Genomic DNA, 57671 nt, shown 5'->3' with positions numbered 1-57671 from the left:
GGCAGCGTCTAAAATTCGATGTGGCTGGCACTGCTGGTGCATGCGCAAAACTGTCGAGATGGGGGCTCGATGCTTGAGCAGAAAGCAGCCACATGCGGCCGCAGCTCGTAGGGGTATCCGCCCTGAGAGACGACGTCGCGAGCCTCCCGCCATCACCCATTCTGAGGATATCCAATTTGAAACACCGTGTAAGGGGACACCGCTTATCCTTAGCGGCCATCATAAGTACCGCTCTCATATGTGGGCTTGTACAGGGCGAAGCTTGGGCGGACCCGGCGCAATCCGACGCCGCGACCACCGCATCCGACCCGTCCCACATCGCGCCCGCCGACCGAGAAACGGTCCTGGGGAAGGGCTGGAAGGCCTCGAGCGACCGAGCCTGGACCACCACCGGCGATGCCGACGGTTTCCACGTTCTGGTCGCCGACGAGAAGGCCGGATACGCCTGGCGTACGGCCGCGACGCTCGCCGAGCCCGGATTCGACACCGACATGTGGATCGGGAACGCGTGCGTCACTGGCTCCGGTAAGCGGGCAGTGGTCGCCTACGCACCGCGCACCTTCACCAACAAGGCCGAACTCATGGCTCGGGGCGCGTTCACCGCTGTGGTGGACTTGGACTCCGGCGCTGTCACGAAACTCGATCGTCAGGCCTCTCTGGCCTACTTCAGCCCGGGCTGCGGAACCGGCGAGACCGCGGTTCTGACCCAGGCTGGCGGCGACACCAAGAACCAGACCCGTCTGCTGAGCGTCGATGCCGCCGCGGCGAAGGTGAGCCGGACCACCGAGCTGGCCGGCCAGGTCACCTCCGCGATTCCGGTCGGCAAAGACATCGTGGCCGCGGACTCCGCCCGCCTCACCCGAATCGATGCTCAGGGCCGCCGCACCCCCCTCGCCCACACCGGCCAGGTGCCCTTCGCTCTCAAGGCCGACGCTGAAGGCGGCCTCGTCTACATGGACCGTCCCGCCGGCTCCAAGGACGACGGTGAGGTCAAGCGCATCACCGCGGCGGACATCACCCGCGGCAATGCCGACAAGACGAAACAGGCCGTCCTGGCGCGCGGCGCCCTGTCGAAGATGGATGTGACCAGCAGCGCTGGCGGAAACGTCTTCATCATCGGCGACACCAAGGCTGCGGACCCGCTGCCCAAGGCCGTCCAGCGCCGCCCGGACGTCCCCAAGGAGTCCCAGGCCACCACGGGCGCAAAGTCGCTGGTCACCAAGGTGGCCGAGGCTGGCGAGGGTGACCCGCGCAAGCAGCGGGGCCTCTCGACCAAGGCCGCGCAGATCAGCCTCAAGGTCGTGGCCACGGGCAAGGACACCTCCTTCACCGTCACCCCGAAGGCGCCCGCCGCAACCGCCATCGCGGGAACGGCCCCTTCTCCGGTCCTGGGTGCGGCACAGCAAAGCTCCGCGCGCGCAGGCGCCGTGCCAATGGCCGCAGGCTTGATTGCCGAGGACGAGCGCTACTGCTCGGTGGCGCGCAACGACCCGGCCAAGCAGGCAATGCAGCCCAAGCCCCGCCAGGTGGAGTGGGCGGTCGACCAGGTCATCAACGGCACCCTGGACCAGAACGTCTCCCGGCCCGCGAACTGGAAGAACCTTGGAATGCCGGCGTACCAGCCGCAATCCCTCTTCCCCCGGCTCGCCCTCAACAGCGGCGGCCGGATCCCCGCGCAGATCCTGCTTGGCATCACTGCCCAGGAATCCAACATGTGGCAAGCCTCCCGCGTAGTAGTGCCCGGAGTCACCGGCAACCCGTTGATCGGTAACTACTACGGCATCAAGTACGCATCCAACGGTCAGCAGTCCGACCCCTGGGGCATCAACTGGGACAAGGCCGACTGCGGGTACGGCATCACCCAGATCACCGACGGCATGCGCATGCACGGCAAGGAAAAGGACGGCGAGGTCGCCACGCTGAGCACCCTGCAGCAGGAGGCCGCGGCACTCGATTACACCGCGAACGTCGCAGCCGGCCAACGTGTCCTGGCCGACAAGTGGAACATCACCAACCAGGACGGGCTGACCGTCAACAATGGTGACCCCAAGTTCATCGAGAACTGGTTCTTCGCCCTCTGGGCCTACAACTCCGGCTACTACCCCAAGGCAGCAGCCGGGAACAACGGCGGCCTGTGGGGCGTGGGCTTCACCAACAACCCGGCCAACCCCCTCTGGAAGGCCAACCGCACGCCCTTCCTGGAAGGACCAGCCGGCACCAACGACTACACCCACGCCAAGCACCCCCAGGACTGGCCGTACCCGGAGAAGGTCATCGGCTGGGCCGCTCGCCCGCTGGAAGGCATGGAATCACCTGGCACCATGGTGTCCGGCTTCCGCCCCGCCTGGTGGACCAACGCCGCACTTCGCACCACGGCAAAGCCAGCTGAAAGCCTGTTCTGCACCGCAGCCAACAACTGCGACCCCAGCAAAATCGGCCCCGACGACAAGAACGAGCCCGGCCTCGGCGCCTGCAACCGCGCAGACCTCAAGTGCTGGTGGAACCAGCCCGTCAAGTGGAAAGACTGTGCCCTCGCACAGTGCGGCAACGAAATCCTGCGATTCAACGACACCTATAAAGAAGAAGCAGACGGCACCGCATACCCGCCCAACTGCACTACGTCGGGCTTACCCGCAAACGCACTGATCGTTGACGACGTGCCCGACGGCACGCCGATCCACCGTCCCGGCTGCTCCCAGCCGAAAACCAACAGTGGCACCTTCAACCTCGACTTCGCCACTCCCAGCGCGAAAATCGACTTCCAACAGCTCGGTGCCGGCTACGGCGGCCACTTCTGGTTCGCCCACACCCGTCAGAGCGGCGCCGAAGGCGACCGTATGAAGGTCACTGGCACCTGGAAGCTGAACCAGGCCATCGACAAGGACGCAAAAGTCTGGGTACACCTACCCGACCACGGCGCCATCACCAAGACCGCTAACTACGAAATCAAAACAAAGAACGGCTGGCGACAGAAGATCGTCTCGCAGCCGGGCACCGGAAACCGGTGGGTGAGCCTCGGCGCGTTCCGCTTCAAGGGAGCCATCCCCGAGGTACGACTCACCACCATCACCACGGACGGCACCGGCGACCACGACATCGCCTACGACGCCGTCGCGTTCGAACCCGGCACCTGGAGCAGGATCCCGGATATTCTGATTCCGGATGCCGATCCAAACGCCCCCGAAGTTAACTTCGTGGACAACGATAAGCAGAAGCAGCCTAATCCCGCAGGGCTGCTCCAGTCGCCGCTCAAAGCACCCCAGGTGTCCCCGCCGCCGTTTCTGACGGCTCCTGAGGACTGCCGCCAAACCAGTCAAAAGGGCGTTCGGCAATGCACCACCCGCGACTACAACATCGGTAAATATAGGCAGCCTTCAACTCAAGCCCCTTCGGCCAGGGCGTTCGCAGCAGACGATCCCATCGTTCCCTGGTGCAACGACCCGAGTGTGACTGGATACACGCTTACTCGGCGTGAAGGCTGCCACAAGTTGGCCGTCCTCACCCGTTGGGAGAAGGATGGGAAAACTGTTGGCACAGCTGTTTTCCTAGTACGCGAGGAAACGTTCCTCAGTAATTCGGTGAGTTTCGATCAGCGAATTTTTATCAGCCCCATGTCCATCAGCCCAGAACTCGGCGCTGTCACACTGGACTACTGGGACGCGCTCTGCACCACGAACTGCAGTAGCTCTCTCAGTGGCACATGGAGCGGTCTCCCGACCTGGGCCCCAGCCGGGGACAGTCACACAGCCACCGCGACACGCACATATACGTGGACCAAGCCGACTTCCGGTACGTCCGAGAACCTGGACCGCGGAACAGTACTGAAGTTCAGCGCAACCTCTCCGGTTGTGGCAGGGGCGGTGGAGACGAAGGCTCCCAGCTGGTCATTCTTCAACGAAATCCAGTGCGACAACAACCTCGCAGTGGCCAACTCGACCGGATGCGTATTCAACAGGCACATCCCTACATGGTCAGCGACCACTTCCAGATTCCCTTCCGCGGCAGCCTATTACTGGATAATGCGAGAGGGAATCCCCTCGCACCCCGGAAGTAAGAAGTACGGAACTCCGATGCATCGCCTGAAGGACACTGCAGCGCAGAGAAAGAACCGGGATACGATCTGCAACAAAACGGGAACGAACCCTTGGACCGCGCATGGGTCAGCGACGCCTGACGCCAAGGGGCGAGTACAGTGTGACGAATTTCCATTCGCCGCAACCCAAGAAAGCGGTGGGCAGTCCCTGACCGATGGTGGCGGCTGTGTCCAGCTCTACGCCCAGCAGGAGGCCGATGGATCATGGCGCCTTCACGAGGACGAAAGGGCGGACGCCCCGTCATGGACGGAGGTCTGCGGCAGGGCCAGCATGCCCGGTCAAGACAATATGGACGCTGGCCGTGGTCCGGGGCTCTCCGGCTTCTACACGACAGCACGAGTTTTGAACGGCGGCGCTTTCTACATGGAACTGCCAGGGTACGAAGGCTGTAACTTCAGCGAAGTCTGCATACCTCGCCCTTAATAAATTCTCGTAACAAGACTGGGGTCCGGCCGGAGCCGGACCCCAGTCTCATGCCGGACGCTACTGCCAGTCAACGTAAGGCACCCCGGCCGGTGATTCGATCACACGAGCGTGGATGCTTCCTCCCGCCCCATCACTGACCGGGGTTCCGTCGGAAAGCGCCCGATAGGTAGTGTCGAACATCTCGGCCAGGCTACCCCATCGCTTCACTCCCCAGATTTCGGCGTCCGCATCGATTTCAAGGATAGACCCGAAACCTGGACCTTCCCGGTGGTCGACAACCAACTGGGATCCGACATGGGTTTCGGCGATCGGGATCCACATCACGTGGGCAACGTTTCCCACCACGAAGTCAACCAGGTTATCTTCCAAGCTCCAAGCGACTGCCCTTTCCATATCACGCTGGCCCAGCCTCATACTTTTCGCATCCAGAAGAAAATAGCCTCCTGGCATGAAACCACCTGGACCAGTTAGTCCCCGGTCAGCACGAACGCCATCGTGAAGGGCTAGCAAATCCAGCAGTTCACGATGTAGAGCGAATCGATTTTCCGAAATCGACACAATCTCTTTCGGCGTGGCAGCCGGATTGAAACGCTCCAAATCTCCCGGAGCATTCACTTCAAGCCATCCTTTAAGACGACTCACGAATGTTGCCATATCCATCAGAAACCCACCCTCCCTACAGAGTCCTACCGCATGGAATCCTATCGGTACGATGCTCGCATCGGGTGGTCACATGGAAGCGGCGTACTGCGTTGAATCCAGTACGACTGGCGGTTTTCGGACTACCGGGCATGCTCCTTTGGTCCCGCCCGCAGCTTCCTCCTACGAAGGACCTCGTTCCCCCACCTGCGTCTCTGCCGCCGCCAACCGCAGCAAGTCTGACAAGGGCCGGCCGAGTAGCTGCCCTCGGACCGCTCCTACCCACTGCACATACGCAGCCACCTGGGTGGCCACCAAGCTCCGCTGGGACCTGGCGGTCGACGAGAACGAGCGCCAGGCCCTTCTCGGACTCGCCGAAGACTGCCCCACCACCACCGTCGTCTACGAGAGCGCCCCGTAGCCGTACGGACCGCCGCGGCCGCTTGGGGTCACTGGTAGAGGTCCCAGCGGCCGAAGCGGGCCAGCAGACGGCGCGTTGCCGCCTCGTCCAGCCCGAGGGCCGCGGCCGCCTGCTCGGGTGTCAGGTCGGTGCGGGTGCCGTTGGCAGCCCAGTACCCGGCCCGTGCGGCGGTGACCTCGAGGCGGCGCGCGGCCCGTACGGCGGCGGCCGGGGAGGTCTTGGTCAGCTTGTCGATCTCCTGCTCCAGCCGCTCGAGCAGCGTCGTGACCGTCTCCGGCAGGGGGATCGCTGTCGCCTCGACCTGGACGGTGTGGCCGTCCCAGTCCTGCAGGCAGGCGTCCGCCGTATCGGCACCGGCCTCCGCCAGGACCTTGCCGCGGATACTCTCCCAGTCCAGGCGGTGCTCCGGGCCCGTCCACCCGCAGGAGCACACCGCGCGCAGCGCGGCCGCGCGCGGTACCCGTGGGGAGCGGCCGTCGTAGACGTACCACTGGGACACCGAAGGGCCGCCCGAGCTGGATGCCCTCACCGGGCACGTCCGCGCGTTCGGCAAGATGCTCACGCAGCTCCAGGGTGACCAGCTCCCGCAGTGGATCAAGGCGGTCCGCGCCGACGACCTGCCCAGCCCCCACGCCTTCGTCAACGGTCTCGAACGGGATCTCGCCGCCGTCACCGCTGGCTTAACGCTGCCATGGAGTTCCGGCGTCGTCGAGGGCCACGTCAACCGGATCAAAATGATCAAGCGCCAGATGTACGGCCGGGCCGGCTTCGGCCTATTGCGGAAGCGAGTCCTGCTGGCTTCCTGAGCAGCCCGTCACGAGCTCTGCCGGAGGCGCTCCGCAGCCTAAGCAGGGGTGTCGTAGTAGCCAGATTGCGCCAGCAGGACCGAGCTGAAGAAGTAGCCCTGCTCTCCACCTGGCTCATCGTCGGCTGCAAACGGACGCCAGAAGCTCAGCAGCAGGTCCGGGGCAATGAATGAAGCTTCGTCGTCAGGATGTTCCTCGATCGAGGTGAACTCACCGACGCGCCGGACAACCTCGCGGGCCGGAAGCGCGAACACGTCCACACCCTGGAACAACACTTCGTCCGTCTGGGACGACGGCCTTCCCAGCTCGATGGCTTCAAGCATGTCGCGCAGGCAGTGGATGCTGATCATCGGTCCACTGGGACGGAAGACGTGCCGCCCCGGCCGGTCAGACTCTGAGATCGCAGAGAGATCGCGGAGCGAGTCCAGCGCCGTGTTGGCCGCGTGGCGAGTCATACCGATCCGCAAGGGGCCAACGCCGGCCGGTGGAGTGAGGTCGAAGTCCATGCGGGCATGGTCGCAAACAGATCTGTCAACGAGTCACGAAGGGGCATCAGCCCCCTACCGGTTACAGAGCGTGAGACGCCCACAGAAGTTGGACCAGAGCCTGAGATCAGAGAGCGCATGTAGTTCAGAACGCAGAGCGGTCCGGCCTCGGTGCGCTCCCGAATATCGGTGAGCTTGAAGTGAACGAAGCCAACCGGAACGAGCGTCGGCATGCGGCGTGTGGCGCCGACCGCTCACCCGGCGGCTGCGGTCGGCCCCGCCCCGAACCGCGGCACGTCCCCCACTGTCACGTCCAGGCGTAGCCGTTGGAAGCGGAGCGGGTGGCGGAAGACGCCGCCGCGGTCCACAGCCCGGTCGGCGCTGATCTCCGCCACCAGTTCCGGGTGGACGAGGATCGCGTCCAGGACGTCGCGGGATCCGCACGCGGCGGCGAACCGCACTCCCGTCCAGGGGTGGTCGGGGCCGACGGCCGTCAGGTGCTCGGCGACCTGGCGGGACTGCGCCGGGCGCAGCGGTACGGTCCGGCCGACAGAGCGCAGCCGGCCCTCATCGTCGTAGCGGCCCAACACGAGGAGCTGCGGGCGCGCGAGGGTGCCCGTGATGGCCCCGATGACCGCTTCCGTGGTGTCCCTCCTTCTGACCTTGTCCATCCGCGGTAGCCGGGAAGGTACTTCTGGGACATGCCCTTGCAGACCAGACCCTCGACGCCGGAGATGTCGGTCCAGCACTCCAGCCACTCTCGCGCCGTCTTGGGGTCCGTCGTCATCGGTCAGAGTGTCCACGGTGCCGTCAGGGCGTGGTCGGTGAACAGCTCCTCCAGAAGAGCGCGCCGTTCGGCGTAGGTACGGTTCACCTGCTCCGCCCCATCCAGTTGGAGGATGCCGAAGACGGACGCGCGCAGGTTCCAAGAATCCTGAACGTGGAGAAGCCTGCACCCGCGTGCCCGTTAATGGCCGAGGCGATCCCGCGGGCAGGTTCGGGTGAAGCCAGCGGGATTTGCTTTCCGGGCGTTCGCCGCGCCCACCCTCGGCCAGAACTGGTACGACAACCCCCAGGTCCACCTCGTCCAGGGCCGCGCCCCGGCCAAGGCCGACGAGCTGGTGATCGACCAGGCCAGCGCCGAGCACAGAGGCGTCCACCTCGGCGACGCGCTACGCGTACTCACCCCGAGCGGCTCCACCGCGGCGCGTGTGGTCGGGATCGTCACCTTCAGCACCGGCAACCCAGGCGTGACGATGGTCTACGTCGACACCGCGACCGCGCAGCAGGCTCTGCTCGGCAAGCCCGGCGCCTTCACCACCGTCACCGCGGACACCGCACCGGGCACCTCCCACACCGCCGCCCAGCAGCGGATCCAGGCCGCTCTGGGCGACGCCTACTCGATCGCCACCAAGGAGGAGCAGGCCCAGTCCGCCGCCCAGCAGATCAGCTCCTTCCTCGGCGTCGTCACCTACGCCCTGCTCGGCTTCGCCGGCCTCGCCGTGCTGGTCGGGATCTTCCTGATCCTCAACACCTTCTCCATGCTGGTCGCCCAGCGCACCCGCGAACTCGGCCTGCTCCGCGCCCTGGGGGCGGGCCGCGGCCAGATCACCTTCTCGGTCCTGACCGAGGCCCTGCTGCTCGGGCTCCTGGGCTCCACCCTCGGCCTCGCCGCGGGAATCGGCCTCGCCGCACTGCTGAAGAACCTGATCGGCGGCTTCGGCGTCGACCTGTCCGGCACCCCACTGGTCATCAACCCGCTGACCCCGGTGGCCGCCTACGCGATCGGCGTCCTCGTCACGCTGATCGCCGCCTACCTGCCCGCCCGCCGCGCCGCCCGCGTCTCCCCCATGGCGGCGCTGCGCGAGGCGCCCGTACCCCCGGTCGCACCGCTCGGCCGGCGCACCGTTCTCGGCTCGGTCCTCCTGCTCGCCGGCCTGGGCTCCCTCGCGGGAGCGGCCACCCACCACGACACCCTGATCACCGCCGCCGGTCTGCTGGGAGGCGGCATCGTCGCCTCGCTGATCGCGCTCGTCGTCCTCGGCCCCGCCCTCTCACGCCTCGTCGTGCACGGCCTCGGCGCCCCATTCCCGAAACTGTTCGGCGCCGTCGGGCACATCAGCCGCCTCAACGCCGTACGTAATCCGCGCCGCACCGGCGCCACCGCGGGCGCCCTGATGATCAGCCTGTCCCTGGTCGGCGCGATCGCCGTCCTAGCCGCCTCCCTCACCACCTCCATCGACCGCGACGTCGACCGCACCTTCGGTGCCGACTACGTCCTCACGGGCAACGGCCAGCAGCCCATCGGCCACGAGGTCACCGACAAGGTCCGCGCCCTGCCCGGAATCCACACCCTCACCCGCCAGCGCTACGCCCTCGCCCACGTCGGCGGCTTCCAAGTCCCTGATCGCGGTCCTCGGCGTCATCAACACCCTCGCCCTGTCGGTGATCGAGCGCACCCGGGAGATCGGGTTGCTGCGCGCCGTCGGCACCTCGCGCCGCCAGATCTCCCGCATGGTCCAGCTGGAATCCGTACTCATCGCCGTCCACGGCGCCCTGCTCGGCCTGGGCCTCGGCATCGCCTGGGGCATCGCCGGACAGCGGGTCCTCACCCTGTACGGAATCACCTCGCTCAGCATCCCCTGGACCACCGTCCTCGCCGTCCTGGCAGGATCCGCCCTGGCCGGCCTGGCCGCGGCGATCCTGCCCGCGATGAAGGCGGCCCGCACCAAGATCCTCACCGCCATCGCCACCGCTTAGCCGTCAGAGGGGAGGCCCCGGGTCCAGGCGGTAGCCGTGGCCGCGGAGTGTCGTGATCTGCGGGAGGTGGAGCGTACGCGGCGCCGCTGCTTCGGCCGTGTGGAGGCGGCGGCGGAGGGAGGCCATGGTGACGTCGAGGGTCTTGGTCGGGCCGAACCAGTTCTCGTCCCACACCCGCGCCATCAGGGTCTCCCGGGAGACCGCACCCCCCTGGTGGCGGGCGAGCTCGGCGAGGAGCTCGAACTCCTTGGTGCGCAGAGGGACTTCCTCGTCTGCGACGAGCACCCGCCGGGCCACCGTGTCGACGGTGAGGTCGCCCAGCCGGATGGGCTCGGCGTCCTGCTGTACGTCGGACGGGGGCCTGCGGCGCAGGTGGGCGCGGAGGCGGGCGAGGAGCACGGTCATGCTGAAGGGCTTGACGAGGTAGTCGTCGGCGCCCGCGTCCAGCCCGGCGATCACATCGATCTCGTCGGTGCGGGCGGTGAGGATGACGATCAGGAGGTCCGGGAGGTCCTGGCGCAGGCGGCGGGCGAGATCGATCCCGTCGAGGTCGGGGAGACCCAGGTCGAGGAGGACGAAGTCGGGCGGGTGGGCCTGCGCGGCCGTCAGACCGGCGGAGCCGGTGCGGCACCAGGTGGTGGTGTATCCGTTGCCGCGCAGTCCGCTTTCCAGGTGACGGCCGATGGTGTCGTCGTCCTCGATGACCAGGGCGGTGGGCGGCCGCCCCGCGGTACCGGTGCTCATGGGTCGAGGGTATGGGCTGGTCAGGGCTCGCGGAGGTCTTCGACGGCGGGGCGGCCCGAACCACGGCCACCGTACAGGGCGGCTGCGGTGAGGGCCGCGAGCGTGGCGAGGAGGGTCAGGCCCAGGTACGGCCAGGGCACGGAGAGAGCGGACGGCGGCGGGTCGAAGACGCCGGTGAGGACCTTGACCAGCATCTGAGCCTGCACCCAGCCGATGAGGGCGCCGCCGGCCAGGCCGCCGAGCGCGACCGTGGCCGCCTCCGCGAGGACCATGCCCCGCAGCTGTTCCCGCGTGGCGCCGAGGACGGTGGCCACGGCGAAAGTACGGCGGCGTTCGGTCAGGCCCAGGGCGAGTACCGCTCCTCCGGCGCCCGCCGCCAGCGCCACGGCGAAGCCGAGTTCGATCCGGGTCAGTCCGGCGAGGTCCACCGAGGTGAGGCTGGAGCCGACGCCGGCGCGGGATTGGGTGAGGTCGGTGACCGTCGCCGTGGCCCCCAGCCGCTCGCGCAGCCGGGCGGCGACGGCCTGCTGGTGTGCGCCGCCGGTGTCGACGAGGAAGGCGCCGACGGCGTCGCTGCCGCTCTGGGCGGCGACGTACCCGGCGTTGGCGACGAAGAAGCTGTCCTTGGGCGCGGTCGGAAACTCCTTGACGACGCCCGCGTAGTGGAACTCCACGGCGCGCAGCTGCTTCGTCCGTTGGTCCTGGAGGCGCAGGTTGAGGCGGTCGCCCGGGACGAGCTGGAAGTCCTTCACCGTCTCCTCGCTGACGAGCACGGAGTCGGGGCGAGCCGCGAGCTTGGCGAGCAGGCCGCGGGCGCTGCCGCCTGCGAAGTAGGTGTCCTGAAGAGCGGTGGCGGACGTGATGGTGGCGGGGTTGACGCCGTACAGGTCCTGGAGGTCGGACCCGACGTAGGCGAAGCGGTGCTGGAGCGGTTCGATGTGACGCACTCCGGGTACGGACGCCAGGGCACGCCCGGCGTCGGGGCCGGTCAGGGCGCCGGGCGGCTGGGTGACGGTGACGTCGGCGCCGTTGGTGAGCTGGGCGTCCACCTCTGCCTGGTGCCGGTAGGTGTCATTGAAGGTCGCGGTGGAGAGCGCGAACGACACGGCGAGGGCGAGCAGGACCACGGAACGGGCCAGGACACGGCGCTGCCGGGTCATGCCGGAGGCGGTCGCGGCGGCGAGGGAGCCGGTCAGGGGCCGGGCCAGCAGGGTGAGAGGGCGGCGGCCCTGGGCGAGCGCGTAGGTCGTCAGCCGCCACAGGAGCAGCGCGGATCCGAGCCAGAGCAGGGCGGGGCCGAAGAAGGCCCAGTAGGACACCGAGATGCTCGCCACGCCTTCGGGGGCGAGCACCAGGGCGTACTGGTTGCCCGCGGCGGCTCGGAAGACGAGGAACGAGACCGTGAGCAGGATGACGTCGAGTCCGGTGCGCTGCCACAGCGGGGAACCGGTCGACGGGACGCCGCGGCGCGCGGCGGTGACGGTGGTGGTGCGCTGGTCCCGTACGGCGGGCAGCAGGACGGTCACGGCTGCGACGGCCGCGCCGAGGGCCAGCGCTATGAGGGACCAGCGCAGCGGGACGAGGCCCGCGGCGCCGAACGAGGCCTGGCCGAAGGCGATCCGGCCGGCCAGCGCGGCGACGACGATGCCGAGCAGGCCGCCGCCCAGGGCGATGGCACCTGCCTCGACCGCGGCGAGCACGGTGACCCGGCGACGTCCGAGGCCGCGGGTGCGCAGCAGCCCTTGTTCCCGTCGGCGGCGGTCCGCTCCGGTGCTGACCAGGGCGGAGGTGAGCAGGGCCGCGAGGACCACCCCGGGGGCTCCGAGGAAGAGGAAGAGGAGCTGGGCGTACAGGGCGTCCTGGCGGGCGGCGTCGAGGGCGGCGCCGAGGTTGTCGCCGACCTGAACGGCGCCGGAGAGGCGGGCTTCGAGGTGGCGGGCGGCGCCCGTGACGGCGGTGAACGCGGCGGCCGGGTCGGCGGGCAGGCGCGCGTCACGCGCGGCGTGCACCTGCGTGGTGACGGCGGCGGGGTCCACGGTCTTGGTGTGCGCGGTGACGGAGTCGAAGAGCGGGGTGGGCAGGAGGATCACGTTGTCGGGCGGGGCCGCCGGCTGGGACGAGGGCGGGGCGCCGACCTTCTGGAAGAGGGAGTCGGCCTGGGGCAGGTCGACGACTCCGGCGACCGTGACGGCGGCGTCGGCGTTGCCGGGCAGGGAGATGCGCACGGTGTCGCCGGGCGCGGCGTGCAGGTTGGCGGCGGTCTGCTGGGCGAGGAGGACACCGTCCCGGGCGCCGGTGAGCGGCCGTATCTCGCCGGGGAAGGCGGTGCGGTAGCCGTCGGGGATGCCGAGCAGCACGGCGTCGCCGGTGGTCTGCACGGAGCCCGCGGCCGTGGTCTGGAGCCCGGTGCTGTGGGCGTAGGTGACGGGCAGCGCGGTGCGGATCCCGGGGGTGTGACGGATCGCGTCGAGCACGGTGGCGGGCTGCGATGCGGGCTGGAGCTGTACCTGCCAGTCGATGGCGACGGACCGGGCGGCGCGGGCGGTCATCGTCGAGCGGGAGGCGGTCAGGAACGTGCCGAGGGCGGCGATGAGCGCGACCGCCAGGGCGACGGTGAGCGCGGCCGTGAGGAGTCTGCCGCCGCGGCGGCGGAGCAGGCCGGCCAGCCAGGTGGTGATCACGGTGTGCCTCCGCGGGCGGTGACGATCAGCCATCCGTCGCTCGCCGTCCAGGCGGCCTGGGAAGGGCCACCAACACCTGTGGTGGGCCGGGGGGTCGAGCGTGCGGTGCCGGTCCCGAAGACCGTGTCGCCGAGGACGTCGGCGATGCGGCCGACGATGGTGCCGTCGCCGCGGCCGGCCGGTTCGTCGTCCACGGCGGAATGGGGCAGGACGGCGAGGAGCACGGCGGCGAGGACGAGGCTGAGAGCCGCCAGGGCGAGGCGGCCGCGGCCGTGCCGGAGCGGGGCTGTCGGCCGGTCGGTGTTCACGGTGTAGCTCCGTCCGGACGGAGGAGGAGCCGGCCGTCGCGCATCGTCCAGCGGGTCCGGAGGCGTTCTCCGACGGCCGGGTCGTGGGTGGCCACCACCAGAGCGGCCCCGATCTCGTCGACCGCCGCCAGCAGGACGTCCATGACACGCCGACCGGTCGTGCGGTCGAGGCGGCCGGTCGGTTCGTCGGCGAGGACGAGCCGGGGCCGGGCGGCCAGGACCCGGGCGGCCGCGACACGCTGCGCCTGTCCGCCCGAGATGTCGTCGGGCAGCTTGGCGGCGAGGTCGGCGATGCCGACGCGTTCCAGGGCGGCCAGTGCGCGGGCGTGGGCGCGCTCCGCGCTCTCGCCCGACAGCACCAGGGGCAGGCCCGTGTTCTCGGCGACGTCCAACGTACCGATGAGGCTGGGGCTCTGGAAGACGACCCCGATGCGCTCGGCCCTGGCCCGCGCCCCGGCCCCCGGGCCCGCGGCGTCCGCGCCCCAGGACCACACCACCTCGCCGCTGGTCGGCTGTTCCAGTCCGGCCATCAGGTGGAGCAGCGTGGACTTGCCCGACCCCGAGGGCCCCATGACGGCGATCCGGTCGTACGCCTGCACCTGGCAGTTGGTGCCGTGTACGGCGACCACGGCGGTGGGGCCGCGCCCGTATGTCCGTCCGGCGTCCCGGCAGCTGACGAGCGGAGGGCCGGTCATGGCCCGATCCTGCCGTCGCGCAGGGTCAGGACCCGGTCCGCGCCGCGTACGGCGGCGGCGCTGTGGGTGACGAGCAGTGCGCCGCGGCGGCCGTCACGGCCGCGGGCACGCAGCAGGTCCAGGACGCGCCGTTCGGTGCTCCCGTCGAGCTCTCCGGTCGGTTCGTCGGCGAGGAGGACGTCGGGGTCGTTGGCCAGGGCGACGGCCAGACCCGCTCGGGCCAGCTCTCCCCCGGCCAGTTCGCGGGGCAGGGAGCGGGCCCGGCCGAGCAGGCCCACCTGGTCCAGGAGGGCTTCCACGGGCGGGGCACCGACGCTGTGGCGGCCGGCGGCCGTGCGGGCGAGGCGGATGTTCTGGGCCACATCGAGGTGGGCGATCAGGTTCTCCGTCTGGAGCAGGATGCCGATCCTGCGGGCCCGGACGCGGGCCCGCTCCGCCTCCGGCCGGTGGCTGATCCGCTCCCCGGCGACCCGTACGACTCCGCCCTCGGGCTCGTCCAGGCCCGCGAGGCAGGCCAGCAGCGTGGACTTCCCCGATCCGGAGGGGCCAACGACGGCCACGAGCTCTCCCGGGGCGACCGTGACGGACACCCCGCGCAGGGCGAGGGTCTCCTCCTCCCCCGCACGGTAGAACCGGTACAGCTCTCGCGCGTCCAGGGCCGGCGGGGCGTTTTCAGTGTGCGGGGCGCTCGGGGCGCTCGGGGCGTCCATCACTGCCACCGCAGCGAGTCGGTGACCGTCCGCCAGGGGTCGACGTTGTCGGCCTTGACCGGGCCCGACAGGATGAGTACGACATCGCGGCCGTTGTGGTGGAACACGTACCGCTCGAAGGCGTCACGGACGGTCTTGCCCGTCACCGGGTCCGCACGCGTGGTGCCCTGGTACGTGTACAGGACTGCCCGGCCGGCCTTCCGTGACACCTCGGAGGCCTTGCCGGGCGTGAACCCGGGGACCGCCTTGGCCAGCTCCGGCACGTCCCGCGCGGTCACCGAGGCGGTCGTGGGCGCGGTCGCGGCGGCGTGCTCGGACACCTCGATCCGGTTCAGCTTGTCGGTGAAGGCCGTGACCGGGCCCGTGGAGGTGCGCGACCAGCCTTCGGGCACGCTGACCGTGAAGCCGCCCGTGGCCGGCTTGAACACCACGTACACCTGGTTGTCGGGGATGTCTCCGGGCGGATTCGACTCGGCCGGTGCCGGAGGCGGAGGCGGGTTCGGGCCGGCGGCCGCGGAGGTGCCGGAGGCACCGCACCCGGCGAGGGCCGCGACGGCGAGTACGACAGAGGCAGAAGCGGCACATGCGCGACGCCGCACGTTCATGACGCCCTCCGAAGGGTGGATGGATCTCCCACGCTAGGCAGTGCCACGCAAAGGGCCGGGGCGGCGAAGGTGAGACGACGGCAAAACCGGGATCGCGGACGCCATGATGAGCGCATGAGGCAGCGTGTGGTGAGGGTCGCGGTGGCCGCTGTCCTGGTGGCCCTGGTCCTGCTGGCCGGGCCGCTGGCCGTGGTCGTCCAGCGGTCCTTCTTCGAGGAGGAGCGCGGCGCCCTGGAACGTACGGCCCTGGCGGCGACCGTCGCGGTGGGACCGGAATTCACCACGGGCGACGCCGTCGAGCTGCCGCGGCCCCGGCCGGGGGGACGGCTGGGGGTGTACGACCTCTCCATGCGCCTGCGCGCGGGCGCGGGAGGGCAGACGGGCGACGCCGTGACACGCCGGGCGACCGGCGGGAAGGTCGCGCGCGGGAACAGCGGCCCGGATCTCGTCGTCGCGGTTCCGGTGGTCTCCGCCGAACGGGTCATCGGGGTGGTCCGGGCCTCGGTCCCCGCTCGTTCCGTCTGGAACCGCGTGCTCTGGGCATGGGCGCTGCTGCTGGGGGTCACCCTGTTCGCGCTCATCACGGCGGTGCTGGTGGCGCGCCGTCAGGCACGCGCCCTCAGCGCCCCGGTGGAGGCGCTCTCGCGGACGGCCGGGGAGATCGCCGACGGCGACCTCGGCGCCCGGGCCGGCCCGTGCGGCATCTCGGAGCTGGACCAACTGGCCCGCACTCAGAACACCATGGTCGAAAGACTCACCCAACTCCTGAGCCGGGAGCGTGACTTCAGCGCCAACGCCTCCCACCAGCTGCGCACCGCACTGACCGGGCTCCAGCTCGGCCTGGAGGCGGGCCAGGAACTGCCGCCGGCCGCTGATCTGCGTCCCGTCGTCCGGGAGGCCTTGGAGCGGGCCCGTCACCTGGAGGAGACGGTCGAGGAGGTGCTGCGGCTGGCCCGGCCGGACACCGCCGAGCAGCACCCGGTCCCCCGCGAGCGGCTCGTCCGGGTACTGGACCGCGCGCAGTCGCGCTGGCACGGCGTACTCGCGGCCGCAGGACGGCGCCTGGAGCTCCGCCCGTCGCCCGGGACCGAGTCCTTCGACGTCCCCGGCCGCACCACCGGGCAGATCCTCGACATCCTCCTCGACAACGCGCTGCGGCACGGACGCGGTACGACCGTCGTGACGGTACGCGAAGCCGCCGGAGCAGTCGCGATCGACGTGGCGGACGAAGGGACACTCGCCCTCGACCCCGGGGCGGTCTTCGCGCGCGGCAGCACCACGGGACCCGGTACCGGCATCGGCCTGGCGGTGGCAAAGGAGCTCGCGGAGGCCGCCGGCGGGAGGCTGAGCGTTCGCGCTTCGGCGCCCGCCACCTTCACCCTGCTCCTGCCCGGCCCGGAGGGGTGATCCCGGGCGCTCGCGCGCGAACGCCCGGGCGAGCTCAGCCGGCCAGTGCGCTGGGGTGGACCTGCCGCGGCGTGTCGGCGCGGCTCACCTGGAGGTATCCGACGAGCGCGGCGATGGGGACCAGCAGCGCGAGGCTGACCAGCCCGGTGCCCCATCCCAGACCGTGTCGCGCTGCCGGGACGCCCATCCAGTCCGCGAACGAAGCGCCGAGCGGGCGGGTGAGGATGTACGCGGCCCAGAAGGCGGCCACCGCGTTCAGCCCGAGGAACCGGCGGCCCAGCACCGGCAGCACGATCAGGGCGGCGAAGACGAACCCGGAGGGCAGGTAGCCCAGGTGCAGGGTCCCGGCCGTGAGGTCGCCCACCGCGGTGCCCAGGGCGAAGGTGGTGAGCACCGTCGCCCAGTAGAAGGACTCCCGGCGGGTGGTGTGGATGCTGTGGATGGACAGGGTCCGCTCGGACGCGTACCAGAGGGCCAGGACGGCACCCAGGGCGAGCGTGAAGCCCGCGGCCGACACCGTGTAGGGAATGCCGGCGATGACATGGACGACGTCCGCGGCCATCGTGCCGAACACGCTGACCATGACGATGGCCGACCAGTAGAGCCACGGCCGGTAGCGCGCGGAGCGGAACTGGAGGACCAGCAGGGCGGTCAGGCCCGCGAGCCCGAGGCAGCCCGCCGGGACCGGGCCCAAGGTCCGCGCCAGGAAGTCGGACGCGGTCTCCCCCATGCCGGTGGTGAGGATCTTCACGGTCCAGAACCAGGCCGTGACCTCGGGGACCTTCGAGAGGCCCGCCCCGGACAGGCCCGGGCGGTAAGCTCCCCGCTCCGGAGCCGTCATGGGCTGCCGGTGCGTCGTCGTCCTGCTGTCGGTTTCCGCCATCGTCGGTGCCATCCTCCCGGCGACGCTCGCGCCGCATAGCCGATGCTGGCCAGGGCAGCCGTCGGCGCCCGGAATCCCGGGGCCGACCTCCCAACCAATGTCTACAGGACTGTAGACGATCGTGGTGGGGTGGTGGAACCGGGGTCCGGATCGCAGGCGAACAGGGGCCGTTGGGGCCGCCGCCGGGGCGGATGCACGGCATGCCCGGCGGCCGGCTTCTGCAGCAGGCTGTACGCGAGAACCGGAAGCAGCACATGGGGGCGGTCGGGCATGGCCGTGCCGATCAGTACGGCGCTGGCGCTGCTGTTGTTCATTCCGCAGGCCAGCGTCACGCAGGTGCGGGCCGGGGCTCGCAGTCCCAGCAGCCGGCCGCCCGCGCGGCCCACGAGGAACGACAGTGCGCACAGCGAGGCGGCGACGGCCACGGCCGCGGCGGGCAGGACGGCGTCCGGATGGGCCAGGAACGGTCCCAGCGCTCCACTGGCGTTGACGTACGTCAGCAGCAGCGAACCGACGAGCGCGGCGGGCGGGGCGGTCCGCAGGACCACGGCCAGCGCCCGCCGGGGCAGCACGAGGTGGCACAGCAGCCCGGCCGCGCACGGCAGTACGACGCCCGTGAGGGCGAAGCCCTGCCCGGCGATGCGGGCCGCGCCCGCCAGTGCCCCGACGTAGTCCGGGCTGAGCAGGGGGGACAGGGCGCCGAGTGTGACGGGCAGGGTGAGCGGGCTGAGCAGGGTGGAGAGGAGCACGAGGCCGACCATGGTCGGCTGGTCGCCTTCCCCCCGCGCGGTCCACACCGTGGCCCCCGCCGCCACGGGCATCGCGGTGATGAGGATCATCGCGGTGATCATTCCGCTGCCGCCGTCGGTGTCGGGGGTCCAGCGCAGCGCGACCGCGAGGGCGGGGATGATCACCAGTGGAGCGCCGAGGTGCAGGGCGAGGCCGGCCAGCAGCGTCACCGGCTGCCGGACCACGCGCAGCAGGGTCTTCGGTGGCACCTGCAGCCCGGCGGCGAAGAGGACGAGGGCCAGCAGGAACGGGGCCGCCTCGAGCCGGAACCCGAGCCCCGGGCCGAGCACTTCCCGGGCGTGGCGCAGCCACGTCCCTGGAGAGGGGAAGGCCGCGGCCGCGAGATAGGCGGCCGCGACGGCCCATCCCATGCGCTTCCCGATCCGCTCCGCGATCCGGGCGGGCAGCCGGGCGCGGCCAGGGGTGGGACGACCGGGACGGGCACGGCCGGGGTCCGGGGTGGGCGGGCGGATCATGGCCGGGACTGTACGAGCCCGCGCCCGCGCCGGACGTGTTCGTCGCGGTGTCCCGCCGACGTGGTCAGGATGCGTTCAGGTTGGCGGTGGCACCGTCTGGTCCCATGACATCCGAGACATACAGCCAGCCCGGTACCGCCCGTGGCCAAGGGACCCGCTGGAACAAGGTGCCCGAGGTCACGGCCTTCTTCTGGGTCATCAAGATCCTGTGCACGACGGTGGGCGAGACGGCGGCCGACTTCCTCAACGGACAGCTGGGGCTGGGCCTGACCGGCACCTCGCTGGTCATGAGCCTGTTGCTGGTGGTGGCTCTGGTCGTCCAGTTCCGCGCCGACTCCTACCGGCCGGTGCTCTACTGGCTGGTCGTCGTACTGGTCAGCGTGGTAGGCACGCTGATCAGCGACAACCTGACGGACAATCTGGGCGTGCCGCTGGAGGTCACCACCGCGGTGTTCGCCGTGGCGCTGGCCGTCGTCTTCGTCGCCTGGTTCCGCAGCGAGCGGACCCTGTCCATCCACAGCATCAACACCGTGCGCCGGGAGGCCTTCTACTGGGCGGCCGTGCTGTTCACCTTCGCGCTCGGCACGGCGGCCGGTGACCTGGTCGCGGAGCGGCTGTCGCTGGGCTACTGGCTCGCGGCGGTCCTGTTCGCGCTGGCTATCGGCGCCGTCTGGCTGGCCCATTCCGCGCTGGGGCTGAACGCGGTGTGGAGCTTCTGGATCGCGTACGTCCTCACCCGCCCGCTCGGCGCCTCGCTGGGCGACTACCTCTCGCAGCCGTCCGACGACGGCGGCCTCGGTCTGGGCACCGTCGTGACCAGCGCGCTGTTCCTTCTGGTCATCCTCGCGCTGGTCGTGTACCTGACGGTCACCCGCAAGGACGTGACCCCGCAGGAGGAGCTCAGCCGGCCGGCAGCCTGATCACGAACACCGCTCCCCCGCCGCCCGGTTCGCCGAGCTCCGCCTCCCCGCCCGCGGAGCGGGCCAGGCGCCGGGCGAGCGACAGCCCGAGGCCCGCTCCGTCGTGGCCGTCGCCCGGATCGGCCCGGCGGCCGGGCTGGAACAGATGGGTACGGAAGCTGTCGGGAACGCCGGGGCCGTCGTCGATCACCTCGATGCGGACACGGCCCGCTTCCCGGGCCGCGCGGAGGTGGACCGCAGTCGCCGCGTAGCGCAGCGCGTTGGCCAGCAGGGGACTGACGATCCGCTCCAGGACGGCAGCGGGCACCCCGGCGGTCAGTTCCCCGTCCTCGCCGACGGACAGGACACGGACCGGGACGCCGGCCTGGCCGGTGCGGGCGGCGAGGGCCTTCAGTACGGGGAGCACGGCGGCGGTTCCGGGCGTCCGGCGGGCATCCTCACGGGCTTCGGCGAGGAGCGTGTCGCAGATGGTCCGCATGGTGCGGGCCGCCTCGCCGATGGCCCGCTGCGCGGTGAGCGTCTCGTCCGCGCTGCGGGGGCGGGCCTGCCACCAGTCGAGTTCGGCCACGATCGTGGCCAGCGGGTTGCGCAGTTCGTGGGACAGCTCGCTGGTCAGCTGCTGCTCGTGGCGCAGGACCGCCCGGATACGGTCGAGGAAGGCGTCCAGCGAGCTGCCGAGCCGGGCGAGTTCGGCGGGCCGGGGGACACCGCTGAAGCGCTCCTCGGAGGCGGTGGCGCTCCATCGGGCGGCCTGGTCGGTCATCGTACGGACGGGGCGCAGGGCCCTGCCGACGGCGAGCCGGGTCACCGCGTACGTGCAGATGAGCATGACGGCGTCCAGTGCCAGGGAGGCCATCAGCAGGGTGTCGCCCGAAGCGCGGTACGGGGTGAGGTCGAGCGCGGTGACCACGGTCGCGGCCCTCGGACCGCCGCCGGGCGACGGCACCGGCCGGGCGCAGAGCCGTACGTCCGCGGCCCCGTGCGCGGTCGTGGCGCAGCGGGCGCCACCCTGCGCCACGAGACGGGCGGCCTCGCGGGTCGCGGGGCTGTCCGCCGTGGTGGCGGAGGGCTGCTCGACCAGGCTCGTCCCCTGGTAGATCCAGGCGTTGGCGTCGAGAAGGTCCTCCTGCGGGGTCTCCAGTACGCGCAGTACGGGGCCACTGGTGTCGACGGTGGCGGCGACGGCGGAGGCGCGAGCCCGCAGCTGGTCGTCCGCCTGGCGGGCCAGGTGCTGGTGCACGAACGCGTTGAAGGCGATCGTGAACACCGCCATGACGGAGGCCGCGGTCGCGACCGCGAGCAGAGAGAGCCGGCCGCGCAGGGTCGCCGGCCGCGCTGCGGCCCAGGTCAGTCTCATGACAGCCGGTGCCCGACGCCGCGGGCGGTGGCGAGGACGAGGGTGCTGCCCGCCTCCCGTAGTTTGCGGCGCAGCCGGGTCAGGTACTGGTCGAGGGTGTTGTCGCTGACCTGGGCGCCCTCCGGCCAGCCGGCGCGTACCAGCTCCCGCCGGGAGACCAGGTCCCCCGCGGCGGCCAGCAGGGCGGCCAGGATCCGGAATTCGGTCGGGGTCAGGCTCATGGGCAGCCCGCGTACGGCGCACGTGTGGCGGACGGCGTCCAGTACCACCTCTCCCCCGACGGCGGGGGCGGCCGGAGGGCTGCGTTTGACGGCGGCCCTGAGCCGGGCCGCCAGTTCGGCGAGATGGAAGGGTTTGGCGAGATAGTCGTCCCCTCCCGCGGAGAACCCGCTGAGCCGGTCCGTGAGGTGGTGACGGGCGGTCAGGAAGATGACAGGGCGGTCGAATCCGTTGGCACGCAGGGCCTGGCACACGTCGCGGCCGTCCGCGTCGGGCAGGCCGACGTCGAGGACGACCGCGTCGATTCCGGCCACGGCCAGCCGCAGGGCCGCCGCCCCGTCCTGCGCGGGGGTGGTGTCGAAACCCTCCTCGCGCAGGCCGCGCAGCAGGACGTCGCGCAGCCGGTGGTCGTCCTCGACGACCAGGACGTGTCGGCTCATGCGGACCTCGCTCGTGTCGGGACGGCGGGGCTCAGCCCGCCTTCGTCGGTTCCGCGGCCGCGCCCACGGCCGGGACGGCCTTGTTGCCGCGCGGGGACGCGAGGAAGAGGGCCATCACGGGAACGACGTAGAGGGCCCAGACGGTGCTCTGGAGCACGGTCGGGTTCGGCTGGAAGTTGAAGACGCCCTTGAGGAGGGTCCCGTACCAGCTGTCGGAGGGAACGGTCGGACTGATGTCGAAGGCGAGGGTGTGCAGACCGGGCAGGAAACCGCCTTCCTGGAGGTCGTGGAAGCCGTACGCGAGGACGCCTGCCGCCACCACGACCAGCATGGCGCCGGTCCAGGTGAAGAACTTGGCCAGGTTGATCTTCAGGGCGCCGCGGTAGAACAGCCAGCCCAGTACCGCGGAGGTCAGGAGTCCCAGCAGCGCGCCGACCAGGGGGCGGATTCCGTCACCGGTGGCCTGCACGGCCGTCCAGATGAACAGCGAGGTCTCCAGGCCCTCACGGCCCACCGCCATGAACGCGGTGAGGACCAGCGCACCGGTGCCCACGGCGAGGGCGGCGTCGAGCCTGCCGTGCAGTTCGGACTTCAGGTGTCGGGCGGTGCGCTTCATCCAGAAGACCATCCACGTGACCAGGCCCACCGAGATGATCGACAGGCTGCCGCCCAGCAGTTCCTGGGCCTGGAAGGTCAAGGTGGAAGAGCCGAACTGGAGGGCTGCCCCGAACGCCAGCGACAGCGCGACGGCCAGACCGACCCCGAGCCACACGGGTGCCAGTCTGTCCTTGTGGTCGGTCTTGACCAGGTAGGCGATGAGGATGCAGACGACGAGGCTGGCTTCCAAGCCCTCGCGCAGACCGATCAGGTAGTTGCCGAACACGGCGTGGAGTTCCTTCCGGTGATCATGTGAACAGCGTCCGGCCCCACCAGTCGTCCTTGTCGCGGACGCCCGGCGGGACGGCGAAGACGGCCGAACCCACGTGCTGGATGTATTCGTTGAGCGCGTCGTCCTTCGACAGGCTCCGCTGCACCGGCACGAACCCCTTGCGGATGTCGCGCATGTACGCCAGGAAGAACAGGCCCGCGTCGAGGCGGCCCAGCCCGTCCGTGCCGTCGGTGAAGGATGGTCAGGGTCAGCCGGGACGGCTTCAGGCCGACGGCCTCGCCCGTGTCGTCCGGCGGGGCCTGCGCGAGACCGCCGAAGGCGCCCTCGCCGACCGGCTGCCCGGCGGTCATCAGCCGGGCCGCCCCGGTCCAGTCCTTGAGCAGCTTGATCAGCTCGGCGCGGTCCTTCGTCGTCACGTCGAACGCGGCGAAGTGCAGCCGGTCCTGGACGGCGTCGGCGATACCCGCCTGGTGCTCGCGGTGGAAGGGCACAGCCGTACCCGGCGAACCGGGGGCCGCCGGCTCGGACCGTCCGCGCAGGACCGCGACCGTACCGCCGGCCGCCGCGGGGCCGAGCGCGAGCCCGGCCCCGCCCCAACCGAGCAGCGCACGTCGCGAGGTTCCGCCCCCGGTCACGTCCGACGACACGCCGCTGTCCTTCTGACCGGGCTCCGAGTCCGCTTCAGCCATCACCACTCCCCTGCCTGCCGTTGCTCTGCTTGCCGTGCCCGGGCTACTTGGCGGTCGCCGCGGCGAGCTTGGAGAGCGGCTCGGCCAGCGCGTTGACGCCGTCCGACAGCTCCTTGCGCTCCGCCTCGCCGACCTTGTCGTACGAGGTGAAGTCGTAGCCGTTCTTGTCCGCGCGGTATGTGTCCAGCAGCGTGTTGATCGCAGCGAACTGGGCGTCCAGGGTCTTCGCGAGCTCCGGGTCCTTCTTGACGGTGACCGGCTTCAGCAACTCGAAGACCTTCTCGGCGCCCTCGACGTTGGCCTTGAAGTCGGCCAGGTCGGTGTGGCTGTAGCGGTCTTCCTCGCCGGTGACCTTGTTGCGCGCGATCTCGTCCAGCAGCTCCTTGGCGCCGTTCGCCATGGAGGTGGGGGTGATCTCCGCCGTGCCCACGCGCTTGTGCCACTCGGCGATGTCCGTGTCCAGCTGGGAGGCGAGTTCCTTCTCCTCGTCGCCGATCTTGTGGTCGGCCCAGAGGGACTTCTCCAGCCGGTGCCAGCCGGTCCACTTCTGGCCGGGCTCCAGGCCGGCCTCACGGACGTCGGTCTTCGGGTCGATGTCGCCGAAGGATTCCGCGACCGGCTCGGTACGCTCCCAGCCGCGCCGCGACGAGGCGAACGCCTGCTTCGCGGCTTCCACGTCACCGGCGCGGACGGCGTCGGTGAACGTCTTGACCGCGGGGAGGGATTCCTCGGCCTGCGCCAGCACGTAGCCGCGGTAGGCCGCGCCGGCGGCGTCCAGCTCGGGGCTGCGCATCTCGCCGCCGCCCTGACCGGTGACCTTGACCTTGGTGCGGATGCCGCCGCCCTTCATCCCGGGCTTGCAGGCGAACTCGTACTCGCCCGCCTTGATCTCGGCGGTGATGGTGGCCTTGGTACCCGGGCCGATGTTCTCGCGCTCGGCAACGATCCGGTCGTCCGGGAAGAGCACGTACAGCTCGGTGACCTTCGAGCCCTTGTTCTCCACCTCGATGGAGACCTTGCCCGCCGGGAACTCCGTCTTGGAGACGTCGCAGGCGCTGTCCGACGCGGCCACCCGGAGGGTGCCCGAGGAGTCGGCATCGATCTTCTGGGCGCACCCCGTGGCGGCGGTGACGATCGCGAGACCAGCGGCGGCGAGAAGCGCCGAGCGGGCGGCAGAGGACATGGGTGCTCCCAGGCATGGCAAGGCGGCGGAGCCGCAGCTACCTCGGTAAGGCAAGGCTGCCCTTCCGTCTACGGAACTGTAGACGATGGGGGCCCGTGCGTCTGCCACCCCGGAGAACACGAGCAGCTTCCCCTCGCCGCCCCGCCACAGGCCGTCCTTCATCGGACGGCCGCTCGGACGCCTCCCCCGGCCCCGTCGGGGCCGGTCCCAGCCCCGCCGGGGCCGGTCCTCACCGGGGGGCGACGAGGACCCGCAGCGGTGTGGCACCCAGCCGCTGCACGAGGGGTGTCGCACGGCCGGCGGCGCGAGTCAGCAGCCAGCCGAGGACCGCCCCGACGACCAGGCCAAGGGCGACGTCATGGGGGTAGTGGGCACCGACCCATACCCGGGAGAAGGCCATCAGAACCGCGGCCGGGACGGCGATCGCCGCGAGCCGGCGGTCGATGAGCCACAGGGCCGCAGCCGCCGCGGCGGCGATGGCGGCGTGATTACTCGGGAACGACCAGTCCCCCAGCGGCGGGCACGCCTCCAGCGTCATCGTGTGCAGGGTCTGACAGGGCCGCTGCTCACGGAAAACCGATTTGATGCCGGTATCGACGAGGAACGCGACGACCACGACGAGGGGCGCCGCCAGCGCCCTGGCGGTCCTCGCCGGATCGGCGCTCGACCGGGCCCGCCACCAGGCGAAAACCATCAGCGCGCCGAAGAGGGCGAGGCCGTAGGTGGACCAGGCGGAGAGGAGGCTGTCGGCCCAGGAGGGCGCTCGCCGGGCCAGGTCCGTGATCCAGGTGTACAGGTTTCCGTCGACGGCGGGGCCGTCCAGGGCGAGCAGGCTCAATGCGAGCCTCCGTTCGAAGTGCGGGTGCCCCGCCGGCGGATCACTTCCACGGCGAGCGGGGTGAGGGAGACGAGAACGACAAGGGCGACGATCGGCAGGAGGTACCGGTCGACGTTGGGGACGGAGGAGCCGAGCGCGTAGCCGGCCAGTACCAGCCCCACCGTCCACACGAGGCCACCGGCGACCTGCCAGAGGGTGAAGGTGCGGGCGGGGACGTTGAGGGCCCCGGCCATCGGGTTCAGGACGGTACGCACGATCGGTACGAAACGGGCCAGGACGATGGCCTTGGCGTGGCCGTACCGGTCGAGGAGCTCCTCGGCCCGCTCGGCGCCCTCGTGGAGCTTGCGGCTACGACTGCGGGCCAGCAGGGCGCGGCCGCCGCGCCGTCCGATGAGATAGCCGGCCTGCGCGCCGAGCAGGGCTCCGGCCACGGCCGCGCACAGCACCTGCGGGAGCGAGAGGTGGACCGGTCCGTGGTTGCCGGGTACGCAGAGCAGACCGGCGGTGAAGAGGAGGGAATCACCGGGCAGGAAGAAGCCGACGAGGAGACCGGTCTCGGCGAAGAGAACGATCGCGACGCCGAGCGCGCCGAAGGCTGACAGGAGGGAACCGGCGTCCAGCAGGTTGACGGCCTGCGGGCTCAGCGTCTGCGACGCTGCGGCGAGAACGGTCAAGGTCATGTCGAACAGCTCCCCGGAGGTGAGAGGGCCAGGGCCTGAGGCGACACCCTGCCGACCGACGACTACAGTTCCGTAGACGGTCTACATAACTGTAGACGATCAATGAGTGGAGGACTGCACCCCATGGGCGACAAGAACGCGGAGCGCCGCCCTTCCGGCGAGCTGGCGGCCGGCGTGCTGGCAGCCCTCTGGGCGGCGGACGGCCCGCTGACTCCGGGCCAGGTGCAGGAGATGATCGGCGGCTCCCTCGCCCGTACGACGGTGACGACGACGCTGACCCGCCTGTACGAGAAGGGGACAGTGGCCCGGAAGCGGTCCGGCCGGGGGTTCGCGTACGTCCCGACCGAGGACGCCTCCGGGCTCACCGCCCGGCGGATGCACGCCGAACTGGCGAAGGACGAGGACCGCGGGGCCGTACTGAGCCGCTTCGTCTCCCAGCTGAGCGACGAGGACGAGCACGTGCTTCGTGTACTGCTCGACGGGTAAGGAGGCACCAGGTGATCCACACCGTCGGGCTTCCCCTGCTCGTCCCCTGCTCGTTCCCTACTCGTTCCCTTTCCTGGCCGCACCGGGCGCCCGGCGGCCGGCACCAGCCTGCCACCGCGGCAGGCGGTCTGGCCACTGACGGGGACCGCGGCCGGCCTCGCCGCGGCCAGCACCTGCGCGCGGACGCTCCCGCGCCTACACGCTCCCCGGAAGGCCGGGCCGCGTCGCCGTCACGACCGGCCTGCTCCGCGCGCTTTCCGGCCCGGAACGCGAAGCCTGCTCGCCCACGAGCGCGCACATCTCCGGGAGCGGCACCACGTCTTCACGGCCGTGGTCGACCTGGCCGTTCTGTGCCACCCCGCGCTACGGAGCCCGCCGGAGCCGCTCGACTTCGCGCTGGAGCGCTCCGCCGACGATGCCGCGGCCCGCGCCCTGGGCAGCCGGAGCCAGGACGGCCCGGCCCCTCATCCGACGCGCCAAGCCCGGCCGTCCAGGCCCGGCTGGGTCGGAGTCCGGCATCTTGTCGAACGCGTCACTCGGCATCCTGCGGATCAGGTACTGCGCTGCTTCGGCATCGTCCTTGCCGGGAAGGGCTTGAACGGCTGACTTCCTCCACCGGAATCGCTTCGCCTGGGTTGACCTGCCCCGGAACGGACGGCACGTCGACCCCGTGCGTGGGCGAACGGCTCGCCCTCCCTGGCCGGCCGGCAATCCCTCACGCTCGGCCGGAGCGGGACGGGGGCACCGGGCCTCCCCCCACGCACGCCGTATCGGCGCGGGCTGCGCCCGACCCTAGTGCTCCACCAGTGGATCGTGATCTTCATGTCTGGGCGGCTTGTCGCCGACAGCGGATGGCCCGGGACCGAGCCTCGTGGCGGCGTCGCCAGTGGGACCGATCGAGCTGGTGGGCCGTTCCATGGGCGGGCCGGCCTTCTCACCGGACGGGGAGCAGGTTCGGTCAGAGGTAGAGGTCGATCGTGAAGCGCCTCTTGCCCGCACCGATCGTGTCGGCGTGGACCGAGCCACGAGCCAGGGCGTATTTCCCGGTGCCGCCGGTGATCGCGTTGTCGAACGAGGGGGGAGGGACCGTCGGGAGGCCCTGGGTGAGGATGCCGAAGATCATCCCCTGCGCGGTGAGCTGGCCGCCCGGGAGGGTGTAGGTCACGACGCACTCCTCCGCTCCGCCGCTGTCCCCCGGCAGTGCCGCCCGGGTGGTGGTGCAGAAGCCACCGGTCTCGCCGACCTGGTTGCCAGCCTGGTCGGAGAGGATCGAGCGGACGACGGTCCGGTCGCCCTGTGCGGCCGGACCGCCGGGGTTGACGGGGAAGCGCGTCTGCTCCGCGAGCTGGCCGATGAGAGTGATGACCTGGTGCTTGCCCTTGTCGTGGCCGGAATCGGTGCCCGTCGCGGCGGCCGCGAGAGGGGCGCAGGCAAGGAGGGTGAGCGCAGTGGCCGTGCCGAGACAGGCCGATCTGATGGTGCGCATCGTGCGGCTCCTGAGGTTGATGCTCATGGATGGTCAGGGGACGAAACGGTCATGCGATTTCATGCATAGCCTCGGATCTGCCGCCGCCCGGGACGTTCCGGCACGACCCACCGGCAGATCCGTCCAATCAGACCAACCCGGGACGCGAGACGGCCCGCCCGGTCGGACGGTAATTCGATCTCCCTGGCACCGCCTGCTCTCCGGGTCGATGGCACCACAGCAGCGCAAGCGGTTCCGTAGTAACACCGTGCTGGCCGTGGGGGCACCCTGGTCCCCACCTGCAGCAGATCCCACCGCACGCGCATCCCGCAGTTCACCCTCACGCCGTGGCCTGCCGTGCCGTCCCGTGCGCGTGACGTCACGGAACCCGGGCAGATGCGCCTCATGGACGCATTGAAAGGCTGGGAGCGGGCGATCGAGCAGGCCGAGCATGCACTGGCGGAGAAGTTCTTCGGCAGTGAGGCGGGGGAGGCGGAGGTGGTCCAGGCGTTGCTCCGGGCGTGCGACGAGCAGGCCGTCGTGTGCAGTTCTCACCGCACCGTGGTGCCGAACGTGTACATCGTGGAGCTGCCTCCCCCCGTGTACGCCGAGATCGGCCCGCACCTCGCCGCCGTGGGGCAGGAGCTGACCGACCGGTTGGCGCACCACGGTGAGCGTCGGGGCTACGAATGGGCCGGGCTTCTCACCGTGCGGCTCGCCGCCGCCGAGCACGTCCCCAACGGCCGCTACCAGGTCCGCTGTGCCCCCATGGAACACATCACGTCCGCACCGCTGAGGGCTCCGGACGTCTGACCCGGTCGCCCCGCCGCGGACCACCGCACCGGACAACACCCCTGGGGGGCCATGCCCAGGCCCGGCCGGAAGCGGCCGCCCCCGCGGCCGTCCTGGCCCTCGCCGGCGACGGCGCAGCACCGCGCCTCGCTCTGGGCGACGCGCAGCTGGCCCCGTGTTCGCCCTGTCCGCGGTTGCCCGCGGTGTTGCCGTGTAAGGACGGGAGGGGAGGTCACCACGCGGTACCTGGACCGAATCCGGTCCGTGGGCGTCGGACCCTCTCCTGAACGAAGCGGCCTCGACCTGGCCGGGGAACTCGCTGGCCAGTCCGCGGTAGCCCTCGTCAACCTTGGCCTTGACCTGGAGGTTCTGCTTCTTCTTGCCGGAGATGAACGCCTTACGGCCCGGGCGGCCTGCTTGTGCACGGCAGACGGCGGACAGCGGACAGCGGACGGCGGACCTGGACCTCGGTTCCGTCGGTCCGCAAGCAGACGCCCTCCGCTTCGGCGTAGGTGAACACGTCCTCAAAGGTGTGCAGCCGGATGCCGTGGCGGTCGGGGACGGCCTTCCCCGCGTCACGGGCAGACCGCGATCACCGCAGCTCTCACGGTCCCTACGACCGCGTCGGCCAGACCAGTGCCTGCGCGACGATGACGTGCTCCCCGTTGAAAGTGACGGCAGGGCCTTCATGCAGCTCGTAGCCAAGACCCAGCGCCTCGCTCACACGATGGCAGAACGCGGCATCGTCCGGCCCGGTCAAGACCCGGTAAACGGGCAATCCATCAGGCGGTGTGCTCATGGGCGAAGGATCTCACGCACGGCTCCAGGCTCCGTCCGCACCTCCAGCTCAATCGCTCCCAAGGTCGTCAGCCCTCGAAGAGGGCGGTCAGGTGGGCGCCGAGGACGTCCTGCGCCGCACCGGCGGTGAGGTGGCCGATCAGGACGTGCGCCGTGAGGCCGTCCGCGAGGGCGAGGAGGGTACGGGCCTCCCGCCGCGGGTCCAGGGGGACGGCGCGGGCGGCGCCTGTGCCGGCCTCTTCGACGAGCCGGGCGAAGGCCTCCTCGAGCGCGGCGTAGCTCGCCTTCAGCGGACCGGCCAGGGCCTCGCTGACCGCGGCCTGGGCGAGGAAGGCGAGCCAGACCCGGGCCTCGGCGCGGTGTTCGTCCCGCAGTAGGGCGACTTCCGTGGCCGCGTGCGCCAGGGCGGTGGCGGCCGACTGCGCGGGGCTCCTGACGAGGCGGGCCTGGACCCGGCGGCCGATCCGCTCGCCGATGTGCGCGAGCGCGAACACGAGCATCTCTTCCTTGGTGCGGAAGCAGCGCTGCACCGCGCCCATCGACACCTGCGCGCGGGCGGCGACGTCGCGCAGGCTCACGCCCTCCAGCCCGTGCTCGTCGGCGAGTTCGCAGACGGCCTCGGCGATCAGCCGGCGCCGGTCCGCGTGATCCACCTGTCGGGGCATACCCGTTCGCCTCCCTGGGTCCGGTTCCGCGTCGGGTTCCGGTCTAGGTGCGGATTTTATCCGATGCAGACGCATCGATTCCCGGGTTAGAGTTCCGATGCAGTCGCATCGGAACGTGATGCCCGAGGGGAAGGAGGCGTGCCATGCGGGACGCCCTGTGGAGGATGCCGGCCGGAGCACAGGCCGAGGCGGTGCGCGGCGGGGAGATCTCGGCCGCCGAACTGATCGACAGCCACCTGGAGCGCATCGCCGCGGTCAACCCACGGGTGAACGCCGTCACGCAGCTCATGGCGGAGCGCGCACGCGGGGCCGCCGCGCTGACGGACCGCCGCCGGGCCGCCGGGGAGGTGCTCGGGCCGCTCGCGGGCGTGCCGTTCACAGTGAAGGAGAGCACCCCCGTCGAAGGCGTGGCGACCACCTTCGGGGTCCCACGCTTCCAGGATTACGTCGCGCCGACCGACGCGCTCCCGGTGGCGCGGCTGCGCGCCGCCGGGGCCATCCCCATCGGCCACAGCAACCTCCCCACCCTCATCCTCGCCGGGATGCACACGCGCAGCGAGCTGTACGGCGACACCGTCAACCCCTGGGACCCCGCCCGGACCCCCGGCGGCACCAGCGGGGGCGACGGGGCCGCCGTGGCCACCGGTATGGCGGCGCTCGGGCTCGGCAACGACTCCGGCGGATCGGTGCGCATCCCCGCCCAGTTCTGCGGGGTGGCCGCGCTGAAGCCGACCACCGGGCGCTTCCCGGCGGACCGCCGCGTCCTCGGCCCTGACGACCCGGGCCCGGCGTCCCAGATGCTGGTGACCGACGGCCCGCTGGCCCGCAGCGTCGCTGACCTGCGGCGCGCGTACGAGGTACTGGCCGGTCCCGATCCGCGCGACCCGGCGGCCGTGCCCGTGCCCCTCTACGGAGAACCGTTCGCCGGGCCGGTGAAGGTCGCGGTCGTGGCGGACCCCGGCGGACACGGCGTCCATCCCACGGTCCGCGCGGCCGTCGAGAGCGCGGCCGCCGCCCTGCGGGACGCCGGGTACGACGTACGGGAGGTGGCGGACGTCCCGCGCCTGGATGAGGCACTCGACGCCTACGGGCGGCTCACGGTCACCGAGTTCGCACCGGCGTGGCCGGTGGTGCGGGGGCTGCTCGGCCGGGGCGGCGACCGCTACATCGCGATGGCCATGGAACGGACCCCGCCCGCGAACGCCGACGAGCTGGTGCGGCTGATGGGCACCTGGCTGAACATCCGCCGCTCGTGGGCCGAGTTCCTCGACGCGTACCCGCTGCTGCTCGGCCCGGTGTTCACCGAACCGCCGGTCGAACCGGGCCTGGAGTCCCGCGACCGGGCGGGCCGGGACCGGGTCGCCAACGCCATGCGCCTGTGTTCGGTGACCAGCTTCGTCGGCGTGCCCGCCGTGGCCGTGCCGACCGGGGTCGACGGCGGCCTGCCCTCCGGAGTCCAGATCGTCGGGCGGGCGTTCCGCGAGGACCTGTGCCTGGCCGCCGCCCAGGCGGTCGAGGACCGGCTCGGCGTCCTCACCCCGATCGACCCCCTCCCGGGGGCCGCCCGTACACGTACCTGACCTCGGCGGGGCCGGCGCGGCCCGGGCGTTCGCCGGTGAGCGAGATGGCCGGGCCCTCTCTTTCGGATCTTGCCGTTGAAGCCCGCGCACAGACGCGCCGCGCCGGGGACGCAGCCGCGCGAGCGCCCCCTCTCCAACAGCGCAGAGGGCAAAGGCCGCCGGCCGGAACATGCCGGGGGCCGGACACAAAGATCACGGTTCATCAACCCGAGCACCCCCAGGTCGGGCGGGGAGACCCGTTTCCTAGAGTGAGCCGCATGGACATGCGGAGAATCGTTGCGGTGCTGGCCGAGGAAGCCGAGCAGCAAATCCAGGACGGCGTGTGGGAGGTGGCCCCGGGAGACCGTACGCTCGCCCGTGAAGCCGAGGCCGGTCTGCGCGACGCGGTCGGCCCGCCGGACACCCAGGAAACGCTGAAGCAGATCGAGCGGCTCGAACACCTGCGGGAAACACTCGCCGTCCTGGCGATCGCCCTCGCCCGCACGCACGGCCGCCTGGCCTGGTTCCTCTCCGGCGCCATCAACGCACTCGAACCGGTCCTGCGCTGGCGCGCCCTGCCCGCCGGCCACGGCGGCACCTTCGGAACCGTCCTGCCCACCCCCGAGGAATACACGCAAGCGGAAGAAGCCGTCCGCCGACTCCAGGACGTCCTGGCGCGGATCACCACCGAGTAGGAGCACGGCGCCAGGGCTGGACATGGCCCGGGGTACACCGTGACGGCGCACCCCACGCCGCCCTCCCGCCCCCTTGGAGGACGCCCGTGCCCGAACCCGCGCCTGCGGATCAGGTGGTGGGGAAACCGCGCAAGGCGGGGGCGGGCGGGGCGTGGCGGCGCGGGGCGCGGATGGCGGTCGGTGCGCTGGCGCGGCGACGGGCTGCGGGCTGCGGGCTGCGGGCTGCGGGCTGCGTCGCGGCCGTGCGGCACTGCGGAGGGGTCAGTCCTCCTGGAGGTAGGCCTTGGTCGCCGGGCGGTCACACAGGACGATGAGGAGTACGGCCAGGAGGAGCGCGATGATGAATCCGGCCAGTGAGGGGACGGATTCATCGCGGCTCCAGTCGGCCCCCGCCACCATGCCGCCGATGCCGAGGAAGGCGAGTACGGCGGGAATCGTGGCCAACTGGCCCAGGCGGTCACCTGAGTAGGCCACCCCGGCAAGGACCTTGTATCCATTGCGCAGGAGCCCCACGCCGAAGGCGAGAACGGGCAGGCCGAACAGTCCGAAGCCGTTCCCGTCCGTGGTGATGAGCAACAGCAGGAACACCGCGCTGCCGGCGGCGAGGACGCCGAAGGTGATGCCCAGGGCACCCGCGGCGGTGGCCGATCCCGGCCGACTCCGTTGCGTGGAGAAGTCACTCATGGCTCGAATCCTTTTCATGCAATTTGGTTGTGGTCTGTGTGGGTTCGGCGTGGATTCCCCTGGAGATTCTTCGCCGAGGTTCTTCGCCAGGGCCTGCAGGCCTCCGACGACGGCGGCCAGGCGGCGTCGGGTTTCGGCCTCGCCCCCTGGCGGAGTAGCCGGGGTGCTTGCGGGTGCAGTGCTCGATATGGCGGCCGCGCCCTGCGGGCCGCTCGAGTCGGGCGTCTTAAAGCCCCACTCCTGGCACCAGTACGGGTTGGCTACACCGGTTCCTTCTCTTCCGTAGGTGTGGGGTGCCGACCACGAGAGTGGTCCCGGCCAGGACGGCTGTACAGGTCGCGCACCCGGTCATTGGTGACCGGCGGCCACGGGACGTTCGGCGAGCCTGGTCCCGCGCTCGCCGGTCACGGCGTGTTCGTCGCCGAGTCGGGGGGAGGCAGAGGGAGCGGAAGGCGTTGAGCCGCCACCAGGGAACGACGTAGTGAGAGGTCCGCCCGTGCGACGCGGCCGCATCAAAGAGCCGCTGCCCCTGCGCTTCCAGGATGCGTGCGGTGGTGGGGGCAGCGGCGCCGCCCTGACCGTCGCCACGCCCCTGGCGTGCGGGTCAGCCAGTCCTCCCGCCGCAATGCCTTCGAACAGCGCCTTCCGGCTTCATACCCTGGCAAGCCACACACGCCGAATTCGTGTCCATCGACAAGAGCTGGCCCGAAATCCACGAGCAGGAGTTCACGCAGCACTCGCTCAATACAACCCCCGGCACCGGCGCTTCGGGCAATGAAACCTGGCCGCACGCCGCCCATCGCGAGCCGCTCACGGGAATAGGCCGCCGACTCCCGCCCTGCCCCCAGTTCATCCGCAACCGTCGACTGTCGACCACCAGCGGCATCGGGAGACCGTCCGCGCTGCGGTAGCGTCCCGTCAGCACGCCGCCGATGAGCGCTCCGCGCGGTCACGAACGCGAGGCAAAGGTTCCCTGACGCGGCACTAGCCGCGGACCTGATCCGGGGTGAAGAGGTTCGCAGCGAGGCCGTGACCCCTTGGTCGCAGAATCGTTTATCCGGATGTCGCACCATGCACACACCGTCCCCCGCGGCGTGCGCGACCAGCGGGGGCTCGAAGGCACCGCATGCACCCTTTCGAGCCCCCGCCCCCCTTACCCGTGACCCTCCCGCGACCCGTCAAGACTCACGGACACTGCACGCCGTCCCGCGGCCCACCCGGGTTGATGACGGCCCGTTTGCTGCGGAACCGTTTCTCCACGCGCTCGGTGGACGAAGCGGGCGCACGCCCCCACCGCGTCCTTCCCGGCACCCCGAGCGCCCCGGAAGGGCCCCCCGCCCGCGCCCCGGCAGACGACCTGGGTCGCCACGAAGCTCCGGCTGGGACCTGGCCGTCGACGAGGACGAGCGCCAAGCCCTTCCCGGGCTCGCCAACGGATTCGCGGTGAAGATCCTCTGGTGGGTCGCCATCGCCGTCCTGGTGCTGTGGCTCATCGGCTTCGTCGCCCGGCCCAAGGGCGGCAGCGGACGCTGGTACCGCTGGTAGCAGCACCACGCCACGCCACGAACAAGTTCACACACCCGCGGTACGACGGTGGCCTGCCCCCATACACAGCGGGGGCAGGCCACCGCCATGCCGCCGCAGAGTCACCCAGGGCCTGGCCGATGGGCCGTAGCGGCCGCGCCTCGCGACGCGGTGAGCAAGTTCGAATACCATCTCGGCCGACACTGGAAGAGCTTCCTCGCGACCGTGGGGCAGCGCGATGACTCCCCGACTGGCGGCACGCTGTCCTTTGAGGTGTCGCTCGACGGAACGCCTGTCCACCGAACCGAGCTCACCGTCGGCCAGTCCCGCAACATCACCCTCAACATCGTCGGCGCCTTCCGGATGACGCTGACGGTCACCGGGCCCGGCCCCACTGGAGGAGCCGTCTACTACGGCGTCTGGGGCAACGCCCGGCTGACCACCTCGTGAGCGCCTCGGCGGACTCCCGTCCGGGAGGTTCCGCTGGGGCCGCAGCTGTGTTGGGCCATGTACGCGCGGGCCGAGGTGCTACAGGAGGAGGTGGAGCTCGGCAGTCGGACGGGGCAGGTCCGCCGTGAGGCCCGGGCTCGGCGGCTCCTCGGATCGGTGCACCACGCCGCCGGCCACACTGGGCCGGCGGTCGACGCGGTGGAACGGGGGTGTGAACAGGCCGCGGGGCTGCGACCCGCCCGTGCCGACCCCTATGGGGTCACCTGGGGTCACGGTGGGCGCCGCGGGTCGTCAAGCCGCAAGGCGGGCTGCCATCCCGTCGGAGGAAGCCGTCGTTCACCGGCTCGCGGCTGTCCCTGCGGACTGCCGGCTCACTGCAGTCCCTTCAGCAGGGCGTTGCCGTCGGGCACCCCCCAGCCTGTGACGGCGTCGAAGCCGGCCTTCACGGGGTAGCCCACCGCCGGCGGGTGCGAGTTGTTGCTGTGGCCGGTGGCGATGTCGCGGCAGGCGGCCTGGCCGAGCGGCCGGCCGTTGGAGCCGTTCCGGTAGAGCAGTGGCGTGAGGAACCGCTGCTGCTTGGCCACCGGCAGCGTGGCGTTGATCCGGGCGATCAGGGCGGCCCACAGCGGGGCGGAGGCGCTGGTGCCGCCGTTGGGCGCGGGCCGGCCAACGAGCGTGAGGTCGTAGAACGGTGAGCCTGCGAGAGCCGCGACGTCGGGCACGATCCGCCCCTTGATGCTGCCGGGGTTCAGGGAGTCGACCTGGACCGACTGCTGCCACTGCGGGCGCTCGAACAGGGTGCTGACGCCACCTCCACTCGAACCGCCGCCCATTCTGGTCCGGCGGCCGGGCGCCTCCCACCAGGCCACCTCCCGGCCCGCCAGGTCGATCATCGTTCCGCCGACGCTCAGCACGTGCTGGCTGCTGCTCGGGAAGTCGACGTGCGAGTGGCCGTCCGGGATTTGGTCCCCGTTCCCGTCGTCGCCGGAGGCGACGCAGACGGTGATCCCGCGGTCCGCCGCACCCGCGAGGCGCTTGTCGATCTCGTCGCGCGCGGTCTGCGACCAGTCGGGGTGGTCCTCGGGAAGACCCCAGCTGACCGAGAGGGCGACGGGCCGGTCCTCGATGGTCCGGTCGAGGAGATCCATCCAGCCCTTCTGGTCGAACAGGGAGAAGTAGACCGAGATCGTGGCCTCCGGGCAGAGGCCAGCGATGATCTGTACGTCCATCATCACCTCGGGCGTGGCACCGGCCGCCTCCTGCTGCTCCTGGGGTGGCAGCTGCCGGAGCTCCTCCAGGGATCGCGGCGGAGCAAAGCCCAGCGACACCACGTCGACCTGGGGGGCCGGCCGCCCGTGCCCGGCGCAGAAGGCCTGCAGGTCGTCGTCGAAGTAGCCGCCGCCGAACTCGGCAACGCCGATCTTCTGACCGTGCCCATGGCCCGGCGGGAAGCTGTACAGCTTCTCGAGATCGTCCGGCGTGAGCGACCCGCGAGAGCCCGAGCCCCGGACGGCCGCCCGCCGGGCCACCCGGCGCTGGTCCAGCCCGAAGACACCGGTCACGACTCCGGCCAGCTCGGCCGGGATCTGCAGCTCGCCCTCGCGACCGCGGAACTCCCCTTGCTCGGCGCTGCGGTAGATACCGAGGTCCGTCCGGAAGGCGGCGTTCATGGCGGTCACCGGACCGCTCGCCACGATGCTGCCCGGTTCGAGCCGTACCTCGTCGACCGTCAGGCCGTACCGTTCGAGCACGGCCTTCGTCTTCTCGGCATCCGCCCGCCGCTCGTCCGGGATCCGCTCCGGCTCGGCCACCTTGCCCCGCAGGGAGATGGTCACGCTCACCGGGGCCTCGGCCGGCGCGTTCCTCAACCGGGCGGCGCCGGCCAGCGCCGGGCGTTCGCTCCCCGCCAGCGCTACGTGCTGCTCTCTCATCGTCGTCCCCTCGGTACCGGCACCGCCGCACCAGGAAAGCCGGTGGCCGCGGGCCTGAACTCCACTCAGCGGTCCTGCCCGGACCGGGTCCGTCTCCAGGGGGGCAGGACGAACCGTCCATACCCGGACCGAGGCAGGGTCGCACGTCGGGAGAGGGCAGGATCACCCGTACGGGGCAGCGCTTTGACCGGTATGGAGTGAGCGCGCCTGGCGCGGGGAGCCGCGGCCGCCGTGCGACAGGCCTACCGCGGCTGGGTCGACTGGAACGATCCCGATGATGCGGGCCAGTAGTACTTGTGAGCGTGCATGTCTTTCGGCCCTGTAGGGGATCTTGTGACGTCGCAGGCCCCGGAGCATAGGGTCACCGGTCGCTGAACCGGCTGGGCAGGGCCTTCTGTACCGTGGCGACCTCTTACCTTGATGCCATGGGAGGGGCCAACACCATGGGACGGGTCGAGTTGCCGCACGAGGACGCCCACACCCGTGAGCGCGGTACCCGCGCGCGGTACCTGCCCGAGCCGTGGATGTGCGATGTCTTCCCTCTCGATGGCAGCCTGAGGGACATTCGGGTCCTCGACACGACGCGCGCCGAGTGGATCAAGGTGCTCGAACGCCTGCGTGCCGTAGCCGACGAGACCGAGGTGGAGCACCCGTGCGCTCGGCTCGATCCCGCGCATCCCGCGCATCCCGCCTCCGCCGACCTCTTCCGCGCCTGGACGGACGAGCCGGAAGGCCAAGGGACAAGCTTCGCCTTCCGGGCCCGCCTCGGCGCCGTGCGGTTCTTCGCCCTGCCCTACGACGAGGAGGAGATCGCGGTAGACGTTTCGCGTCATTCGGCCCTCTCGGGAATCCTGCGATGCCGCACGGTTACGTCCGTCATGGCGGACTTCCCGCGCACTAGACTCGATAACTGGGCGGCCGAGTGCCGGTCAGCGAACCCACCTTGGCCAGGGTCATGCCCCGGGTTCTGCGCGTACGCCGGACCACCTCGCCAGGGGGCTGGCGTGGGTTTGTCGACGAGCCGAACTACCAAGCCGGCGCTGCCGGGACGTGCTGGTACGACGGTGGCGCAACAGGTGGGGGCACACCATGTGGGACTCCCCCGGCGGCCGGACCGACGGCAACCGGTACCTGGTGCTCGGCCTCGGCACCGGACAGGCTGCCGACCTCGTCGGCGCCGCCCGACCGGGATGCGTTGACCGCGTACGGTCCGCTGTTGGCTGACGACGACGGCACATGGCTGGGCACGGCGGCGTAGATCCGGGCTCCGGGCCCGGACGTGGCACGAGCCATCCTGACCCCCGATCGCTACACCGACATCGAGGTGCTCAACTGGCAGTGCGGGGCGGCCGCCGTAACCCGAGAACGCCCGGCGGGGTTGCCGCCGGGACGCCGGGCCACCCGGCGAAACGGGTCCCCGTCAACACCACCGGTGGGTACGCCGTCGCTCTGGCCGACCGTCCCCGTGTGGAGCGACTCGCCGGTGCCAGCGACAGGGCGGGGTATACGGCGACGCATGGGTGACATATCGGTGGGCGCGTGTTCATGGACGGATCCGGAGCTGGTCGCCGGCGGTTGGTACCCGGCAGGGCGGCGGGACGCGGAGGGGCGGCTGAGGCACTATGCCACCCGTTTCCCCGTCGTGGAGGTCGACTCCACCTACTACGGGCTGCCGAGTGCCCGCAACAGCCGGCTGTGGACCGAACGGACCCCGCCGGACTTCCGGTTCGACGTCAAGGCGTTCTCACTGCTCACCGGCCAGCCCACCCGTACGGCCGCCCTCCCCGCGGATCTGCGACCGGCGGGGGGCAGCTCCTGGGTGCGGGCCGACGACGAACTCCGCAAGGAGGTGTGGGAGCGCTTCAGCGGGGCGCTCGCGCCGCTGCGCGAGGCCGGACGGCTGGGGACGCTGCTGTTCCAGTTCCCGGCCTCGCTCGCCCCCGGGGCCCGCGGCGAGGCGGTGGTGGAGGAGTGCGCCGAACGGGCGGCCGACTGGCCACTGGCCGTGGAGTTGCGCCATCCGGGGTGGTGGGGCGAGGAGCGACGGACAGCCACCGCCGCCCTCCTCGCGCGGCACGCGATCGCGACCGTGGCCGTCGACACGGCCCAAGGACTGCCCACGTCCGTTCCTCCGGTCGCGTGCGTCACCTCTCCTGACCTCGCCGTGGTGCGTTTCCACGGGCGGAGCCCCGCATGGGGTTCCAGCGGCCCCGGCGCCAAGGAGGCGAAGTACCGCCACACTTACACCGAGGCGGAGCTGGCCGAGTGGCTGCCACGGCTGCGGGACATGGCGGACCAGGCCGCCTCCGTCCACGTACTGTTCAACAACTGCTGTGCCGACGCGTCCGTACGGGCGGCGGAGACGATGCAGGGGATGCTGGCCGGCGATGCGGCCTTCACCTTGCGGGGACCTCGAGGTGTTCCCCGATGAGGGAACGGACCACGTCGCGAGCTTCGGGCGGCCCGGTCGACGCACGCAACCGGCCGCGCTGAATAGCCGGTTGCATGCCTGCTGGTCGCGATGGTCGTTGGGCAGGGCATGAACCCTTCCCCGCTGGTCACCGCAGACGCCGATATCTCGTCCGCCGCGGTGGCTGCACCGGGCGGACCGGCGGGGGCCGGCACGTGCGGGGCGAGCTGGTACGCCGCGGATCGGGGCATGCGACGGTGGATGCAGCGGTGGCAGCTGCTGGGCGATGCGGCCCAGACACGTCGGCTGTCCAAGACCGGGCACGGACGCATGGCGGCCTTCACCGTGCCGTCCGCAGACCCCGCGGAGCTGGAACTGCTGGCGTGCTGGGGGGAGTTCATCACGCTGGTCGACGATGGCTTCGACCGCCACCGCGAGCCCGCCTCGGCAGCCGACGTACGCGCCACGCTCGAGCCCCTCGTGGCGGTCCTCTCCGGGACCGGTGCCCGCGGGGCGGGGAGGACCGCGGTCGTGGCGGCCGTCGAAGAGCTGTGGGGCCGCACGAAGGCGGGGACGGACCCGCAGTGGCGGGCGCGCTTCGCTGCGTCCTACGCGTCGTTCGCGGAGGCGACCGTGGAAGAGGCGCGGTGGCGGGAAATGGGCTACCAGCCCTCCGTGCGGGAGTACGTCGAGTTGCGTCGGCGCACGATCACCGTGACCCCGCTGCTGCTGGTAGCCGAACTGGCTCGATGACTTCGAGACGGCCGCCGGTCGGCTGACGGCCGGTCACCCAGGGGCGCAGGAGGTCCACGCCCGCGTCGACCGTGTCCGTACGTTCATGCACGGGGCGGTCGCCTGCCTGCGCCCGCACACCCTGCCGGCGGACGCCGCCGAAGCGGCCCGCCTCGTGGCGACCGCCGGAACGGATTCCGGACTGGGTGGCCGCGGCCGGCTCAAACGCAGCATGCCGCACGTGGTCCTGCACGTGCTGGGCGGCCTGCGGCTCACCGACGAGGACGCCCCCACCGCCGCCCCCACCGGCCCGACGTCCACCTTCACCACGATCCACCCGGAAGCGAGTTCCACGGGACTGCCCCAGAAGTCACCTGGGAACCTGATCGGGTGCCCGGATCCTGCATCGGCCCCATTCACTCAAGCCCTGAATCTGAGCACAAGGAAGCCGACCAACTCACGACCGAGAGTTAAACGGCAAGCCAACCCGGGGCTGTCGAACGACCGATCGACAGCCTGGGTGTCCCGGTCAATGCACCGCCGGTATCGGCCGATGCCGACGGCGGTCAGGGCGGTGGTCCAGTCGGTGGCGATGGCACGCCGGGCCGGGGCGGGCTGGATGGTCCCGGCACAGAGGGCCATGTGGAGCCGTATGTGTGTGAGGTGTGCGCAGCAGCCTCACGCCTTCGTCCCTGGCCGTGCCGCGCTGTCCGCCCAGGTGCGGGTGAACCGCTCGTGCGCGGGCGCCGGGACCGCAGCGGGGGCTTCTGCCGGGGCGGCGGGCGTGGGGCGCGGGGCCTTCGCAGCGGTCAGCTCCTTGCGAACGGTGCGGTGATGATCGATTGACCAGGAGTTCCAGCGGCGGACGGTGCGGTCGGCCGGGCGGTCGAAAGCGTGCAGCTGGAGGTGGAGGGCGGCCGCGTCCCGGCCGACACCGAGAACCGTCGCCACCTCGTCCACCAGGTCCGGGACGCTGAACAGCGGGTTGGTCTCGTACTGGCCCGGTGGCACGCGGGTGGTGGCGGACCGGTCCGCCAGCCTGCGCAGAGCGGCGAGCAGATCGGCGGGCAGGTCCGTGAGCCGGCCGAGCAGGACGCGGGCACCCTGCGCGACAGGGTCTGCGACCGGGCGCTCGGTGAGAGCCCAGGCGACAGCGGTGGCGACGGCCCGCATACCGTCGGCCTCCAGAGGTTTCTCGAGGCGGCCGGTGAGCAGGGCCGTGGCCCAGATCTCCGGGAGCCCGCGGTCCGCGGCGAGGGCGGCGGCATGGCTGCCGTCATCGGCGTACGGGGTGCTGCCGAGCAACCGGGTCCAGGCCGCGGCCATGCGTTCCGCGGCCGCGGTCACCCCGCCGGGGGCCCAGAGTTCCGCCGGATCGCCGGGCAGAGCGGCGGCAAGCACGGTGCGCCGGCCGGCCGGCCCGAGCCGCCGCCGGAACTCGTCGTACGCGTAGAGGGTGTGCTGGTCCGCCTTGTACGGCTTGGAGCGGACCAGCTTGCGGTGCGCACCGTAGTCGTCGCTGCCGGCGAATCCGTCGAGGACCAGGGCAGCGACCGGGCGCGGCACCCCGGTGCGCCAGCGGAACAGGTCCACGGCCTCCTCCGGCACCGGCAGCGGGCCCTGTCCGGCGAGCAGGGCCAGCAGGCGGGGGAGCCGGGCGGTGTCATCAGCGGCGACGGTGTGCGTGACGCACTCCTCGGCATCGGCGGGCACCGGATCGGCTGCTCGCTGGAGGAAGGGGGCGAGACCACTGCGGTCCGCCCCGGAAGCCACGGCGAAACCGTCCGCGCGCAGTACGGCGATCCGCTGCTCCGGGGCCCGGCCGGTCCGCCAGGAGCTGCCGGCCTCCGCGAACGGCTGCCGGCTCCATACGCCGAGCAGTGCCGCGAGCGCCTGTCGCTGCTCGTCGGGGGTGGTCGCGACGACGGCCCGCCAGGCCACGGCATCGATCCGGCCGGTCAGCACCGCCCACTCGGACGGCGGCGCGGGCAGGGCGAGCACACGCACCTCGTCGTCGATCTCGCCGCGCAGGTACCGGCCGTCGGCGGCGACCGAGGTGAGGAGGGCGGGCTGTGACCGCGGCTGCCGTTCCTCGTAGCCGCGCAGCGGGGGCAGCAGGCCGTGGAGGGCCGGGACGAGCCGGTCGTCCGGCGCCGGGTCGGGCAGGTCGACGACCGGTCCGGCCCGCATGACGGCGACCCGGTGGGACAGCTCCCGGCGCCGGCGCAGCACATCGTCGGCGAGCCTGACGGCGCGCTCGACGCCCTCCTGGACCCGCGGGTCGCTCACTCCGGGCAGGGCGCTCGCGATGCCCTGGTGCAGCAGCTCGCGCACCGCGGTGTCGGTGACCGTCCTCAGGACACGGGACGAGGGCTCGTCGCGGGGGGTGAGGAAGTGCCAGAAGGCGGGAGGCGGCACCGGCCCGGCCAGTTCGCCCAGAGTGGCGCGGCTCCGCGACCTGTCGCGGCTGCCGGGGAAGCCCTGGACCTGCCAGAGCAGCGAGTTGTCGGCAGCGGAGTGGCAGCGGATGGTGGTCCCGCCGGCCAGGACGGCGTCCTCACCGCCGAGCGGCAGGGCAAGGATTGCCCACGGCCGACGGCCCCAGTTGCGGCTGCGGTAGGAGGCGGTACGGCCGTCGACGGACTCCAACACGAACTCACGGGGCGAGGGACCCGCGTAGGGCGTGCGGTAGTCGACCCGGCAGCCGGTGAGTGCGCCGTCCTGGCCGAGCGGGGAGGGCGGGGCGCCGGGCGGCAGCACGGCGAGGATCCGGTGGTCGGGGAAGGGCTTCGTGCCGGGCGGGGATCCGGCGGGGTCGTGGAAGGCGGGCAGGGTGCGGTCGGCGGTGGGAACACCGGTGGCCGGGTCGATGCGGTTCCAGCCGCCGCGGTCCTCGCTGAACACCGTGGTGCTCCAGAGGGCGTGGCCGTCGTACATCTGGTAGTCGCGGTGGCCGATGCCCTCACGGCCGCCGGCCCGCAGGACGCGTTCGCCGTCGAAGCGGCCGCCACCGTCCGGGGTTTCGAACTGGTAGCCGAGGCCGCCCTGGATGCTGCCGCCGTAGGGGCGCAGTCCGTACGTCTGCTCCGGTTCGAACCTCTCGCCGGGGTGGTCGGACCAGTAGGCGGTGTGGGGGGAGTTGTCCTTGTGCTCCTCGTTCCAGGCAACGAGGAACTGTCCGCCGACCCAGTGCACGGTGTGGCCGAGTGAGCCGTCGGGCAGCTCCAGGGTGTGCTCTGCGCGCAGCCCGGCGTGGTCGACGGCGAGGGCGCGGGTCTCCCCGTACACGGAGAGGACCGGCCAGGTACAGGTGACGTGCACGGTTTCGTCGGACCGGAACTCGGCGAGGGCCTGGTCCAGGGCGGGCCAGCCCAGCTCCTCGGGGAGCCCGGCCCGCAGGGCGCGGGCCAGCGGGCCGGTGAGGTCGAGCGCGTCGAGGGCCTCCTCGATGCCGTCCAGGGCGATGACGGTGGGCCGGTCGAGGAGGCCGTACAGCTCGTCCACGGCCTCATCGGCGGCGGCGAGGCCGCCGCCGCGCAGGGCTTCGAGCAGCTTCTCGACGCGGGCGTGCACCTCGGCGGTGATGCCTGGGTTGTGCGGGAGCCGGCTGATGGCGGTGCCGCCACGGGCGCGGAGCTCGGCGTGCACGGTGCCTTCCAGCCTGGGGCCGAACACCGGGTCGGCGGCGAGCGCCTTGAGGTCGCGCTGAGAGCGGTCACCCCAGAACTCCAGGCTGATCGCGGCACCGGGGTCGTGCACGGGTACGCCCTCGGCGAGGCAGAGATCGAGCAGGTCGGCGTCCAGATGCGGCCAGCGGTAGCGGTCCTCGTGCAGCCGGACCGGGGTGCCGTCCGCGCGCAGCAGCGGGGCGAACCGGCTCACCAGGTCGAAGAGTTCCGTGGGCATGGGCTGGCGGGTCACCCCTCCGCCGCCGACCGTGCGGTGGGAGTATCCGGCGGCGTACCGGCGCAGCCAGTCGCCGAGGCCGTCCTGCGGGGTGATCCGGCCGGCCGCGGCCGCGTCGGCGACGCCGCACGCGATGAGCAGCCGCAGCCAGGCCGCCGCGTCGCTCTTCGACTCGGGAAACAGGTCGAGGAGGGCGGTGGCCTGCTCGTCGGCGGGCGGGTGGGCGGTGAGCGGGCCGGCGGCCGCGTCGAGCAACCGGTCGGGGACGGCTTTGCCGCGGGCCGCGGCCAGCAGCCCGCCCAGCACCCGGGCCTCCTCCTCGGTGCCGAGGCCGGCCGCGCGGGCCGAGTCTCGGACCCGGCGGGCCAGGTCGGCGGGAAGCTCGCCGGGTGATGCCGCCCAGGCGGTCAGCAAACGGACGAACTCGTCGTGCGCGTCGTCCGGTTCGAGGACACCGCTCAACCAGGCTGCTGCACTGCTGAGTTCGCTGGCGGGCAGGGCGCCGAACCGGGCGAACAGCAGGAGGTTCGCCCGCCGCCAGTCGGGGTCGACCTGCAGTCCGTGGGTGCGTTCGGCGGCGCGTGCCTGCCCGTAGGCCCGGGCGGCGGAGCGGCGGTGCGTCTCCAGCATCCAATGCCCGATGGTGTCCCAGAACCAGGGCAGGTGAGCCGCCGGCAGGCCCCGGGCCAGGCGCTCCGCATCGTCCACGAACCGACCGGGCTTCTCCCAGGACCGGTGCCGACTACTGCCCGCCCGCTCCAGCGTGTCGCGGGCGGCGGTTTCGATGCCCGGCCCCTGAGTACGTGCCCAGTCCGCGTACGTCTCGGAGATGCGGTGGTTGGCCGGGAGAAGGACGCTGGTTCCGTTGCTGCTGGTCATACGCGTGATCTTGTCAGGGTGTACTGACAACGGGTCTGGGGCCCTGGGCGTCAAGGGTCGTTGGGCTGCCCCGCTCCTGGCGACTTCGCGGTCCTCGGACGGGTCGCTGCCGGCCACGGGCGCGTCGCCGAGGCGGCGGACGTACCGGCGTGCTGCGGTCCGGAGCGCGGAGCCCATGTTTTCTCGCGGTGCCGTGGCTCACGCCGCCGTGGTGCGGAACGTGCTGGGGCTGAGGCCCTTATGGCGTTTGAAGGCGGTGCTGAAGCCGAAGGCGTCGGCATAGCCGACGGTCTTGGCGATCTGGGCGATGCTGAGGTCGGTATCGGCCAGGAGTGCCTCGGCGTCGTCCATGCGGCATTCGGTGAGGTAGGTGAGGGGCGGGCGGCCCATCACCGCGGAGAAGCGCCGGGCGAACAGTGCCCGGGAGACGCCGGCTTGAGAGGCCAGTGACGCGACCGTCCAGCTTTCGGCGGGCCGCCCGTGGAAGGCGTGCAGGGCGGGGGCGAGGACCGGGTCGGCGAGGCCGCGGTACCAGCCGGGCGCATCCGCGCCCGCCCGGTCGAACCAGGCGCGCAGCGTGCAGACCAGAGCCCAGTCGAGGAGCCGGTCCATCAGCGCCTGCGAACCCGCGGAGAGCCGGGCGGCGTCGGCGGCGGCGTTCTCCAGCCAGGCGCAGACCTCGGCGTCCTCGGCGATGACCAGGACGGGCGGCAGGGCGCGCAGGAGCCGTTCGTGGCGGTGCCCCGAGGCACGGTAGGCGCCCACGATCAGCGCGGTCGCCGCCTCCGGGCCGGTGCCCCAGTGGATGCCGTCGAGTTCCTGGCCGGTGCACTCGGCGTCCACGGTGAAGCAGTTGATCTCGTACGCGGTGTGGGGGCGGTGGACCGTGGCCGCTTCGTCCGCCAGGCGGAACCGTGCGGGACCCCGGACGACGGCCGTGTCGCCGGCGCCGATCGCGCGCTCGGTGCCGTCGGGCAGCAGGAGCGTGCCGCCGCCGTGCAGCACGCTGACCATGGTGAGCGGAGCGTCGTCGGTGAAGGTGATGCTCCAGGGCGCCGTCAGGACGGCGTGGCTGACGACCGAGCCCTCGGCCCGGATGCCGCTCAGCAGTGCACTCAGAGGATCCACAGCGCAACCGTAGACGATCTCCTATGTTCTGAAGGGTTTCACCTATGGATCATCTACAGCGCCGCGGTTGTACTGGACTCACTGCACAGATCAAGCCCTCGGGAGACACCGTGCCGCAGCACAGCAAAGACGTCAGGACCGCCCTCGTGGTCGTCGCGCACCACCGCAGCGATTCCCTCACCGCCCATACCGCCCGCCGCGCGACTGACCAGCTCGAGGCCGCCGGCTACCGCATCGACCTGCTCGACCTGCACGCCGAGGGGTTCGACCCGAGGATGAACGTGGAGGACCAGCCGGACTGGGGCGACCGGGAGAAGCCGTACTCGGACGAGACCCACATCCACATGCGGCGGATCCTCGACGCCGATGTCGTCATCGCCGTCTTCCCGGTGTACTGGCAGGGTGTGCCCGCCATCCTCAAGGGATGGATCGACCGCGTATGGAACTACGGGTTCGCCTACGGCCGCAGCAAGCCCCGCCTGGCGGGTAAGCGCATGCTGTGGCTGGCCCTGGGCGGCGCCACCGCCGACGACCCCATCGCGGAATCGATGCAGTCCGTCCTCGAGGCCAGCCTGAGCGAGGGCATCGCCTACTACTGCGGCTTCTCCCGCTCGACCGTAGGCCTGCTCCTGGATGCGGAGGAGCGACCGCAGCGCCTCGACGCCGAAGGCAATCTGCTGGTCGGCGAAGCGGTCGCCGGTGCCGAACGGGAGGCCCAGTACACCGATTTCGACCGCCGGGCACGGAAGTTCGTGGAGGAGTTCCTCGCGGACGAACTCGTCGCGGCTTGACGGCCTCGATCGCCCCGCGGCGGCCTGCTGGATCGCGCGGGTGCCGGTCGGTGGCGACGTGGTCTCGGGGGCGACATAGTCACGGTGGCCACATGGGCACGGTGGCCACATGGGCGCGGTGGCGACATGGGCGCGGACGATGTCGGCGCCCCGGCGGCCGCGGCCAGCGTCCGGGAGGCGCGGCCGCCGGGCGGGGCGCACGCCTGGCAATTCCCCGAGGCGGCGGCGCGGGCTCGTCAAGGTGTCGTGGGGCGCGGGGCGTCCGCCGGTCTGTCGTGTGCTGTACCGGCGGAATCGGTGTGTGAGAGTGCGGCGAGGAGCCGCAGTTTCTCGTCGCTGTCGCTGTCCTTGTCGGGGTAGTAGACGACGAGGATGACGTCGTCGATGGCGAGTTTGTCGCGGTGGAGGCGTAGTTCACCGACGGCGGGATGGTGGACGGTGGTCGTGCCTCCGTCGAGACTGCTGACGTCGTGGCGGGCCCACAGGGTACGGAAGCGCTGACTGGCCAGTGCGAGTTCTCCGACGAGTTCGACGAACCGGGGGTTGTCGGTGTCGTCCCCGATGGTGGTGCGAAGGGCGGCGATGAAATCGGCGGTGGCTTTCGTCCAGTCCTGGTGGAAGGCTTGTTCCTCAGGATCAAGGAGGAGAGAACGAAGCCGGTTCTGGCCGGGCTGCAGGCGGGGGGAGAGCGCGACGGCCATGGGGTTGGAGGCCAGGACATCGAACGCGCGCCCTTCGACGAACGCAGGGATCTGAAGGTGGGCGAGCAACTCGTGCACGCGCGCCGGTACGTGCTCGGGGCGCTTGCGCCGCGGCGCCCTGGGGCGTGCCGCCGCGAGGCCGAGCAGATACGTCCGCTCGATGTCGTCGAGCCGCAGGACGCGCGCGAGTGATGCGAGAACCTGCGGTGAGGGGTTCTTGTCACGGCCCCGTTCCAGGCGCAGGTAGTAGTCGGGACTGATTCCGGCGAGCAGGGCGACTTCCTCGCGGCGCAGGCCGGGCACGCGGCGGTTGCCCCCGGGCGGGAGTCCTGCCTGTGCCGGGGAGACCAGTTCGCGTCGGGCACGGAGGTAGATGCCGAGCTGGTTGCCGGATTCCTCGTCTTTCATACCGACACCGTAATGCGGTGCGCGTGTCCCTGAGGGGGCCCTGGCAGGACCAGGGAAGACGGGGGCCCTGCCACACCCGGCGAATGCCATCAAGACTGCGGTGACACGTTTTAAAAGAGACAGAGAGCATCACTGTCTGCGCCGCGGGCCTGAACGCCGACGGCGCCCTGGACTGAAGGGAAGATCTCATGGATCTCTCCAACCGCACCGTTCTCATCGTCGGCGGAACCTCGGGTATCGGGCGAGAGCTGGCCCGGCGGTTCGCTGCGGCGGGCAGCACCGTGACCGTTGGTGGCCGCAGCCCGGAGGCACTCTCCGAACTCGCCGACGAAGGTTTCGGCACGTTCGGCATCGACGTCACCGACAGTTCTTCCGTGGCGTCTGTCCGTGACGCCGTGCTCGCCCGGTACCCGGAGCTGGACACCGTGGTGACGATGTCGGGCGTCATGCTCCTGGAGGACCTGCGCGACCCCGCCCACTTCGAGGCGGCGGCAACGACGATCGACACCAACCTGCTCGGCACCATCCGGGTCATCGACGCCTTCACCCCGCACCTGATCCGGCGGGGTACCGGCACCTTCATCACCGTCACCTCCGGCATCGCCTTCCTGCCGTTCCCGCCCATGCCCAGCTACGCCGCCTCGAAGGCCGCGGTGCACGCCTACTCCGAGGCACTGCGCGCGCAACTCGACGGCACCGGTGTCGGCGTCGTCGAGCTCGTCCCCCCGGCCGTCGCCACGGCAGGACAGGAGAAGGTGAACCCACACGCGCTGCCGCTCGACGACTTCGCCACCGAGGTCATGCACCTGCTCTCGCAGGACCCCACCCCCCACGAGATCCTCGTGAAGGGCGTCCTCATGCACCGCTGGGCCGAGCGCGACGGCACCTACGACGACCTCGTCGCACAGCGATCCCAGGCCCTGGCCATGCTCCCCAGCCGCCAAGGCTGACATCCCTCCCCTCCCGGTCGGCGGCCTCCTCGCTCATCGCCCGAACCCCGCCACCCGAACGGCCGGGAATCGGGGGCCGGGAATCGGGGACCGGGGACCGGCGTTCCCGTAGGCATGGACGATGCACCTCGGTCCGGTCAGGGCGAGCGCGGCCCGGCATCCGCCACCGCCATACGCGCACGCCTCGCGGCCGACCGCGCCGACACCTTGGCCCAGATCGCCGCGCTGGGTCGCGACTTCGACGCGATCGTCGCGGCGAACGCTCTGGTCGCGGTGGACGACGAGCACGACCCCGAGGGAGCCAGCACCGCTTTCGAGCGCTCGCACGTGGCCGCCCTCATCACGCGGGCGCGCGAGCACCTGGAAGAACTGGACCGGGCATGGGAACGGCTCGAACGGGGCGAGTACGGGCATTGCGAAGGATGCGGCGCGCCGATTCCGCCCGAGCGCCTGGAGATCCGTCCCGCTGCGACCACGTGCGTCCGCTGTGCCCAGGCCGACGTCCGCCGACCACCACGCCCGACGTGACACTCTTGAAGTTGGTCAACGAGAAGCAGAACCCCGCGATCTGCCCCCTGGCCGGGGAGATGCTGCCGCCCGGGGCGCAGTCCAGCACGAGGCCGGTGCCCAGAGTGCCCGGGAGTCCTCTCCGGCAGTCGTGCAACGTCAGGGGGTGCTCGCTGACGTTGCAGACCGCGATCTCCTGCCCGTCGATGCCGACCGGGAACGTCGGCGTGGCGGTGATGTCGGCAGCGGAGTCGGTCTTCCCCCGGTCGGCCACGATGTTGTGGTTCCGCGAGCTGACCGGAATCCGTGTGGTCCAGGGACTCCTGTCGTTGATCACCGCGGCACCCCCGCTGGGCATGGTGAGGGTGCCCCTGTTCCTGAGGTTCAGGCTGATCAGGGCGGGGATGTCACTGGTGGCCGAATCCCCGATCGGGTGAAGGGCGCTGGCTCCGGGATCCGCGGTGTTGATGTCGGCCACATAGCCGACGATCCCTGCGTTGTGGGCGGCAATCGGGCCCCCCGGTGGGGCCGCCGGTCGCCTCAGGGGCTGGACGTCCAGCCCTGGGCGTGGAGTCGTTCGAATCCGTCCAGGAGAAGGTCCAGCGCGAACTCGAACTCGAAGCGGTCGTCGCAGCCCTGGCCGATGACGGTCCGCCGGTCGTGGGCCACCGCCCGGGCCAGCTCGGTGACATGGGGGTACCGGCGGGCCATCGCCTCGTAGGCGGCCATCTGCGCCCGCTCGTCCTGCGGCGCGGTGCTTCCCGGGTCGTCGAACAGTTCCTCGGTGAAGCCCAGCACGCGGCTGCCGAGGGCGTGCATCACGTGGTGGGTGAGGTCGAGGGAGAAGCCGCCGTCACGGAACATGCCGATCACGGAGTCCAGGTAGGCCAGTACGGCCGGCGTCGCACTGGTGCGGGACCGGATCACCTGGGCCGCCCAGGTGTGTGCCAGGAGGGCGCCGCGTGCCCCGAGGATCCGTCCGCGGACCGCGCTCTTCCAGCCGGATCCGGGAGCCTGGCCCCCGATCTCCGCGACGACGACCTCCACCATGCCGTCCAGGAGTTCTTCCTTGTTGGCCACGTGCTTGTAGAGCGCCATGGGCACGACGCCGAGTTCCTGGGCGAGCCGGCGCATGCTCAGCGCCTCGATCCCGGCGGCGTCGGCGAAGGCGACGGCGGCGCGCAGCACTCGGTCCCGGCTCAGGGGGGTCCGGCGCTGTTCCTGCGGCTGCTCGGGCATGCGGGTTTCTCCCTGTTCCGTTCTCGGGATGGTGCGGGGTGGCGGCGGGCCGGGGTCTCGCCTTGACGAGTGTACGCCGTACACCTAGGGTGAGCGCCAGCTGTCGGGTGTACGCCGTACACCCCGTTGAGGGGGGTCTGTTTCCGCATGAGGTCAACCAGGAGAACCGCGGTCGTCGTGGGCGCACTGTTCCTCGTCACCGAAGTCGCAGCGATCGGCGGGCTCGCGCTGTACCGCCCCGCCCTGCACGACACCGGGTACGTCCTCGGCCCCGGCGCCGACACCCGGGTGTTCCTGGGGGCGTTGTGCGAGTTCGTGCTCGCGCTGGCCGTCACGGGCACCGGGGCCGTCCTGTACCCGGTGCTGAGGAGGAGGAACGAAGGGGCGGCGCTCGGCTACGTCTGCGGGCGCCTGCTGGAAGCCGCCGTCATCGTCGTCGGCATCATCAGCGTGCTGTCGGTCGTGACGCTCAGGCAACAGGCCGAGGGCGCGGCGGGGGCGGATGACGCCTCCTTGGTGGCGGCCGCAAAGGCCCTGGTGGCGTTCCACGACTGGACGTTCCTGTTCGGGCCGAACTTCGTCCTGGGGGCCAACACCCTCCTGCTGGCCGCCCTGATGTACACCTCGCGGCTCGTGCCTCGGTCCATCGCCATGCTCGGGCTTGTCGGCGGGGCACTGATCTGCGCCTCGGCGACCGCCGTGCTGTTCGGGGTCTACGAGCAGGTCTCGGTGATCGGGTCGCTCGCGGCCCTTCCCGTGTTCGCCTGGGAAGTGACGCTGGCCGTCCGCCTGCTCGTCAAAGGCTTCGACGAGGGCATTGGCGACCTCGTGCGCGCTGACGCCGAGTGACGGCTGTCCTCAGGGCATCCCGCTGACGTTCCACTGCGGACAAGGCGGCCCTTGTTGAGCTGGACGTGGCGTGCGCGCAGCCAGGGACGCCGACCCCGGTACTCGAGTGGAGTACGGGGGCCGGGCGCGGGGCCCGGGTTCGGTCCGGTCCTGCCCCGGAGCGGGCCAGGCACCGACCCTGCGCCGCGCACCCATCCCGGAGCGAGGGTCGCGGGCAGTCGCGCTGCCCGGTGTCGACATGGCCGGCTTCCTTCTCCTTATACGCGGAGACAGCCGTCGCACGCGAGCCTGGTCACCCGCTGACAACCGACCGCTGCCACCGCACCACCCACTCACATCCTGTTTGCCGCGGATGGAACGTGGCCAGGTCGTGGATCCTCCGAGTGACTCCGGTTACGTCCGGTTCGCGGAAGCGACGTCGCGGTCCAGTTCCCGGGTGAGCACCTCGTCGTGGATCTCCTCGGCGATCGCCCGAGCCTGTGCGAACCATCGCAGTGCCGCCGCGGTGGCACCGGCTTCGGCGCTCACTCGCCCCAGCCCCTGCAGCGCCCTGCCCTCGCCCCTGCGGTCCCGTAGCTGCCTGGTCATGTCAAGGCTCCTGCCGAAGGAACGGCCCGCGGCGTCCGCGTCGCCGTTGTCCAGCTCGGCCTGTGCGAGGCCACGCCATGCGTACGCCTCGGCCCGCCGGTCCCCGAGGTTCTGGAACTCGGCCAGCGCCTCCTGGAACAACGGGATCGCCTCGCCGACGCGCCGCTGGCCGTCCCGGACGACCGCGAGGCTCCGCAGGGCCTGGGCGGTGAGTCGACGGTCACCGGCGTTCCTCAACCGCTCGGCCGCCTCCATCAGACGCTCCGCGGCCGGCTCCCAATCACGCCGGTTGCGATGGATGATGCCTTGGAGCAGCATCACGGCACCCATCCCGTGCTGGTCGCCGGACGCTTCGTAGCCGGTCAGCGCTTCGCCGCACAGGGCCATTGCCTCGTCGAGGCGACCCAGGTCGCGCCGGAGCGCGCCGGTGTCGAAACGCGTAATCGCCTCGGCCCAGCGGTTGTTCGAGCGCCGGGCCGCGTCCAGGGCCAGTTCGACCGCGGTCCCCCAGTCGTCCCAGTCGGCCAGCATCTCGAAGAACGGCGCGCCGATGTGGGTGAGTTCCCAGGAGGCGTCCCAGAGTTCCCGCTCGTTCGCGAGCCGCACGCACGCCACGATGTTGTGCCGCTCGGTCATGAACCAGGTGACCGGGTCGCGCAGCAGCGCGTCGAGAGGGGCGTCGTCGACCTCGTGCCGCGGGTGGGTGCTGGTCTTGCGCACCTCACCGGGCTGGAACCGCTCCTCCGCCGCGGCCGCGAGGGTGAGGTACGCGCCCAGGAGCCGGCCCGTCGCCGTCAGGGCCTCGGGTTCGGGCTGCTCGCGGGCGAGCGCGCGGAGCAGGTCGTGGAGGCGGTAGCGGGCGGTACCCGTCTCGTCGGGGCCGATGGCGTCGAGCATCTGGGCCGACACCAGCGCGCCGATGTGGCGCTCGGCGACGCGCAGGGGGACGTCCATGAGCGCGGCGAGCGGCCAGGCCGCGAAGTCGGCTCCGGGAAAGAGCCCGAGCAGGCGGAAGGCCCGCTGCTCCGCCTCCGGCAGCCCTCGGTAGCTGATCATGAAGGTGGACCGGACATCGAGGTCTCCGATTTCGAGGTGGTCGAGCCGTTCGCGTTCGTCTGCGAGTCGGTCGGCAAGGTCCGCCACGGGAATGTCCGGCCGCTCGGCCAATCTGGCCCCGGCGATGCGTACGGAGAGCGGCAGGTGCCCGCACAGCGCCACCAGCCGCAGCGCGGCGGCGGGGTCGCCCGTCACCCGGTCCGCGCCCGCGACCCGGCCCAGCAACTCGACCGCTTCCGCGGGCTCCAGGAGGTCGAGCACGATCGTCTGGGCTCCTTCGAGAGTACTCAGCGGGCTGCGGCTGGTGACGATCACCGCGACGTCCGGGGCGCCCGGCAGGAGCGGACGTACTTGCCCGGGCCCGTTGGCGTTGTCCAGGACCATGAGCAGGCGTCGCCCGGCCGTCAGCGTGCGCAGCATCTGCTCTCGGTCGGGGCCGGCGTCCGGTATCGCCCGCGGGTCGGCGCCCAGGGACCGCAGGAAGGCGGCGAGGACCTCGTTCGGATCGGCCGGCAGGGGGTCGTATCCCCGTAAGTTCGCGAAGAGTTGCCCGTCGGGAAACTCGGACGCCGAGCGCTGGGCCGCGCGTACCGCGAGGGTCGTCTTACCCAGGCCCCCCTTGCCCGCTATGGCCACGAGCGGACCGGTCACCCGGTCCGGCGCGCCCAGTAGGGCGTGTATGCGCACGAGTTCCTCGCTGCGGCCGGTGAAATCGGCTATGTCGCGGGGAAGTTCGCGCGGCACCGGATGGCGCGGCAACTCCGGGGCTTGCGGGGGGCCGCCGGCCTGGATCCAGGCGAGTGATCCGCCGATGAACGCGGTCACCCCGGCGAACGAGTACTGCGCCAGTCCGACCTCGCCGAACGCCTGCCATCCGGCGGCGGCCGCCGCGAACGCGCCGGCGGCACCTGCCAGACCCACGAGCCACCGTGCCGCAGTTGAGTTCACGACGCGAATGATAGCGAGCACGGAACGTCTGTGCGGGGATTATCACTTGGCGGGCGGCCACCGAAGGAACCACCAAAGGAACCCTCCGTCGGTGCGGTGAGCGCGATCACCCACCACACTGAAACGCCCGGTCAACGTCGACGCGCGGGCCTGCCACGGCCTGGGTTCCAGGCGCGGTGGGCGGCGCGCAACGCGACGTTCCGCGGCTGATGGTCCGCACGGGGCTCAGGCCGGCCGTGGAGTGCGCGCTGTCGGTGCTCGAGGTGCCGTGGTGGACACGGAGTCGGGCGCCTATGCGAGGTCCTGGCTTCCGCAGGCGGTGGCCAAGGGCAGCTCGTCGCGCTGGACCTACGGGTCGGCCGCGGTGCTGCGGGATGCGGACGACCACCTGCGCTGGGGCAGGGCGCAGGTCATCGCCCCGGCGCAGGCGGCGTGCCGGTACGCGCGGTGGCGCAGGCCCCGGGTGGTGGCGCCCCCGGGCACGCCGCGGGCGCGCCGGGTCGGTTCGGCGTCGGCGGGTGTGCGGCCGGCCTGCCGCGCGCGCCTGCTGCGGCACACGTTCGCCGTGGTGACGCTGGAGCAGCTGCGGCGCGGGCACCTGGCGGCTTTGGCCTAGCAACGCCCGCGCCAGTGAGTGCCGGATCAGTCCCACCAGAAATCCCAGCGGTGGGCGCCAAGCCGGACAGCGCGATCGCCGAACGACGGCAGCGACGGGGCGGCCGGCTGCCGGAGTTCATCAGGAACCAGACGCAGACGCTTCGACGGATCAGCACCCCACGGCCCGGCATCGTGCCGCACGAACATCACGTCACGCGAGACGACCTCTAAGGCTTGAGTGGTGCGGCCGATCTGGCGGCCTGCTCGATCTTCGCGCAGTACGCTGCGCGGGCTTCCCCGTCGAGCTGCGTCTCGTGTTCGGCAAGCCGTCGAGTTTCCAGACCAGTGCCTTGCGGTCCCGCCGCAGTCTGCCGTACAGGTTGTCTTTCGCGAATTCATCGATCATGCGGCATGAGCCTGCCTTGGGCTCCTCGTGGTCTCAAGATCCAGTACATGGCCCCGCAACGACGGGCAGAGCCGAGGCCTGGCCATGGCCGCCTCCCGCCGACGCGGGGCTCCCCGGGGCGCCCCCTCCTCCCACGGCGGCGCCCTCGGGAATCATTCGACCGTGGCCCAGTCGAGCGTGCGCTCGACGGCCTTCTTCCAGCCCGCGTATCCCTCCTCGCGCTGCTCTTCGGACCATGTGGGCTGCCACCGCTTGGACTCCTGCCAGTGCGTGCGCAGTTCGTCCGTGTCGCGCCAGAATCCGGTGGCCAGTCCGGCGGCGTACGCGGCTCCGAGCGCGGTCGTCTCCGCGACGACGGGGCGGCTGACCGGTACGCCGAGCACGTCGGCCTGGATCTGCATGCACAGGTCGTTGGCGGTCACGCCGCCGTCCACCTTGAGGACGTCGAGGTGGACGCCCGAATCCTTCTCCATGGCGTCCACCACGTCGCGGCTCTGGTAGCAGATGGCTTCCAGGGCGGCCCGCGCCAAGTGGCCGTTGTCGTGGTAGCGGGCCAGCCCGACGATCGCGCCGCGGGCGTCGGAGCGCCAGTACGGTGCGAAGAGGCCGGAGAAGGCGGGCACGAAGTAGATGCCTCCGCTGTCCTCCACGGTGCGGGCGAGGCGTTCGCTCTCGGCCGCGTCACTGATGATCTTGAGTTGGTCCCGCAGCCACTGGATGGCCGAGCCGGTGACGGCGATGGATCCCTCCAGTGCGTAGACGGCAGGGTCGTCCCCGAACTGGTAGCACACGGTGGTGAGCAGGCCGTGCTGGGAACGGACCACTTCCGTACCGGTGTTGAGCACCAGGAAGTTTCCGGTGCCGTAGGTGTTCTTGGCCTCGCCGGGCGCGTAGCAGACCTGTCCGACGGTGGCCGCCTGCTGGTCGCCGAGGACTCCGGTGATGGGGATGGCCTCCCGTAGCGGGCGGGAGGTGCGGGTCCGTCCGAACGCCTCCGGGTGGGAGGACGCGTTGATGGTGGGGAGCATGGCACGGGGGACCCCGAAGAAGCCGAGCAGCTCGTCGTCCCAGTCGAGCGTCTCCAGGTCCATCAGCATGGTGCGGCTGGCGTTGGTCACGTCGGTGGCGTGGACACCGCCATCGGGTCCACCGGTGAGGTTCCACAACACCCAGCAGTCGGTGTTCCCGAAGAGGGCGTGGCCCTGTTCGGCCGCTTCGCGGACCCCCTCGACGTTCTCCAGGATCCATTGAATCTTGCCGCCGGAGAAGTAAGTGGCCGGTGGCAGGCCCGCCTTGCGGCGGATCACGTCGCCCTGGCCCGAGCGCTCCAGTGCCGCCGCGATGGAGTCCGTACGGGTGTCCTGCCAGACGATGGCGTTGTAGTAGGGGCGACCGGTGCGCGGGTCCCATACGACGGTCGTCTCGCGCTGGTTGGTGATGCCGATGGCCGCCAGGTCGGCGGCGGACAGGTTTCCGTGCCGGAGCGCGTTCTGCATCACCGAGTTGGTGCGTTCCCAGATCTCCACGGGGTCGTGCTCGACCCAGCCCGAGCGGGGCAGGATCTGGGAGTGCTCCAGCTGGTGCCTCGCCACCTCGTTGCCCGCGTGGTCGAAGATCATGAATCGGGTGCTGGTGGTCCCCTGGTCCACCGCGCCGACGAAATCAGCCATGGCGTGCCGCCTCTCTTGGGGATTGCGCCCGTACGGGCTCGCGCGCCGGGGCGGGTCGTCTCACGGCCGCCCCGGCGGGGGTGCGGTCAGCTCTCGTCCGGGGCCGGGACCCGTCCCGGGGGCTCCGGTTCGGCGGTGGGCAGGAACCTGCCGATGAAGAACTTGTACAGGCCCGCGCCCAGCAGGCCGCCGATGAGCGGGCCGATGATGGGCACCCAGTAATAGAAGTGCCCGTACTGGTTCCGCCAGGCCCCGCCGTACCCGGTGAGGAAGCTCGCCAGGCGGGGTCCGAAGTCACGGGCGGGGTTGATCGCGTACCCGGCGTTGGTGCCGAAGGCCATGCCGATGGCCACGACGATCAGGCCGACGATGAACGGCGCCAGGTTGGCGCCGGGGGGCGTGCCCAGCAGGTCGGTGACGGCGAGGATCAGCAGGAGCAGGATCGCCGTGCCGATGATCTGGTCCCGCAGGGCTCCCCACTCCGTGACCGGCAGGTTCGGATTGCCGTTGGCCGGGAGCGTGGAGAACACGCCCTGCGTCTTGATGGTGTGACCAGGGTCCACCTTGCCCAGGGCCTCGGTGTAGTTCCACCGGATGATGAGGGCCGCGACGAAGGCGCCGGCCGTCTGGGCCAGCGCGTACGGGGCCACCTTCTTCCAGGGGAAGCCCTTGAACGCCGCCAGGGCGAGGGTGACCGCTGGGTTCAGGTGGGC

Annotated in this window: 47 protein-coding genes and 6 pseudogenes (1 of these 53 only partly in view); 21 read left to right on the top strand and 32 right to left on the bottom strand. The window is 71.1% G+C overall.

Going from position 1 to position 57671, the window contains the following annotated elements:
* The first annotated feature begins 176 nt into the window (after positions 1–176).
* Positions 177–4517 (top strand): golvesin C-terminal-like domain-containing protein, encoded by a 4341-nt coding sequence (locus ABT084_RS18605; RefSeq protein ID WP_351044751.1) that lies wholly within the window; start codon positions 177–179, stop codon positions 4515–4517.
* 60 nt (positions 4518–4577) lie between these two features.
* Here ABT084_RS18605 and ABT084_RS18600 read toward each other — a convergent pair whose 3' ends face one another.
* Both ABT084_RS18600 and ABT084_RS18595 read right to left on the bottom strand, forming a co-directional pair.
* Positions 4578–5180 (bottom strand): SMI1/KNR4 family protein, encoded by a 603-nt coding sequence (locus ABT084_RS18600; protein ID WP_351044748.1) that lies wholly within the window; start codon positions 5178–5180, stop codon positions 4578–4580.
* A 428-nt stretch (positions 5181–5608) separates the two neighbouring features.
* A complete protein-coding gene (locus ABT084_RS18595) occupies positions 5609–6109 on the bottom strand; it encodes a hypothetical protein (protein ID WP_351044746.1) in 501 nt (166 codons plus the stop codon).
* On the opposite strand from ABT084_RS18595, the pseudogene ABT084_RS18590 reads away from it, so the two are divergent.
* Positions 6090–6386: pseudogene (locus ABT084_RS18590) on the top strand (transposase); the annotation flags it as partial. The gene ABT084_RS18595 and the pseudogene ABT084_RS18590 sit on opposite strands and share 20 nt — an antisense overlap.
* A 38-nt stretch (positions 6387–6424) precedes the next feature.
* On the opposite strand, the gene ABT084_RS18585 reads toward ABT084_RS18590, so the two are convergent.
* Complete coding sequence (locus ABT084_RS18585) at positions 6425–6892, bottom strand: hypothetical protein (RefSeq protein WP_351044744.1); 468 nt, start codon at positions 6890–6892, stop codon at positions 6425–6427.
* A gap of 233 nt (positions 6893–7125) precedes the next feature.
* On the bottom strand, positions 7126–7542 hold the full coding sequence (locus tag ABT084_RS18580) for a hypothetical protein (protein ID WP_351044741.1): 417 nt from the start codon (positions 7540–7542) through the stop codon (positions 7126–7128).
* A gap of 585 nt (positions 7543–8127) precedes the next feature.
* On the opposite strand from ABT084_RS18580, the pseudogene ABT084_RS18575 reads away from it, so the two are divergent.
* Positions 8128–8709, top strand: a pseudogene (locus tag ABT084_RS18575) (ABC transporter permease); the annotation flags it as partial.
* 565 nt (positions 8710–9274) lie between these two features.
* A pseudogene (locus ABT084_RS18570) lies at positions 9275–9631 on the top strand (FtsX-like permease family protein); the annotation flags it as partial.
* A 3-nt stretch (positions 9632–9634) separates the two neighbouring features.
* On the opposite strand, the gene ABT084_RS18565 reads toward ABT084_RS18570, so the two are convergent.
* The 6 genes from ABT084_RS18565 to ABT084_RS18540 are packed head-to-tail and all read right to left on the bottom strand — an operon-like array spanning position 9635 to position 15374.
* On the bottom strand, positions 9635–10375 hold the full coding sequence (locus tag ABT084_RS18565; RefSeq protein WP_351044738.1) for a response regulator transcription factor: 741 nt from the start codon (positions 10373–10375) through the stop codon (positions 9635–9637).
* A gap of 20 nt (positions 10376–10395) precedes the next feature.
* Positions 10396–13056: an FtsX-like permease family protein gene (locus ABT084_RS18560; protein WP_351044735.1), complete on the bottom strand. Its 2661-nt coding sequence runs from the start codon at positions 13054–13056 to the stop codon at positions 10396–10398.
* Positions 13053–13364: a hypothetical protein gene (locus tag ABT084_RS18555; RefSeq protein ID WP_351044732.1), complete on the bottom strand. Its 312-nt coding sequence runs from the start codon at positions 13362–13364 to the stop codon at positions 13053–13055. The genes ABT084_RS18560 and ABT084_RS18555 overlap by 4 nt, the downstream gene beginning before the upstream one ends.
* Entirely contained in the window at positions 13361–14059 is a 699-nt protein-coding gene (locus tag ABT084_RS18550) for an ABC transporter ATP-binding protein (RefSeq protein WP_351044729.1), read from the bottom strand. The genes ABT084_RS18555 and ABT084_RS18550 overlap by 4 nt, the downstream gene beginning before the upstream one ends.
* On the bottom strand, positions 14056–14769 hold the full coding sequence (locus ABT084_RS18545; protein WP_351044727.1) for an ABC transporter ATP-binding protein: 714 nt from the start codon (positions 14767–14769) through the stop codon (positions 14056–14058). The genes ABT084_RS18550 and ABT084_RS18545 overlap by 4 nt, the downstream gene beginning before the upstream one ends.
* Positions 14769–15374 (bottom strand): hypothetical protein, encoded by a 606-nt coding sequence (locus ABT084_RS18540; protein WP_351044725.1) that lies wholly within the window; start codon positions 15372–15374, stop codon positions 14769–14771. Before ABT084_RS18540 ends, ABT084_RS18545 begins: the two co-directional genes overlap by 1 nt.
* Positions 15375–15488: 114 nt before the next feature.
* On the opposite strand from ABT084_RS18540, the gene ABT084_RS18535 reads away from it, so the two are divergent.
* Positions 15489–16781 carry a HAMP domain-containing sensor histidine kinase gene (locus ABT084_RS18535; RefSeq protein ID WP_351044722.1) on the top strand — a complete coding sequence of 431 codons (1293 nt, stop codon included), beginning with the start codon at positions 15489–15491 and terminating at the stop codon, positions 16779–16781.
* 34 nt (positions 16782–16815) lie between these two features.
* Here ABT084_RS18535 and ABT084_RS18530 read toward each other — a convergent pair whose 3' ends face one another.
* Entirely contained in the window at positions 16816–17622 is an 807-nt protein-coding gene (locus ABT084_RS18530; protein ID WP_351044773.1) for a COG4705 family protein, read from the bottom strand.
* A 143-nt stretch (positions 17623–17765) separates the two neighbouring features.
* Positions 17766–18929 (bottom strand): bile acid:sodium symporter family protein, encoded by a 1164-nt coding sequence (locus ABT084_RS18525; protein ID WP_502968968.1) that lies wholly within the window; start codon positions 18927–18929, stop codon positions 17766–17768.
* Positions 18930–19033: 104 nt separating this feature from the next.
* Here ABT084_RS18525 and ABT084_RS18520 point away from each other — a divergent pair, with 104 nt between their 5' ends.
* On the top strand, positions 19034–19849 hold the full coding sequence (locus ABT084_RS18520) for a COG4705 family protein (protein ID WP_351044719.1): 816 nt from the start codon (positions 19034–19036) through the stop codon (positions 19847–19849).
* On the opposite strand, the gene ABT084_RS18515 is transcribed toward ABT084_RS18520, so the two are convergent.
* From ABT084_RS18515 to ABT084_RS18485, 7 genes and pseudogenes are all read right to left on the bottom strand, one after another.
* Positions 19830–21206: a sensor histidine kinase gene (locus ABT084_RS18515; protein WP_351044716.1), complete on the bottom strand. Its 1377-nt coding sequence runs from the start codon at positions 21204–21206 to the stop codon at positions 19830–19832. The two genes, ABT084_RS18520 and ABT084_RS18515, sit on opposite strands and share 20 nt — an antisense overlap.
* Entirely contained in the window at positions 21203–21865 is a 663-nt protein-coding gene (locus ABT084_RS18510) for a response regulator transcription factor (RefSeq protein WP_351044713.1), read from the bottom strand. Before ABT084_RS18510 ends, ABT084_RS18515 begins: the two co-directional genes overlap by 4 nt.
* A gap of 31 nt (positions 21866–21896) precedes the next feature.
* Positions 21897–22748 (bottom strand): iron uptake transporter permease EfeU, encoded by an 852-nt coding sequence (efeU, locus tag ABT084_RS18505; RefSeq protein WP_351044712.1) that lies wholly within the window; start codon positions 22746–22748, stop codon positions 21897–21899.
* Between the two features lie 22 nt (positions 22749–22770).
* A pseudogene (locus ABT084_RS18500) lies at positions 22771–23443 on the bottom strand (Dyp-type peroxidase domain-containing protein).
* Between the two features lie 43 nt (positions 23444–23486).
* Positions 23487–24626, bottom strand: a complete 1140-nt coding sequence (gene efeO, locus ABT084_RS18495) for an iron uptake system protein EfeO (protein WP_351044709.1) — start codon at positions 24624–24626, stop codon at positions 23487–23489.
* Positions 24627–24855: 229 nt separating this feature from the next.
* Entirely contained in the window at positions 24856–25464 is a 609-nt protein-coding gene (locus ABT084_RS18490; protein ID WP_351044706.1) for a phosphatase PAP2 family protein, read from the bottom strand.
* Positions 25461–26144: a DedA family protein gene (locus tag ABT084_RS18485; protein WP_351044703.1), complete on the bottom strand. Its 684-nt coding sequence runs from the start codon at positions 26142–26144 to the stop codon at positions 25461–25463. Before ABT084_RS18485 ends, ABT084_RS18490 begins: the two co-directional genes overlap by 4 nt.
* Positions 26145–26267: 123 nt before the next feature.
* Here ABT084_RS18485 and ABT084_RS18480 point away from each other — a divergent pair, with 123 nt between their 5' ends.
* Complete coding sequence (locus ABT084_RS18480; RefSeq protein ID WP_351044701.1) at positions 26268–26630, top strand: BlaI/MecI/CopY family transcriptional regulator; 363 nt, start codon at positions 26268–26270, stop codon at positions 26628–26630.
* A gap of 958 nt (positions 26631–27588) precedes the next feature.
* On the opposite strand, the gene ABT084_RS18475 is transcribed toward ABT084_RS18480, so the two are convergent.
* A complete protein-coding gene (locus ABT084_RS18475) occupies positions 27589–28116 on the bottom strand; it encodes a hypothetical protein (RefSeq protein ID WP_351044698.1) in 528 nt (175 codons plus the stop codon).
* Positions 28117–28500: 384 nt separating this feature from the next.
* Here ABT084_RS18475 and ABT084_RS18470 point away from each other — a divergent pair, with 384 nt between their 5' ends.
* A complete protein-coding gene (locus ABT084_RS18470) occupies positions 28501–28908 on the top strand; it encodes a DUF3662 domain-containing protein (RefSeq protein WP_351044695.1) in 408 nt (135 codons plus the stop codon).
* Positions 28909–29500: 592 nt separating this feature from the next.
* Here ABT084_RS18470 and ABT084_RS18465 read toward each other — a convergent pair.
* Together ABT084_RS18465 and ABT084_RS18460 are read right to left on the bottom strand one after the other, a co-directional pair.
* On the bottom strand, positions 29501–29686 hold the full coding sequence (locus ABT084_RS18465) for a DUF1737 domain-containing protein (protein WP_351044692.1): 186 nt from the start codon (positions 29684–29686) through the stop codon (positions 29501–29503).
* A gap of 67 nt (positions 29687–29753) precedes the next feature.
* Positions 29754–30350 (bottom strand): TetR/AcrR family transcriptional regulator, encoded by a 597-nt coding sequence (locus ABT084_RS18460; RefSeq protein WP_351044689.1) that lies wholly within the window; start codon positions 30348–30350, stop codon positions 29754–29756.
* A 143-nt stretch (positions 30351–30493) separates the two neighbouring features.
* Between ABT084_RS18460 and ABT084_RS18455 the strand changes: the two genes are divergently transcribed.
* A complete protein-coding gene (locus tag ABT084_RS18455) occupies positions 30494–31930 on the top strand; it encodes an amidase (protein ID WP_351044686.1) in 1437 nt (478 codons plus the stop codon).
* A 257-nt stretch (positions 31931–32187) separates the two neighbouring features.
* Positions 32188–32604, top strand: a complete 417-nt coding sequence (locus tag ABT084_RS18450; RefSeq protein ID WP_351044683.1) for a hypothetical protein — start codon at positions 32188–32190, stop codon at positions 32602–32604.
* A 261-nt stretch (positions 32605–32865) separates the two neighbouring features.
* Here the strand turns inward: ABT084_RS18450 and ABT084_RS18445 are convergent, their stop codons facing one another.
* Entirely contained in the window at positions 32866–33288 is a 423-nt protein-coding gene (locus ABT084_RS18445; protein WP_351044680.1) for a hypothetical protein, read from the bottom strand.
* Positions 33289–33971: 683 nt separating this feature from the next.
* Here ABT084_RS18445 and ABT084_RS18440 point away from each other — a divergent pair.
* Positions 33972–34199, top strand: coding sequence for a hypothetical protein (locus ABT084_RS18440; RefSeq protein WP_351044677.1), 228 nt, complete (start codon positions 33972–33974; stop codon positions 34197–34199).
* A gap of 784 nt (positions 34200–34983) precedes the next feature.
* Positions 34984–35262, top strand: coding sequence for an NPCBM/NEW2 domain-containing protein (locus tag ABT084_RS18435; RefSeq protein ID WP_351044674.1), 279 nt, complete (start codon positions 34984–34986; stop codon positions 35260–35262).
* A 371-nt stretch (positions 35263–35633) separates the two neighbouring features.
* Here the strand turns inward: ABT084_RS18435 and ABT084_RS18430 are convergent, their stop codons facing one another.
* Positions 35634–37193: a S53 family peptidase gene (locus ABT084_RS18430; protein WP_351044671.1), complete on the bottom strand. Its 1560-nt coding sequence runs from the start codon at positions 37191–37193 to the stop codon at positions 35634–35636.
* Between the two features lie 991 nt (positions 37194–38184).
* Here ABT084_RS18430 and ABT084_RS18425 point away from each other — a divergent pair.
* The 3 genes and pseudogenes from ABT084_RS18425 to ABT084_RS18415 all read left to right on the top strand — a co-directional run.
* Positions 38185–38538, top strand: a pseudogene (locus tag ABT084_RS18425) (YciI family protein); the annotation flags it as partial.
* Positions 38539–38709: 171 nt separating this feature from the next.
* Positions 38710–39624 carry a DUF72 domain-containing protein gene (locus tag ABT084_RS18420; RefSeq protein ID WP_351044768.1) on the top strand — a complete coding sequence of 305 codons (915 nt, stop codon included), beginning with the start codon at positions 38710–38712 and terminating at the stop codon, positions 39622–39624.
* Between the two features lie 228 nt (positions 39625–39852).
* A complete protein-coding gene (locus ABT084_RS18415; protein ID WP_351044668.1) occupies positions 39853–40356 on the top strand; it encodes a terpene synthase family protein in 504 nt (167 codons plus the stop codon).
* 657 nt (positions 40357–41013) lie between these two features.
* On the opposite strand, the gene ABT084_RS18410 is transcribed toward ABT084_RS18415, so the two are convergent.
* Positions 41014–45120, bottom strand: a complete 4107-nt coding sequence (locus ABT084_RS18410; protein ID WP_351044666.1) for an amino acid adenylation domain-containing protein — start codon at positions 45118–45120, stop codon at positions 41014–41016.
* A 198-nt stretch (positions 45121–45318) separates the two neighbouring features.
* Positions 45319–46248, bottom strand: a complete 930-nt coding sequence (locus tag ABT084_RS18405) for an AraC family transcriptional regulator (protein WP_351044663.1) — start codon at positions 46246–46248, stop codon at positions 45319–45321.
* A gap of 110 nt (positions 46249–46358) precedes the next feature.
* On the opposite strand from ABT084_RS18405, the gene ABT084_RS18400 reads away from it, so the two are divergent.
* Positions 46359–47039 carry an NAD(P)H oxidoreductase gene (locus ABT084_RS18400; RefSeq protein WP_351044660.1) on the top strand — a complete coding sequence of 227 codons (681 nt, stop codon included), beginning with the start codon at positions 46359–46361 and terminating at the stop codon, positions 47037–47039.
* Between the two features lie 236 nt (positions 47040–47275).
* Here ABT084_RS18400 and ABT084_RS18395 read toward each other — a convergent pair whose 3' ends face one another.
* Positions 47276–48148, bottom strand: a complete 873-nt coding sequence (locus ABT084_RS18395; protein WP_351044657.1) for a helix-turn-helix transcriptional regulator — start codon at positions 48146–48148, stop codon at positions 47276–47278.
* A 188-nt stretch (positions 48149–48336) separates the two neighbouring features.
* On the opposite strand from ABT084_RS18395, the gene ABT084_RS18390 reads away from it, so the two are divergent.
* The 3 genes from ABT084_RS18390 (at position 48337) to ABT084_RS18380 (ending at position 50042) form a co-directional block, all read left to right on the top strand.
* Positions 48337–49098, top strand: coding sequence for an SDR family oxidoreductase (locus ABT084_RS18390; protein ID WP_351044654.1), 762 nt, complete (start codon positions 48337–48339; stop codon positions 49096–49098).
* A 114-nt stretch (positions 49099–49212) separates the two neighbouring features.
* Complete coding sequence (locus ABT084_RS18385; protein WP_351044652.1) at positions 49213–49626, top strand: TraR/DksA family transcriptional regulator; 414 nt, start codon at positions 49213–49215, stop codon at positions 49624–49626.
* Positions 49623–50042, top strand: coding sequence for a hypothetical protein (locus ABT084_RS18380; RefSeq protein ID WP_351044649.1), 420 nt, complete (start codon positions 49623–49625; stop codon positions 50040–50042). The genes ABT084_RS18385 and ABT084_RS18380 overlap by 4 nt, the downstream gene beginning before the upstream one ends.
* A gap of 103 nt (positions 50043–50145) precedes the next feature.
* On the opposite strand, the gene ABT084_RS18375 is transcribed toward ABT084_RS18380, so the two are convergent.
* Entirely contained in the window at positions 50146–50844 is a 699-nt protein-coding gene (locus ABT084_RS18375) for a TetR/AcrR family transcriptional regulator (protein ID WP_351044646.1), read from the bottom strand.
* Positions 50845–51021: 177 nt separating this feature from the next.
* Here ABT084_RS18375 and ABT084_RS18370 point away from each other — a divergent pair, with 177 nt between their 5' ends.
* Positions 51022–51693, top strand: a complete 672-nt coding sequence (locus ABT084_RS18370; RefSeq protein ID WP_351044643.1) for a DUF4386 domain-containing protein — start codon at positions 51022–51024, stop codon at positions 51691–51693.
* A 393-nt stretch (positions 51694–52086) separates the two neighbouring features.
* Here ABT084_RS18370 and ABT084_RS18365 read toward each other — a convergent pair whose 3' ends face one another.
* Positions 52087–54285, bottom strand: a complete 2199-nt coding sequence (locus ABT084_RS18365) for an ATP-binding protein (protein WP_351044640.1) — start codon at positions 54283–54285, stop codon at positions 52087–52089.
* A 271-nt stretch (positions 54286–54556) separates the two neighbouring features.
* Here ABT084_RS18365 and ABT084_RS18360 point away from each other — a divergent pair, with 271 nt between their 5' ends.
* On the top strand, positions 54557–54901 hold the full coding sequence (locus ABT084_RS18360; protein ID WP_351044638.1) for a hypothetical protein: 345 nt from the start codon (positions 54557–54559) through the stop codon (positions 54899–54901).
* A 303-nt stretch (positions 54902–55204) separates the two neighbouring features.
* Here the strand turns inward: ABT084_RS18360 and ABT084_RS18355 are convergent.
* The 3 genes and pseudogenes from ABT084_RS18355 to ABT084_RS18345 form a co-directional block, all read right to left on the bottom strand.
* Positions 55205–55288, bottom strand: a pseudogene (locus ABT084_RS18355) (type I restriction endonuclease subunit M); the annotation flags it as partial.
* Positions 55289–55440: 152 nt separating this feature from the next.
* Positions 55441–56958 (bottom strand): glycerol kinase GlpK, encoded by a 1518-nt coding sequence (glpK, locus tag ABT084_RS18350; RefSeq protein ID WP_351044635.1) that lies wholly within the window; start codon positions 56956–56958, stop codon positions 55441–55443.
* Positions 56959–57044: 86 nt separating this feature from the next.
* Positions 57045–57671, bottom strand: partial view of an MIP/aquaporin family protein gene (locus tag ABT084_RS18345; protein ID WP_351044633.1) — the 3' portion only. The gene runs 222 nt beyond the window's last position; only the last 627 of its 849 coding nucleotides appear in the window; its start codon lies off the right edge, out of view; the stop codon is at positions 57045–57047.

The organism is Streptomyces sp. NPDC002138 (genome assembly GCF_040296485.1).
GTDB lineage: Bacteria > Actinomycetota > Actinomycetes > Streptomycetales > Streptomycetaceae > Streptomyces.
This window is presented reverse-complemented; position numbering and strand designations above follow the sequence as displayed.

Coding starts and splice junctions, on each gene's coding strand:
- ABT084_RS18600 (WP_351044748.1), bottom strand. CDS start 5,180: ATGGATATGGCAACATTCGTGAGTCGTCTTAAAGGATGGCTTGAAGTG.
- ABT084_RS18585 (WP_351044744.1), bottom strand. CDS start 6,892: ATGGACTTCGACCTCACTCCACCGGCCGGCGTTGGCCCCTTGCGGATC.
- ABT084_RS18580 (WP_351044741.1), bottom strand. CDS start 7,542: ATGGACAAGGTCAGAAGGAGGGACACCACGGAAGCGGTCATCGGGGCC.
- ABT084_RS18565 (WP_351044738.1), bottom strand. CDS start 10,375: ATGAGCACCGGTACCGCGGGGCGGCCGCCCACCGCCCTGGTCATCGAG.
- ABT084_RS18550 (WP_351044729.1), bottom strand. CDS start 14,059: ATGACCGGCCCTCCGCTCGTCAGCTGCCGGGACGCCGGACGGACATAC.
- ABT084_RS18545 (WP_351044727.1), bottom strand. CDS start 14,769: ATGGACGCCCCGAGCGCCCCGAGCGCCCCGCACACTGAAAACGCCCCG.
- ABT084_RS18540 (WP_351044725.1), bottom strand. CDS start 15,374: ATGAACGTGCGGCGTCGCGCATGTGCCGCTTCTGCCTCTGTCGTACTC.
- ABT084_RS18535 (WP_351044722.1), top strand. CDS start 15,489: ATGAGGCAGCGTGTGGTGAGGGTCGCGGTGGCCGCTGTCCTGGTGGCC.
- ABT084_RS18530 (WP_351044773.1), bottom strand. CDS start 17,622: ATGACGGCTCCGGAGCGGGGAGCTTACCGCCCGGGCCTGTCCGGGGCG.
- ABT084_RS18525 (WP_502968968.1), bottom strand. CDS start 18,929: ATGATCCGCCCGCCCACCCCGGACCCCGGCCGTGCCCGTCCCGGTCGT.
- ABT084_RS18520 (WP_351044719.1), top strand. CDS start 19,034: ATGACATCCGAGACATACAGCCAGCCCGGTACCGCCCGTGGCCAAGGG.
- ABT084_RS18515 (WP_351044716.1), bottom strand. CDS start 21,206: ATGAGACTGACCTGGGCCGCAGCGCGGCCGGCGACCCTGCGCGGCCGG.
- ABT084_RS18510 (WP_351044713.1), bottom strand. CDS start 21,865: ATGAGCCGACACGTCCTGGTCGTCGAGGACGACCACCGGCTGCGCGAC.
- efeO (WP_351044709.1), bottom strand. CDS start 24,626: ATGTCCTCTGCCGCCCGCTCGGCGCTTCTCGCCGCCGCTGGTCTCGCG.
- ABT084_RS18485 (WP_351044703.1), bottom strand. CDS start 26,144: ATGACCTTGACCGTTCTCGCCGCAGCGTCGCAGACGCTGAGCCCGCAG.
- ABT084_RS18480 (WP_351044701.1), top strand. CDS start 26,268: ATGGGCGACAAGAACGCGGAGCGCCGCCCTTCCGGCGAGCTGGCGGCC.
- ABT084_RS18475 (WP_351044698.1), bottom strand. CDS start 28,116: ATGCGCACCATCAGATCGGCCTGTCTCGGCACGGCCACTGCGCTCACC.
- ABT084_RS18470 (WP_351044695.1), top strand. CDS start 28,501: ATGGACGCATTGAAAGGCTGGGAGCGGGCGATCGAGCAGGCCGAGCAT.
- ABT084_RS18465 (WP_351044692.1), bottom strand. CDS start 29,686: ATGAGCACACCGCCTGATGGATTGCCCGTTTACCGGGTCTTGACCGGG.
- ABT084_RS18460 (WP_351044689.1), bottom strand. CDS start 30,350: ATGCCCCGACAGGTGGATCACGCGGACCGGCGCCGGCTGATCGCCGAG.
- ABT084_RS18455 (WP_351044686.1), top strand. CDS start 30,494: ATGCGGGACGCCCTGTGGAGGATGCCGGCCGGAGCACAGGCCGAGGCG.
- ABT084_RS18450 (WP_351044683.1), top strand. CDS start 32,188: ATGGACATGCGGAGAATCGTTGCGGTGCTGGCCGAGGAAGCCGAGCAG.
- ABT084_RS18445 (WP_351044680.1), bottom strand. CDS start 33,288: ATGAGTGACTTCTCCACGCAACGGAGTCGGCCGGGATCGGCCACCGCC.
- ABT084_RS18430 (WP_351044671.1), bottom strand. CDS start 37,193: ATGAGAGAGCAGCACGTAGCGCTGGCGGGGAGCGAACGCCCGGCGCTG.
- ABT084_RS18420 (WP_351044768.1), top strand. CDS start 38,710: ATGGGTGACATATCGGTGGGCGCGTGTTCATGGACGGATCCGGAGCTG.
- ABT084_RS18415 (WP_351044668.1), top strand. CDS start 39,853: ATGCGACGGTGGATGCAGCGGTGGCAGCTGCTGGGCGATGCGGCCCAG.
- ABT084_RS18410 (WP_351044666.1), bottom strand. CDS start 45,120: ATGACCAGCAGCAACGGAACCAGCGTCCTTCTCCCGGCCAACCACCGC.
- ABT084_RS18395 (WP_351044657.1), bottom strand. CDS start 48,148: ATGAAAGACGAGGAATCCGGCAACCAGCTCGGCATCTACCTCCGTGCC.
- ABT084_RS18390 (WP_351044654.1), top strand. CDS start 48,337: ATGGATCTCTCCAACCGCACCGTTCTCATCGTCGGCGGAACCTCGGGT.
- ABT084_RS18385 (WP_351044652.1), top strand. CDS start 49,213: ATGGACGATGCACCTCGGTCCGGTCAGGGCGAGCGCGGCCCGGCATCC.
- ABT084_RS18375 (WP_351044646.1), bottom strand. CDS start 50,844: ATGCCCGAGCAGCCGCAGGAACAGCGCCGGACCCCCCTGAGCCGGGAC.
- glpK (WP_351044635.1), bottom strand. CDS start 56,958: ATGGCTGATTTCGTCGGCGCGGTGGACCAGGGGACCACCAGCACCCGA.